Here is a 57671-nt window from a genome sequence, read left to right as displayed (position 1 = left end):
AAATAATACCGAAAGCAACGTCTGATCTGACCATAGAATGGCCGCCAAGCCTGTAATATAGCTGATCGTCAACAGGGTATAACGTATTACAGAATCCAGCTTGGATTCGGGAATGACAATCATCGAAATCATAAGCAGCAACGACACACCCAACAGTACATATTCGGTGTGGTTTACATTTGTGCTAATGGTAATCAGCCCAATCAAGGATATACTGCCAATCAGCACTCCAACCACTTTGATCACGCGGGATACAGTTTTGCTGATCCATTCACTGCCACGCTCCTCGGGAACGGTCATATCAGTCTTTGATGTACTAGTGTCCGTTGTCCCTGCTTCCGGCAGTGTTTTCCCCAAACGATTCAAATAGCGGAAAAACCACACGTTACCCGTCAGCAGCAACGCCACAAAAATCAAACCAAAAGCAAAAAACAGAGATGAGGAGTACGCCTCAGCCAGCTCTATAAATTTAAAGACAGCAAACGCTGAGAGCGCCAATGCATTCAAGGTCAGTAGCGTTTTATTTAGCCGCGCCTTGATAAATATATAAAATCCTAAAGCAATCACAGCAATATGCGGTACATTCATGATCAGGCCATACTCATCAAATGCAAAAGAATTGGTCATCGCTAACATGGCTATATGGAAAACCGTAAAGCTCATATATTGTAGTGGAGCAGAATGTATACGATGGAGGAACGTCAATAAAAATAGCAGCAGATTGACTATTGCGAACATTCCGGCAATGGACAACGATTCCAGCTCGCTATAAGCCGCGCTTTGCATCGTAGGGTAAAAATAAAGCCACAAACCAAGATGAATCAGTACATAAGACAGCATATAAAAAGGATTGTAGCGAGTGATCCAGCTAAGCAGTAGAGCCGGCACCGACCAAATGAAAAACAATCCGTAGCTGTCCGCATGGGAATTGTAAATTTGACCGAGCAATGCCACGGAAACGCCAAAGGCTATACAGCCAGCCACCAAAAACATATTAGACAGAAAAGCTTGTTGACCGGGAACAGCACGTATCCGTGCAAATACAAAAGACAAGCCATAGAACAGAACAATAAGCGCAGCAGCAAGTACAATCTTGAATGTCCGATCCAGTCCGCCCCAATTGGAGGCGAAAAAATAAATAATCGCGGCAAGTATCAGTGAGATGCCCAGCAGATAACCCGTACGTATCGCATTGAATCGCAGCATGGATTTCACGTACCTTTCCTGTTGGTTTGATGCCTATTATAACGTTGAAAGGGCTCAGAACCAAGTACAAATTAGGATCAGGTCATAAAAAAAGGAGAGCCGCCGTATATGGTGGTTCTCCTTTATCGTTACTGGATTTCAATTAAGCGTTGACGGTACGGATCTCTTGCCGGGACTGATGCCGGAAGCGATACTCACGTGGTGGAATTCCTGTTGTTTTCTTAAATGCCTTGGAAAAGGTGGACATATCGGTATAACCGATGGACTGGGCAATGATCGACAAATTATAAGTCGTCTGTTCCAGTAATCTTTTGGCTTCGTTAATTTTGAGATTTTGCAAATACTTGGCGGGGGAGATGAGGAAGGTGGAATGAAATTTACGCGAAAAATGCGCACGATCCACACCTACATGCTCGGCAATTTGCTCAATTCTAACACGGTCACAATAATGCATTTCAATGTAATCTTTCCCCTGATGGAGCCAATAATCAGAGCAGGCAAAGCTGCGCAGTACGTCAGATGTGTTGCGGGACAACTCCTCGAAGATCTGGTGCAGTGTAATCAAGCGGGCCAGATCGCTGCCCCGTCTACTGTTGTCGTTTACGATGGAAAACAGATTGGAGATAAGTTCGAGGATTTCCTCGCTCACTGCGTTAGCCATAAATGGCGTAGAGGGATTAATCCCGATCCGCTCCAGCAGCGCCAGGGATTTGGGTCCCTCAAAAGCAATCCATACCTTTTGCAACGGGTGCTCCTGATCGGTGTAATATTCATGTGCAAGATGCGGAAAAAAACAGAATAAATCAGACTTTTGGACGCGGTATTTTTTTTGCTTATAAATAAACTCAGCCTGGCCTTCAAGTACAAAAATGAAATAAAAATAAGGAACAGCCTTGGGACCGACATGACAGCTTGTTTTCGAAATATCCATTCCAAGTCTGACTGGCCATATGGCGCTGGATTTTTCCAGTTCGGTAGCTGTGAAATAATGGTCTTCCACGATGTCGAAGTGATCTTCATTCTTTACTCTTTTCATAACTTGTCACCTCTCCTTAGGTGGAGATAAGGGAATTTTGATTTTATTTTATATAAAGGAAAGTATAATTACAAGTTAATTCATTGGAATTTAGGGTTATTAAATTGAAATAAAGCTCCAAGGCCTGATGAAGACAAGCCGTGGAGCTTTTATAGTTGAACTTATATGTTCAGCTTGCGTTTATACGTTCAGGATTCCTTCTTTGGGAGTGACATTAAAGGCTTTGGCCAGATCGGCCAATTCCTGATCCGTAATCCGTTGCTGAATATCATGGTGAGCAATGAGCATATAAATTTGCGCCGCTTTTTCAATCGTTTCAATCAGGCCAAACGCTTCATCAATGGAGCTGCCTGTTCCGAAAATGCCGTGATGAGGCCATAATACAGCGTGATGATCCTTCATTTTTTTTGCTGTTTCGCGACCGATTTCGCTGGAACCCGGCACCATCCAAGGGATTACACCGATGCCATCTGGGAAGACCACGATACATTCGGTACACATTTCCCACAGCGTTTTGGTAAATTGGTTTTCATCCAGATTATGAATGAACGTCATGGCAATGACATGAGTGGCATGATTATGGATCACGACACGATGGTTAGGGTCGACCTTCAAGCGCTCAATGTGGCTCATAAAATGAGACGGCAATTCGCTGGTAGGTACCGCGTCATGCTTGAGGCCCCACAAGACTTCCAATTGCTCGCCATCCTGCGAGACACGAAGGACTCCTAAATTGGCTTCCGGATCGGCAATTACGTTTTTAAAATATTTTCCTGATCCGGTGACGATAAAATATTTGCCTGCCAGTTCATTCACTGGAAAAGCAGGTTTAATCGTCCGAATGACTTGATGAATATCAAGATATTTGGCAACCTCGGTTTCATCCAGAATATAACTGACATTCCCGCCGTTGCGTTCATCCCAGCCGAATTTCCACATGTTTTGCGTAATTTCCGCCATCTCGCGAACAAATGGGATATCGAGTCCCGATTTTCGTTCCTTTTGATTCCCCAGCACAGTAGTCATGGATGATCTCTCCCTTTGGATGATAGAAATATAAGCTTATCAATGCAGTAGTTACCGTTTTAGCAGTTACCGTTTTAGGAGTATGTGCTGTTCATACTTCTTCACTTCGGTCAGCCATTCCTCACGAACGGGAACGCCGTTTTGAGCGCAATAGTAATCCCATACGGCACCAAACGGATACGATTTAAACTCTTCGACCAGGGCAAGACGAGTGGTGAAGTCCCGTTCCTCTTCCGCCTGCTTTAATGCTTCAATCGGTTCGAGCATAGCGCGAAGGAGCGCTTTGATCGTGTTGCGTGTTCCGATGACCCATGCAGCCACATGATTGATGCTGCCGTCAAAGAAATCAAGACCGATATGGGTTCGGGGAAGCAGTTCCCCACGAACCAGCTCACGGGCAATGTCGAGCAATTCGTCGTCCATCGTCACGACATGGTCACTGTCCCAACGAACCGGTCTGCTGACGTGGAGTAATAATTGATCGGTGAACATCAGCACAGAGGACAGTTTGTTCGAAATGACTTCCGTCGGATGGAAGTGACCGGAATCGAGACAGATAGACTTACCCCGCGTCAGGGCGTAGCCCATATAAAACTCATGGGAGCCTACGACATAGCTTTCGGAGCCGATGCCGAACAGCTTGCTTTCAACCGCATCGATGTTGTATTCTTCGCTGATTTTCTCGCTGAAAATCTCGTCCAGAGCATCTCGCAGACGTTCTCTTGGAGCCAGGCGGTCAACCGGAGTATCTTTATAACCATCCGGCATCCAGTGGTTTGTGACACAGGGTTGACCGAGCTCCTTTCCAAAATGCTCTGCAATCCTGCGTGATTTTTTGCAGTGTGTGATCCAGAAATCGCGAATTTCCGGGTCCTTGTGGCTCAGTGTGAAGCCGTCTTCCGCTTTGGGATGGGAGAACAGGGTTGGATTAAAATCAAGCCCAAGCCCTTGCTGTTTGGCCCAGTCTACCCAGTTCTGAAAATGGCGGGGCTCCAGTTGATCCAAATCTACTTGTTCTGTGGTATCCGCATAGATCGCGTGCAGATTGACCTTGTGTTTACCCGGAATGAGCGATAGGGCCTTTTCTAAATCCTGACGTAGCTCATCCGGCGTGCCTGCTCTGCCCGGGTAGCTGCCCGTTACGGCAATCCCCCCGCTAAGCTGTTTATCTTTGAACAGGAATCCCTGAACATCATCTCCCTGCCAGCAGTGTAAGGATATTTTGATCTCTGAAAGCTTGCGTAAAACGTCATCCACCTGAATATCGTGGCGGGCATACAGCTTTTTCGCTTCGTTATAACTGGCTTCAATGGATTCATTCATGGCTTTACTCCTTTATTAAGATTTCTGAATAGAGGACATCGTCTGTCTCTTTAGGTGTTCCCAGCGATCCAGCAGCTCTTTCGAGCCTTCCAGCAATTGCGGCTTATAGAGGCGAGTCGGGAAGGATTGAGCAATGACTCTGCCAGCAGCTTTGAGGTCTTCAAGAGCACCGGAGCTGATTAATTGCACGATAATATTACCGATAGCTGTAGATTCAGAAGGACCCGCCAGAACCTCAATTTCCAAAAGATCGGCTGTTAGCTGGCATAGTAATTCGTTGTTGGCGCCTCCGCCGACAATGTGCAATTTGGAAACCGTTTCGTCTGTTAAACGTTGTAGCTCATGTAAGGCATCCCGGTAGCTTAAGGCCAGACTGTCGAAAATACAGCGGGCGAGTGAACCCGGCGTCCGGGGGATGGGCTGGCCCGTTTCTTCACAGAATCGCTGGATTTCAAGGGTCATACTATCCGGATTCAAGAATGAGGACCGGTTGCAGAGGACGAGACTGACAAACGGTGTCTCTGCTGAAGCCAGTTGGGCCAATTCGGCAAAGCTATGTGCGAAACCGGCCTCTCTTCTAACCTCCTGAATCATCCATAATCCCATGATATTTTTCAGAAAACGGTACGTATCGTAAGCGCCCCATTCATTGGTGTAGTTCGCCTGCATGGCTGCCTTCGTATTCAAGGCTTGGGATCGTTCCATACCCAGTAACGACCATGTTCCACTACTGATATAAGCCCAGGATTCTTCCCGTTGTGATGGAACACCTACAACCGCCGAGGCGGTATCGTGTGTAGGTACAAGGATGAGTTGACAGTCTGGAAGATCGTACTTTTGAACAAGCTCCGGCAGGAGAGTACCCAGAACCCGTCCAGGCTCAGCCAGCTCCGAAAATTGATTGCGCCGAAGCCGGAGCAGGGAGAGCAGGTCTTCATCAAACTCTCGGGTGTTCACGTTTAGAAGTTGCATCGTGGATGCATTTGTCATTTCATTGATCATGATACCTGTAAGGCGATAGTACAGATAATCGGGTACCATCAATATTTTATCCGCCTGGGCAAGCTGTTCCCGATCATGGACGAACAGTTGATACAGCGTATTAAAGTTTAGTTCCTGAATACCTGTTTTCTCATATACATCTTCTCGGCTAATGAGCTGGTGCAGCTTGTCGGGCGTATGAAGGGTGCGTGCATCGCGGTATGCGTATACCTCATGAATGCGATGACCTTCCTTATTAAGCAACACGTAATCTACAGCCCATGTATCAATGCCGAGCGTATAGGAATCAATCCCGCTTTGTTTAGCTTTTTGCAGTCCATGGATAATCTCATCAAACAGATCGTCGACATTCCAGTAATCGTGTCCGTTCCTTTCAGTAAAGGAGTTGTTGAACCGATGAAGCTCTTGCAAGTGAATCTGTTCACCTTGTAGAGTTGCACTCACGAGCCTTCCGCTTGAAGCTCCAATATCAACAGCAAGATAGTTATTCATATCTAATCTCCTTGCATGGATGAAATCCCGGCAGCCTGAAAGTCTGCCTTTTATTCTTAACTAACTCCATACTACTTCCGTTTATCTGTGTAGTCAACATAAACGGAAGTATAATTTTTGGTTTTATTTTTGTTTTTAAAATTACAAATAAAATTAAATGTTGTTTTGTGTGGTTTTTCGTTTTTTAACATCTGTTTTCTACAATATATATACCTTAAACGGAGGCCGATGTGATTTTACGATATTCAAATTGTGGAAGGTTCTCCAGATGCCGCTGTTTATATGAAAAATAGTCTTGAAACCGCCCGCCAGAGGGTGTAGTATACAAGATATCAATTTCATATGACTCGTATAATATTGGGGATATGGCCCAAAAGTTTCTACCGGATGACCACTGTAATCGTCCGACTATGAGTGATAGCGCATCGGCTTCGGATGAATGCGGGCATTTATTTGTGCGCCAATCCGTCAGGGATTACAACCCCAAGGACAGGCTTCACTTGAGAAACTACTCAAGGGAGCCTGTCCTTTTTTGGTTTTGGCAGGTTTTATTCTATTTTAAAGTACAGAAGGAGCGATATTCGCATAATGAAAGCTTTGGAGGAACGTATTCGTCAAGAGGGACAGATTTTATCCGACACCGTATTAAAGGTAGATTCATTTTTGAATCATCAGGTAGATACAGCATTAGCATTGGAGATTGGTAAGGAGTTCGCACGCCTTTTCGGCAGTGCCCCCATTACCAAGGTGCTTACAATTGAAGCCAGTGGTATTCAATTTGCCATGGCTACTGCTATTGCCTTGGGGGTCCCGTTCATTTATGCAAAGAAAAAGAAGGCGATCACGCTGAATGAGCAGGTATACTTCGCTGAGGTTCATTCGTTCACTCGGCAGGAAACCTATCAGGTAAGCATTTCCCAAAAATATCTCGATGCCAGCGACCATGTGCTGATCGTAGATGATTTTCTGGCTACTGGCGCAGCATTGGTCGGACTTACGGATATTGTAAAGGAAGCAGGAGCGGAGCTGGCCGGGGTTGGCTGCGTGATCGAGAAGAGCTTTCAGGAAGGCCGTGGACTGTTGGAGCAAAGAAACATTGCCGTACGCTCTCTTGCGCGTATCGCTTCCATGGCACCGGGCGAGGTTCATTTTATAGAAGAAGCGGGTGCGGTGATTCCTTCCGTTAAGGAGAATGTGGGATGTTAAGTAAACAAAAGTTATTCGCACTGGGATTCCAGCATGTCATGGCGATGTACGCCGGAGCGATTGCTGTACCTCTAATTGTAGGGGGAGCATTGCACCTGACGCCAGCTCAGATGGCCTATCTGGTGGCTGCCGATCTGTTCACTTGCGGGATTGCTACGTTATTGCAGATTATGGGCACACGTTTTTTCGGTAGCAGACTGCCTGTCATTTTAGGTTGTACGTTTACGGCAGTAGGACCCATTATCGCGATTGCTTCGACCTCAAATTTGGCGACCGCGTACGGTGCCATCATTTTGTCCGGTATATTCGTAGTGCTTGCGGCACCGTTGTATGGCAAGCTGTTACGCTTTTTCCCAACGGTGGTTACAGGCTCAGTCGTTACGATTATCGGTCTATCCCTCATTCCGGTGGCAATGAACAATGTAGCAGGGGGCCAGGGCAGTGCGGATTTTGGACAGCCACGTAATTTGCTGCTGGCATTAGTTACACTACTGGTTATCCTGCTTGTGAATCGGTTGGCAAAGGGCTTTTTACGCTCAATTTCCGTGCTCATTGGTCTGTTTGCAGGTACGGTGGTTGCTTATGCGATGGGAATGGTGCATTTTGCTCCAGTGGCAGATGCGTCATGGGTGAGTATTGCGCAGCCGTTTTACTTTGGTAAGCCTGAGTTTAGCATTATGGCAGTATGTACGATGATTATCGTGAATATTGTCAGCATGGTTGAGTCTACGGGCGTTTATCTGGCAGTAGGCAAGGCGATTGATCAGAAGGTGGAGCAGAAGCAGATCGTCAATGGTTTGCGTTCCGAAGGACTTGCGATTATGCTTGGGGGTATTTTTAATGCGTTTCCTTACACTGCCTTCTCGCAAAATGTCGGTCTGATCTCACTCACACGCGTCAAATCGCGTAACGTTATTTTTGCTGCGGGTGGTATCATGGTTGTTCTTGGTTTGCTGCCTAAGCTGGCTGCCTTAACGACAGTGATTCCTAACGCCGTGCTGGGTGGGGCAATGATCGTCATGTTCGGCTCGGTCGCTGCATCAGGCATGTCCATTTTGTCAGAAGTGGATCTACGGAAGGAAAGCAATCTGCTGATCGCAGCATGCAGCATTGCCGTGGGCCTAGGCTCTGCTGTTCTGCCACAAATGTTCGACCAGCTGCCGAGCTTTGCCAAAATGCTGCTGCAAAATGGCATCGTTTCAGGTTCGCTTACAGCGATTGTCTTGAACATCGTTTTGACGAGAAAACAAGGCGAATCGGTCAAAAGCGTGACGGTTCAGGAGGTTCCGCAGAAGGTTTGATGATTAGGAATAGGTAAAGAGAGCCGGAGAGCGGTTGTATGCCTCTTTTCCGGCTTTTTGACATGGAGTTATCCAGAACTGGTTATTTATTAAGCAGCATGAAGTTATTGATAAAACGCTGTTTTCAAAAGGAATACATCCTTTCTGAGATGAGAAATTTATTAGTATCCGACTGCGCATTGGCGCTAAAGTTAACTCTTAGTTGGTTTATGTACTAGAAGAATTTGCCAGAGTCGTAAGCGAGGCCATGGTATAATCTACCTTATGGATTTTGAATAGTGGTGGATGTTTTCGGACCACGGTGCAGCTTCCCGAAAGGGGGTGAAGCCGATGGTCAACCTTGTGTCGTGCTACGATGTGTTGCGTTGGATGGTTACGTTACTAAGCCTGGTGTTTAGTATTCGTAAACTTTATCGCTGGCTGCGTCGGAAATTTCGGGACAAACGAAAACCCACCGCGTAATTAGGTTAGGCGCCTAACGGTGGGTTTAGCTAAGTATTTAGCGCGCCGTGGTGATCCACAGCCTTTCAAGTCCTAAGAGTCTTTGCCGTTGGCGCGGCGAAGGCTCCTTTTAGTATACGGACACGATGGTATCTCTATACCTAATTTTAACACTTCAATTACGTGCACGCAACGTAAAGACATAATCTCCAATTGCGTGCATGCAATTGAAGGTTATGTCTTGTTTCTTACCCTATCGTTCAAATTTAAATTATTTCGCAGCATTTGTTGACAAGCCAGTAGCAACAAAATAAGATCGTAATCAAAAGGAATAAAGGAAGAAAACAGGTGTGAGCCGGACTACTCTATATACGGGGTTTTGTTGAGACTATGTAGATGGTTATTAAGCGTGTTCACTTAAAAGGGAAGTTCGGTAGATTCCGACACGGACCCGCCACTGTATACAGACATCAGCAGGGTACTGCTGGAGCTTTCAGAACGGCCACTGGAACTGTGAAGAACCGGGAAGGCCTGAAAGATACGCCTGGAGTCAGGAGACCTGCCTGTTTTAACATCACTGTCAGACCCACGGGATGCTGGGGAGGTGGTTAGGCGTGCTGCATACAGAATGTCTGAAACCGATCCGATCCCTTCTATGTTTTTTTGAGTTGGCTTCGAGGTGAGTTTTGGCATTTTATAATGAAAGCATTTCTGACTGCTGATCAAGTGGTCCGGAATGCTTTTTTCGCGTTTCGCATTAGGTTTATATGATTTTACAAGTTAGAGGGGGATTCATTGGAATGATAAGCAATCGTAATAGGCGTTCATGGTTCATATGTACAGGAGTGATGCTGCTGATGGCGGTTATGGCTCTTTCGGGATGTGCCACAACCAATAAGACGGCGGAGAGCTCCGGCAAGGGCGAAAACACGCCCGCACAACAGACAGCAGCAGATAAAAAGCTGGTGATGGCGTATACGTGGAAACCGTCGGGCGTTGACCCGCACGGAGACAATAGCTGGGATGTCATGCGATCTGGTGCAGGTGAGACACTAGTCCGTTTGAATGAAAAGCTGGAGCCTGTGGCTTGGCTGGCGAAGGAGTGGAAGCAGGACAGTCCTACGGTTTGGACGTTCAGCTTGCAGGATAAGGTCACTTTTCATGATGGAAAGAGTATGGATGCAGCAAGCGTAAAAGCGTCTTTGCTGCGCTCTATCGAGGAAAGCCACCTGGCGAAGGATTTACTGAATGTGAAGTCCATTGATGTAAGCGGCCCGCTGGCGCTGAAAATCACGACAAACCAGCCGAATGCGGCGCTGGTGTCCAATCTGGCTGATCCGTCGACGATTGTGCTGGATGTGGCAGCTATGCAAGATGAGCAGAGCTATCCTGCGATGACAGGTGCTTTTAAAATCAAAGCATTCAACAAGGATCAATCCTTGGTCGTAGAGCGTTACGACGGATATTGGGGCGAGAAGGCGCGGCTGGCTGAAGCGACGATGAAGTTCATTACGGATGGTAATTCACGCCTGATGGCGCTGCAATCCGGCGAGGTCGATGTAGCGACGGATATTCCGGTAGATAACGCGGAGGTACTGAAAAGGGACGACAAGCTACAAGTGCTATCGGCTCCTTCCTTGCGCACCCATATGATCGTGTACAACATGGAATCGCCTGTATTCAAGGATGCAGCCAACCGTAAGGTGGTGAACAGCCTGATTCCACGCACATCCATTGTGAGCGCCGTCATGAGGGGCTTCGGCACGGAAGCAAGCAGCCCATTCCCAAGCATTCTTCCCTTCGGTAAAGTTGAGCGTAAAGCGTTGGACGGAACGGTGGAGCAGTTGTTGACGAAGGATGGCTGGCAGAAGGACGCCCAAGGCACATGGACCAAGCAAGGCAAGCCGTTCGAGGTTACGCTGCTGACTTTCCCTCAGCGCCCGGAGCTCTCCGTGATGGCTGAGGTCATTCAGAGTCAATTGCTGAAAGAGGGAATCCAAGTCAAGATTCGCAGGGTGGAAAATATCGACGAGGCGTTGACCAAAAACGATTGGGATTTTGCTATGTACAGCATGCTGACGGCTCATACAGGGGAGCCGCAATATTTTATGGACATGTTTTATTCCTCGAAAAGCGAAGCCAATGTAAGCCGTTATGTATCCAAACCACTGGAGAACATTCTTAACAGCTTGAAGCTGGCGAAGAATACAGCGCAGCGTAATGCGGCGACGCTGCAAGCGCTGGATATCATTAATACGGATTTGCCGCAGTCGTTCATTGTGCATCCTGACAATGTGTTTGGTGTGAAAAAAGGGGTGAAGGGCTTTACGCCGCATCCAATCGAGTATTACTACATTACGGCGCAATCCGATATTGCGGAATAACGAGCTGCGTAGCCTATGATTCGTTTTGTACTGGAACGTGTGGCGCAGCTGGTCATCATTGTATTCGTTGTATCCACGCTGACTTTTGTACTGATGAGGCTGGCCCCTGGTGACCCTGCTACCATCCTGCTCACCGCGCATAATGTCCCTGCTTCTGAGGAGGCGTTGACCGCGCTACGGAAGGAACTGGGCTTGAACGAGTCGCTTCATATTCAATATGTGAACTGGCTGCGGGATGTATTCACGGGACATTGGGGCACCTCGTATGTATCCAAGGAGTCGGTGCTAACCGAACTGTGGAGCAGACTGCCTGCTACTGTGGAGCTAGCTTCGGCGGGCTTTACTGTCATGACGGTGCTCACTCTGGGGATGGGGCTGGCTGCCTCGGTGAAATCCAGCGGCCCACTGGATCGTCTGGGCAGGCTTTTCGCCCTGCTGGGATCGTCGATCCCCTCGTTTTGGCTTGGTTTCCTGTTGATCTATTTATTCTCCGTTCACTTGGGCTGGCTCCCATCCATGGGAAGGGAGGACTGGACACATCTAGTGCTTCCAGCGCTGACCCTTGGTGCAGGTTTGGGAGCTGTGCAAGCTCGTGTACTGCGCGCTCAAATGCTGGAGCTGGGTGACCGGAATTTTGTGAAAGCAGCGAAGGCGCGAGGCTTTTCCCGTATGCATATTCTGTTTTTTGAGATATTTAAGCATGCTGTTCTGCCTATTATTACGGTGTTAGGAACGAATCTGTCATTTATGCTGGCAGGTAATGTCATCGTGGAGACCATTTTTTCATGGCCGGGGTTGGGCAAGTATTTTATAGATGCGATTACGCAGCGGGATTATCCAGTGATTCAGGGGTATGTTATTTTTGCCGCATTTTTAATAGTAGGTGTTCAGTGTGTGGTGGATGTGGTCCAGACGGCGATAGATCCAAGGCTACGTTTGCGTTAAGGGGGGGAAGCTGAAAATGGAAAAGATACGGCTTTCCTTTAAAGGAGGCTTGCTGGCAGGGGGTGCACTATTTAGCCTGATCGTGCTGCTCGGACTACTGGCTCCATGGGTCGCTCCTCATGATCCTCTTCGTGTGGACCTTCTGAACCGTCTGGCACCACCCAGCCGGGAATATCCTTTCGGTGCAGATCATCTGGGACGGGATGTGCTGTCACGGCTAATTTATGGGATTCGGACGAGTGTGCTAATCGCGTGTGCGATTACTCTAGCTACGCTGTGCATCAGTCTGCCAATAGGTTTGCTCATTGGTTATGTGCGCGGACTCGTGGATCAGCTGGTCATGCGGGGAATCGACGGCGTACTGGCTTTTCCTGATATTATTTTAACGGTGGCGATTGTGGGTATTTTGGGCCCGGGTTTTGTTAACATGACCCTGGCTATTATTGCGGTACGGTGGGCAGGCTATGTCCGCTATATCCGTAGTCTGGTTCAAAAAGCCTGTCAGGAGGACTTTGTTCGGTATGCCCGTTTATCCGGCAATTCACATGTACGTATACTGAGACGTTATGTATTGCCACAAGTGTTGCCGCAGTTGTTGGTTTATGCGGTATGGGATATCGGACGCGTGGTGTTGATGATCGCCGGGCTCTCCTTTCTTGGCTTGGGTGTACAGCCGCCCAAGCCAGAGTGGGGCGTGATGTTGCATGATGCAACCTCGTATTTTCAGGTGGCTCCGCATGTCATGATTTTCCCGGGCTTGGCGATTATGCTGTTTGTGCTTGCCTGCCAGCTTTTGGGCGACCGTTTTTCGGAAAAGGGGGCGGCGAAATAATGGAGGATCGATCAGCCATGGGGTGGAAGGATACGATAGAGCGAATGGCAGGACGAAAAGCGTTGTTACACGTGGAACATTTGGAGATCTGCCGCACAGGTGTAAGAGCAAGCGCAAGCGCAAGCAAACCGCTGCTGCGAGATGTAAGCTTTTCCGTGTATCCAGGGGAGATTGTGGCCCTGACTGGACCGAGCGGATGCGGCAAGAGCCTGACCGCACACGCAATCGCGGGCATGCTGGAGCCAAGTATCCGTGTTACACAAGGGCGTATCTACTACAACGGGGAAGATATTGTCCCGTTCGATGAACGGCGCTGGCAAAGGCTGCGCCGCGAGGATATTGGCCTGCTCATTCAACAATCGCTGAGCGGGTTGAATCCGATCCGTACCATCCGCGCCCAGCTGACGGATACGCTTAGACTGCACGGGCGGCGTCGGATGCCGCACGACCAGAAGGAGCCGGGGCATGCTGATGATGTCCCATCCTTCGCTGCACCGCAGCAAGCCGACCCACAGGGCGTGCTGTCACGGATGCGGCAGATACTGACCCGTGCCACGGAGATGGCCGGAGGCCGCGTTACTCCAGCACAGGAGGCTTATTTGCGCTCTCTGTTGAGCAAGGTCGGGTTTGCGGACCCTGAACATATTTTGTCGTCATATCCTTTTGAACTAAGCGGAGGAATGTGCCAAAGAGTGCTGCTGGCTGCAATGTTAAGCGGCGGTCCGCGCCTCTTTATTGCCGACGAGCCTACTACGGCGCTGGATGTTATTAACCGCGACAAGGTTCTGGCCTTGCTCCTACAGTTAAGAGAGGACTTCGATCTCACCATTTTGTTGATTTCTCATGATCGTCAGGGCATGAGCCGCGTGGCAGATCGAGTGTTGGAGATGAGCCCGGAAGGAAGGATGCACCAGTGATACTGGAATTGAAGAACGTGACCAAAGCTTACCCTGTCCGCAGACGGAGAAAAGGCTGGTCCAGCACAAAAGATAGCGAGCAGGCCGTGAAGCAGGTAAGTCTGGAGTTACGACAGGGAGAATGTCTTGGACTGGTTGGAGAAAGCGGAAGTGGTAAAAGCACGCTGGCACAATGTATTCTAGGGCTGGAGTCGTTGACTTCGGGGAGGATTTGGCTGGATCACCAGCCCATACATACCGGAAAGATGAAGGATGTTCATCTGTACAAGCGAATCCAGTTGGTTGCACAGGATTCGTCTTCCTCGCTGCATCCTCGTATGACCATTCGAGATATTTTGACGGAGCCGATCCACAACTATTTTCCTGAGCGAAAAATGCGAGCGCTGGACATCTGCCTGTCCCTACTGGAAGCGGTAGGATTGGAGGCTGACAGTTTGGAAAAATACCCAGCGCAGCTAAGCGGTGGGCAAAAGCAGCGGGTGTGTATTGCCCGAGCGCTGGCGGTTGAGCCAGAAATTATCCTGTTCGACGAATCAGTCGCCAATCTGGATACGGCAACGCAATCTTCCGTGCTGGACATGCTCAAGAAAGCGCAGGTAGAGCGCCAGCTATCCTATCTTTTCATCACTCACGATCTCCAATCTACTCGTCAGTTTTGTGATCGGGTTGCCGTCATGGTTCAGGGGGAGATCGTGGAAATATTCAAGGAATGGGATGGAGACTTATTACAGCATGAGTACACGCGTACTCTGTTTCAAACGTTAGTGAATTAATCCATAAATTTAATATTTTACAAATTTAAAATAAATAAGAGTGTTGCTTGTCGAATAGTGTTGACAAAACGGGATGTGGTACCTATTCTAAATATGATTATGATAATCATTATCACATATATAGAAAAGGGGAAATACATTGATGTCCGTTCGACACCGCAAGACTGCCACCCTTATGTTGGTGGCGCTCTTCTTATTATCCGTTGTTTTGGGCTGCGCGAAGCAGGAGAACACCCCTGCATCCACCTCTACTGACGGAGCTGCCAATGAAAAGTCGATCACGCTATCGTGGCCGCGTGACATTGGTACGATGAATCCTCACGTATACAATCCTTCCCAACTTTTTGCACAATCCATGGTTTATGAGCCGTTAGTCAGCTACAAGCAAGGAGGCAAGCTGGAGCCTGCTTTGGCTGAATCCTGGACTATTTCCAAGGACGGCAAGATATATACGTTTAAGCTGCGCAAAGGTGTGAAATTTTCGGATGGAACGCTATTTAATGCAGCCATTGCCAAAAAGAACTTTGACGCTATTATGAAAAATGAGAAAACGCACAGCTGGCTTGGTATAGTAGGCGTTCTCGACAAAACTGAAGCTGTAGATGACAGCACCTTCCGAATGACGCTCAAAGAGCCATACTATCCAGTGCTTCAGGATTTGTCTGTCGTTCGCCCGTTCCGTTTTCTGGGTGAAGCCGGGTTCCCGGATGATGGAGATACGTCCAAAGGAATCAAGAAACCTGTAGGTACAGGACCTTGGATGCTGGATGAATACAAGCAAGATGAGTATGCAACCTTTAAGCGTAATCCAAATTATTGGGGCACTGCACCAAAGGTGGATAAAATTACGGTAAAAATTATTCCCGATGGCGAAACCCGTGTAATGGCCTTTGAAAAAGGCGACCTGGATCTGATTTATGGAGAGGGTGTCATTAGTCTGGATGCTTTCAAACAGCTTCGCGACACGAATCAGTATGTTACCACGCTGTCCGAGCCTGTCGGTACAAGAAGCCTGTTACTCAACTCATCCAATCCCAAGCTGGCAGACCTTCGGGTACGTCTGGCACTCCAGCATGGCTTTAACAAGCAGGCAATGGTGGAAGGTGTAACCTCGGGGCTGGAGGAAACAGCGGACACGGTTTTATCCAAAAACTATCCGTATACGAATGTAAACTTACAGCCTGTTGGCTATGATGTGGAAAAATCCAAAGCGTTGCTGGATGAGGCTGGCTGGAAGCTGCCCGCAGGCGGTACAGTACGGGAAAAAGACGGACAACAGCTGGATTTTGAGCTGATTTTTGATAAGACTGATCCGATCCAAAAGGCGATGGCTGAAACCATTCAGGCCGAATGGGGAGAACTGGGTGTCAAAGTGAACCTGACCGGACTGGAGCTGACAGTTCAAATTAAGCGCCTTAGATCCAACCAGTTTGATCTGTACTTCTGGTACAACTATGGTGCGCCTTATGATCCGCATTCCTTTATTAATGTCATTGCCAAAAAGACCTTCGGGGTTTCAGAGGTGCTGAGCGCTATCCCAATGAAGAAGGAACTAGATCAGCAGGTACACGAAGCACTTTCATCGACAGATGAAACCAAGCGCCAAGAGCTGTATGCTTCGATTCTGAAGACGCTTCAGGAGCAATCTGCCATTGTGCCTATTTCGTATATTAAGAAAACGGCAGTGTACCAGAAAAAGATTACAAACTTTGTATTCCCGGCTAATCGGGATGAAAATCCGTTTGAGGGAATTGAAATCGGAAAGTAGCTGAAGCCGATAGGTAACGGTAGTTTACAGGATAGGAGGACAACTCATGATCAGCTATATCGGGAAGCGAATGGTAGCGGTCATTCCTATTGTTCTCTTTGCCACCCTCGTTACCTTTGCACTGATTCATATTTCACCAGTTGATCCGGCCGAGGCCTATTTGACGGCTGCTCATATTTATCCTACTCCAGAGATTCTGGAGCAGAAAAGACATGAGTTCGGACTGGATCAGCCTTTGCTGACGCAGTATATGCATACACTTCAAAGAATCAGTCAATTGGACTTTGGTACTTCGTATCTGACCAACAAGCCGGTGTGGGATGAGGTCAAGGTTCGGCTGCCCGCCACTTTTGAATTGGCTGTGAGCAGTATGGTGCTATCTATTGTGGTGAGTATTCCGCTGGGCGTGCTGGCGGCGATGCGTAAAAATGGCTGGATCGACATGCTTAGTCGAGGAATTTCATATTTTGGCGCGTCTATACCCCAGTTCTGGCTGGGATATTTGTTAATCTTCTTTTTCTCTGTCCGATTGGATTGGCTCCCTGTAGAGGGGCGAGGAACGTGGCAACATCTGGTGTTGCCCACGTTGACCCTGTCGCTGGTTCTGATTGCTTTATATACGCGCCTGCTGCGTTCCAGTGTGTTGGAGCAGCTTCAGGAAACGTATGTGCAGTATGCCAGAACTAGAGGGATTCGTGAGCGGGTGATCATACTCAAGCATGTACTGAAAATTTCCATCGCTCCACTGATTACAAGTATGGGTATGAATCTGGGCAAGCTGCTGACCGGAACAATTATTGTGGAGCAGGTGTTTTCATGGCCCGGGTTTGGCCGTTATTTTGTGGAAGCGATTTTTAACCGGGATATTCCCGTCATACAATGCTATGTGTTTTTGGCGGCATGCCTGTTCATCGTATGCAATTTGCTCGTTGATCTGGTGCATTTGTATATGGACCCCCGAATTTCATCGAAGGGACGAGCAGAGCAGTGATGATAAGGTTGCGTACAATGTTCAAAGGTCAAAAGGTAATCGTGGTCTGCTCTGTCGTACTGGCTGCTCTTTTTATCATTATGGCGCTAGCTCCTTGGCTGGCTCCCCATGATCCGGTTAAAGTGAATTTACTGCACAAGCTGGAGGGACCTTCGAAAGAATACTGGCTGGGGACCGATCATTTGGGTCGGTGCAATTTATCCCGGTTGCTGTATGGAGCACGGATTTCCCTCGGTTTTGCGACATTAATTTTCCTGTCCTCGCTTAGCATCGGCGTTGTGGTCGGGTCGCTAGCAGGTTATGTGGGCGGCTGGGTCGATAGTGTGCTGATGCGGTTTTGCGAGGGCATTATGGCGTTTCCGAATTTGGTGCTTGTGCTGGGCATTGTCGGTATTTTTGGGCCGGGCCTCATGCAGGTGCTGCTTGCCTTGATGATGGTGCAGTGGGTGTATTATGCCAGAATGTGCCGCAATATGGTCGTCAGTCTGAAAGAACGGAATTTTATAGCTGCTGCAAGGATTAGCGGGTCCTCCTCAGGGGCCATTATCCGGCGGCATATTATTCCGAATGTGCTGCGTCCGATTGTGGTCATTGGTACGCTGGAAATGGGCTGGGCGATCATGGATATTTCCGCGTTGTCGTTCCTTGGTCTAGGCATTCAGCCGCCGACTCCCGAATGGGGAGCGATGATTCATGAGGGAACGGGATACATTCGCAGTCATCCGGAATTAATGATCTATCCGGGAGTTATGATTCTGGTGGTGGTGATGGCCTTCAATATATTGGGGGAGGCGCTGTCCGACCGATACGGAATTGCCAAACGTCAGTAAAACAGGAGTGAGTTACAACGATGGACGACAGGGCGAAGGTGCTGGAGGTCAGCGGCTTACAGGTGAAGCTCAAAACCGATGCTGGGGCGGTATCTCTGCTGGAGCCAACTCATTTTGAACTGAAAAAGGGACAGGTACTGGGTCTTGTCGGCGAGAGTGGAAGCGGCAAAACGGTGACCTGTAACGCGTTGCTCCAATTGCTGGATCGCCAGACGATGGACGTGGAAGGTAGTGTCCGTCTGAACGGGCGTGAACTGAACGGAATGGCGGCCGAGGAGATGCGGCGAATTCGAGGCAAGGAAATCGCGTTTATTATGCAAAATCCGATGAGTGCCTTTACGCCAGTGTATACGATCGGAGCTCAGTTTATGGAAACGGTCCGCACGCACACCGGATTAACCAAACGACAGGCCCGTGATCTTGCCATATCGGCATTGGAAAACATGAATCTGCCCGACCCAGCGAAGCTGATGAAGCGTTATTCGTTTCAGTTGAGCGGCGGGATGCTGCAACGGGTCATGATCGCCATTTCCATGTGCCTGCAGCCAGCGGTCGTTATTGCGGATGAACCAACGACGGCGCTCGATGTCGTTAATCAGCTACAGGTGCTAAGAGAGCTGGATCGCTTGCGTACGGAATACGACACGTCCATTTTGCTGATTTCGCATGATCTGGGCGTCATTTCCCAATTGGCGGATGAAGTGACAGTCATGCAGCGGGGACGTATCGTTGAGCAGGCGGAGGTTCATCAGTTGTTTGACCAGCCGCAGCATGAATATACGAAAATGCTGCTGAATGCTAGACCCAAGCTGTCCCTTCGGGGCATAAATCAGGTAGGCGGTTAGTCGCCTGTTGGACGGTTACACTTTCAAAAGGGGAGCGAATGCGCATGCTACAAGTGAAGGAAGTAACTCATAGCTATGGAAGGCGCAAATGGCTGGGCCGCTCCGAACCACGCCCCCCTGTTCTTACTGACGTGTCGCTTACCATAGAGAGCGGATTTTGCCTGGGGTTGCTTGGAACCAGCGGAGCGGGGAAAAGCACGCTGGGTAAGGTCATTCTGGGGCTGGAGAAGCCGCAGGAGGGTCAGGTGCTGTTCCAGGGGCAGGATATTTATAATGAAAGTCCCCGAGTCCGCAGGGGACTGCGACGGGATATGCAAGTCGTATTTCAGGACTGCTACTCTGCTGTGAACCCCCGAATGACCGCCGGGCAGATTATCGGGGAGCCTTTGGACAATTACGAACGGTTATCGGTGCAGGAACAAAAAAGAACGGTCCAAAACCTGCTGGAACGAGTCGGCCTCAAGCCGGAGGATCGGAATAAATATCCGCATCAATTCAGTGGCGGACAATTGCAGCGGATCAACATTGCACGGGCGATTGCGCTCAAACCAAAGCTGATCGTGCTGGATGAGTCCGTCAGCAGCTTGGATATGGTTCACCAGATGCACATTTTATCCCTGTTGGGAGAACTGAAATCTTCGTTTGGATTGTCATATCTGTTCATCACGCATGATATTCGGGCGGCTTACGCCGTCTGCGATGGCATTGCTGTGATGGAGCAGGGGAGATTGATCGAGCGCTGTGACGAGAAGGATCAGATTTTTGAATCTGCTCATCCGGGTGTACAACGATTGATCTCTTCCATTTTGCCGGAACATCCAGCAGACCGTTTTCCGCTTCATGGATGACGCGGACCCGCAAGGGTCCTTTTTTGTGCAACATATGGATAAATAATCGAAATGAAATTTACTTGTTGTATTATTTGAATAACCCGTTATAATATAAAATCATAGTAAATTACTTGGATATTAAAAGGGGATGTCACATATGAAGAAATCTGCTTTGGTAGCAGCGATTGGCTTATCTCTTGTGTTATTAACGGGTGCCTTGAGTGGATGTTCCTCAAAGGAAGCGGCATCGGGGGATAAGGTAATCTATGTCGGCACACAAAATGACTACCCGCCGTTTGCTTTTGTGAATGATAAAAACGAACTGACCGGATATGATGTGGACGTCATCAAGGAGATCGACAAGAAGCTAGACGGGTATAAGTTTGAATTTGTACCTTCGGGCTGGGAAGGAATTTTCCTGGCGCTTGAGTCGAATAAAATTCAGGTTATCGCTGACCAAATAGCCAAGAATCCGGAGCGTGAGCAAAAATACTTATTCTCTGATGAATCCTACTTTCAGGCACAATCTGTCATTGTTGTGAAGAAAGGTAGAACGGACATTCATTCCCTTAAGGATCTGGAGGGCAAGAAGGTGGCGGCTTCCGTAGGCGATTCGTATACTCAATTATTGGAGCAGTACAATGCAAAGAACGGCAACAAGATCATTTTGAAATACAATGATACAGGCACTTCAGCCGACAACCTTCAGGACGTGCAAAATGGTCGGGTGGACGCTTACGTGAATGATCCAGTCATGACAGCGGCTACGATTAAGAAGGAAGGCCTACAGGTAGAAGCTGTAGGCGAGCCTGTGCAGACGGACAGTATGCATCTGGTGTTCAAAAAGGATAAGCAGGGCGAAGAGCTGAAAGCTAAAATTGACCCGATCATTAAAGAGCTGAAAACGGATGGGACACTGAAAAAGCTGTCTGAACAATGGACAGGCGGAGAATTTATTCCTCAGTAACAAAATGTAAAGGGTAAAGTGGGGTTCCTATGGAAAAGCTGTTTGATCTTGATTATATGCTGAGAAGCCTTCCCCAGATCGTGGAGTATCTTCCCGTTACATTATGGATTGCGTTTGTCTCCATGCTGCTGGGTGCGATCATCGGGTTAGCTACGGCCTTAATCCGGATATACAAGGTGCCTGTCTTAGCGCCATTGTCTACGTTGTATGTTTCGTACATTCGGGGAACACCGCTTATTGTACAGCTGTTTCTCGTATATTACGGAATACCCAAGTTTTTGTATTATTTTCAGAGTGAATATGGTTTCTTACAGCAATTCAATGTCTACGTAATTCCGCCGGAGCTGTTCGCGTTGCTGTCATTTTCGTTGAACCTCGGGGGATATCTGTCGGAGACGTTCCGGGCGGCGATTCATTCAGTCGATCGGGGACAATTTGAGGCTGCCAATTCCATTGGGATGAGCCAAACACAGATTATGCTCAAAATTGTATTGCCACAGGCGCTAACGGTGGCTTTGCCCAATTTGGGGAACACGCTGATCAGTACGGTGAAGGATACGTCCTTTATTTTTATGATTGGTGTTGTCGATATGATGGGACAGGCCAAAATTATGGGCGCGCGGGCGTTGGCTTTTTTTGAGGTATATGTTGCGGTATCTCTGATTTACTGGCTGGTGTGCATCATTATTGAACGCGGGCTTGTCGTGCTGGAGAAGCGTATTCGAATTTACGAAAGAAGTGAGTAAGGGTATGATTCAACTTCATCAAATTCATAAGCATTTTGGTCAGCATCACGTGTTGAAGGGCATAGACCTGACGGTAGGCAAGGGAGAAGTCGTGGTGATCTTGGGACCAAGCGGATCGGGGAAGTCCACGCTGCTGCGCAGCATTAATTTTTTGGAGCAGCCGACCAGCGGTATCATTGAAATTGATGGCGTAAAGGTAGATGCGACCAAGGCGGGGAAAAAAGACATTCTCGGACTGCGTATGGCAACGGCAATGGTATTTCAGCAATATCAACTGTTTAAAAACTTGAATGCACTCCATAATGTGATGATCGGCCTGACCAGTGTAAAAAAGCTGGATCGCAAGCAGGCGAGGGAAATCAGTGAAGGTATTTTGGAAAAGGTCGGGTTAAAGGATCGTATGACGTATTATCCTGCCCAGCTTTCGGGTGGACAACAGCAGCGTGTTGCGATTGCCCGCGCTTTGGCGCTGAATCCGCAGGTGTTGTTGTTCGACGAACCGACGTCCTCACTCGATCCTGAACTGGTGGATGAAGTGCTGTCCGTAATTCAAAAGGTGGCGAGTGAAGGCAATACGATGATTATTGTCACGCATGAGCTTGGTTTTGCAAGAGATGTAGCGGACCGGGTTGTGCTGATGGAGCATGGCGTGATCGTGGAGCAGGGACCCGTGGAGCAGTTTTTCACCAATCCGAAGGAAGAACGAACACGGCAGTTTCTGGGCAAAGCGTTGGTACAGAGAGCGACACAGGAGCAGCCTGTATCCCCATAAGAAGTAAGTGGATGGCTTATAGGTATGTGCAGCGCTGTAGACTTATTGCACCAATAGTAAAAGGCACGTTAGACAAGTCGCAGGAGGAAGGAAAGCCCGCGCTTGTTTGTCGTGCTTTTTTGGCCTCTCATATCCAAAATTCTTTTCCATAGCAAAGTAGCTTATCACACTTATTCATGATAAATTCTAAGAACAATAAAGTGAAGATGTAATCGGGAAGGAACATTGGCACATGAAAAAGGTTCTGTTCATTAATACCGGGGGGACCATTTCTTCCTCCTATCAGGAAAACGGCCTGACACCGACCCAATCGGCTGAAAATATTTTGGCGGAAATTCCGGAGCTGAAGGAGATTTGCGAGATTGATGCCCATAATCTGATGAGCATTGATAGCACAAATACACAACCTGAGGATTGGGCTTCTATCGCCCGGATGGTACATCGTTCCCTCGATCACTACGACGGTATCGTCATTGCACATGGTACGGACACGATGGCTTATACGGCTTCAGCCTTGAGCTTCATGCTGGGAACCGTAGACAAACCCGTCGTTGTGACAGGTTCACAGGTGTCCATTTTGGCGGAGCACAGCGATTCCAAAAAAAATGTAATCGACTCATTCCTGACCGCATGTGGCGAGGTGGCCGGGGTTTTTGTCGTGTTTAACGGCAAAATTATCAACGGCAGCCGCAGTTCGAAAATCAGAACACGCAGCTATAACGCTTTTGAGAGTATTAACTATCCGTACATTGGCCTCGTGGAGAACGGTCAAGTGGTCTATACGGAGGGCGTATTTGCAAATCGCGGTACCGTTCGTCACCCATACAATGACGGGTATGCCTCGGAAGTATTTCTGCTCAGGCTGATTCCGGGTACGAATCCAGCGATTTTCGATGCCATTCAAAGCTTGGGCTATAAAGGTATCGTCATTGAGGGCTTTGGTATGGGCGGCGTGCCTTTTAAAGAAAGAAGCCTGATCAGCAAAATCGAGGAGCTGATGAAGGACGGTATGAGTATTGTCGTAACCACTCAATGCCCTTATGAGGGTGGGGATCTGACGATTTACGAGGTGGGACAGAAGGTACTGGAGAAGGGTGTTATTCCGGGCTATGACATGACAACGGAAGCGCTTGTGACGAAAATGATGTGGGCGTTGGGTCAGACGACCGACCCGGCCGGGGTAGCCAAGATTATGGCAACGAACTACGCGGACGAAGTTTCCTTGCCTGCGGATACAGCTTCCTTATAGGAAGCTGATTCCGTAGATAAGGAGATAACAAGAACAGGCATAAGAAGGGATACCGGGCTAACGCCGAGCTTGCCCCAGTCTGTTTTTAATCTCAATAGCCATTTCCAGCGCTTGTAAGGCTGATTCCAGTGGAATCAGGCATTCCGAATGTCCGCCAAAGCATTCAAGTGCATGATCCAAACTCTTTTCGTATGGATTGGCAGATTCGAGGTTGATTTTTTGCTGCCCTGATGCAGTATACTCATATAAAGCGGTGGGTATAAGATCGTTTTCGTCGCTTTCATGAAATACCAGCTTTGCCTCTTCAAAATAAGCTTCATAGGCCACCGTGAATGGATAGCTTCCCGGCATATGGGATGAAGCGAGGACTTCTGTGAATGTATCCCGATGCTGAAAGTAAGCCCGAACCTGTGCCTGTTCAGGATGGGCAACCTCTGTACCCCAGACTGTGCATGGGTCACAGGGGCCTAATAGCCAGGTGAATAAATCCAGTTCATGAATCATGAACTGAGTAGGAATGGAGCTTAGTCCAAGATCCCCCCACAGGGGAGGCGTTTCTCTTTTCAAGGACAAGGAAATGAGCTTCCCGTATTTCTGTTGGCGGTAAGCTTCGTACAGATAGGTATAGGCAGGATCAAACTTAATGAATTGATTGACCAGAATTTTTTTGCCATATTGCTTCTCAGCCTGTTGCATAAGAAGAGCGTCTTCGAGATCAAAGCAAACCGGTGTTTCACAAAATACATGCTTACCGTGCTTCAGCGCATCAACGGCATATGACCTATGCAGGTGGGAGGGCAGGCATAGATCGACGATAGCCACGTCCGGATCCAGCAGAATATCCTCTATATTTTGTGTGACTTCTACGTTCAGCTCCTCTTTCAACTTTTGCAGCTTGGTTTCGTTCCTTCCAAATACAATGATTCTGTTTACCTTGGGATGGTTGTTTAACAGTGAGGCATGATACGCTCCGAATCCCGTCCCCAAAATTCCAATATTCATCATCCATTACACCCCTTTACTTCTATGATACACACCTATTACTGCCAACAGGGTGTCAACAATCTTTTCATCATCTTTTCAGTTCGGGTTAACCATCAATTGTGGAGGTATGATTGTGAGACTGCATCGTTTAATCGCGATTTTATTATGTATCGAATCTAGAGGGAGAATGAAGGCCAAGGAATTGGCGTTGGCACTGGAAACCTCAGTACGCTCAATTTACAGGGATATCGACCTTCTGGCCGAAGCCGGGGTTCCAATTGTTACTGCATCCGGTCCGAAGGGCGGAATTTATTTAATGGAGGGTTATACGGCGAATCTGAAACAGTTGAACGGCGGGGATGTCATTCAGTTGTATTTAACAGGGATGGGCATTTATACGGGCGGGCCCACGGAATCGGGTATGAAGTTAAAGAATGCTCTGCTCAAACTGGAACAGACGATGCCGGACCCGTATCAGTCCGATATTCGGAAAGCCAAAGCGCGCTTTTATTTTGATGATACGCCGTGGTGGACGGAGCGTGTAGCGATTCCTTCCCTTGAAGCCGTAAGAGCTGCGGTGTGGGGGTCCCATAAAATAACCATTCAATATCAGAAAGCTGACGGAGCCTGTTCTTCTCGTCATGTACATCCCTATGGACTTGTGGTGAAAAAAGGAGATTGGTATCTCATTGCCTTCTGTGAAGTTGGGCAGGAGATTCGGACCTTTAAGTGTGAGCGCATTATGGAGGCCCAGCCGTCTGCGGAAGTCTTTGAGGTTCCTGTGAATTTTTCGCTGGAACATCATTGGATGAGGCAAGGAACCGCGTTTAAGCAGCTTTGTACAGAGAAAGAATACTATCCCGTTCTGATCCGAACGAATAAGAAGCAAGCTGGAATCATAGCGAAAAGACTGGAAATCATCCAGTCTGTACAGGAAGAAAGCCATTTCATTCTGACGGTCAACATGTATAGCTATGAAGCGGCCTGTCGCGATGCTATGGATTGGATCGGACGGGTTGAAATCGTGGAGCCTGCAACACTCCGACAGTTTGTGAAGGAAGAAATAAACCGACTCCAGAAAATATATGGATAAATCATCAAAAAAACACCTGCCTAGGGCAGATGCTTTTGCTTGTTAAGTCCAGGCCCAGAGAAATCCGTCACGGTCCCAGGCGATTCTACCACCATGAAGCTTGCGAAATGCTTTTTTGATTTCTTTTTCCAGAGATACATGACCATGCTCGCTTATAAACACATACTGCTCTCCATACGTAGAGCGTACATATGCAATCGCATCTTCTTGTTTTAGAGTGCCCACTTCACGAATCTGCGCGACCATCCATTGTGCAATTTGTTGTTCAGTTGTAAGGGTATTGTCCATTTGTCGTATCCTTTCCTGCGTACCGATTGGGTGTAGCTGTTCGGTTTACCTCCCCGTAGTATACGGCAAATCGGAGAATTATTGAAATTATTGAAATAAATTCACCTGGGCAGTTGGCGAAGCGGGCTTTCTTTTGTATAATTAAGGGAATATTCACGGGAATTTTCTTTTTTTGTATTGTAATCATGCAAGTAATCCCTGGGGGTGCCTGATTTGAAGGAAACAACCACAATTCGCGCAGAGCTGGAGCAGTACATTAGACGAGAAGGAATTACGATTAGTAAGTTTGGGGAGAACACAGGTATTAATGCAGGAACGATCAGTGCCATTATTAACGGTAATCGGCCGATCGCGATGCTCCTGTTGGATCGGATTGCGGCAGGCATGGAGCTTGAAGAAGGAAGCCTTTATGAGTTATACATTGATGAGTTTATACGGAATACAGCACCGAATTGGCGACGGGTTCGTCCCTTTTTGCATCGCTGTGCAGACCTGAACAAACTGGATTGTATTAAGCAAGTCGTGGAGTTTATGATGGACTATCTCATATACGCCCCGGCTTTGTTTGAGACAGCAGAAGAATTATTTGAAGCGGGCAAGTTCGAGGCAGCGGCGATTATCTATAAAAATGTCTCGGAAAGCGAAAAATACCAACATTCCGAGCGTCTGGCTCTTTGCCAGTATCGGTTGTTTACAATTGCCGTTGGTGATGACCAGGACGAAAACTTATGGGCGGTCACACACTTTGAAAGCTTTGTGGATCGACTGGGTGAAGCAGACCAACTGGATGCCTTGAGAGACTTGGCTAATACCTATGCCTCTTTGCGGCGTTGGGATAAAGTAGAATGGTTAGCTGAAAAAATGGGTCAAAAAGCCAAGGTACAATACGAGCAAAAATACGGAAATACCAGAAGATCAGAGCGTGGCAAGGAACCCAAGGGTCCTTTGTTTATGTATATTGTATACTCTTATGTGCTGCGCGCCGGGGTGTGGGATGAGCGCGGGGATTATCAGAAGGCGCTGGAATATGTATCCCTATACTCTGATTTGAGCTGGGTGCAAGAGGATACGGAAGAAGCTCGGCGTTTGAAGGCCCTTTGTAGCAACTGGGCTGAGGCCAACGGGTATTTATATCAGTTGATGTCCGGCAGCCTGGATGTGATTCCACAGTATGTAGATTATTTGGAAAAAAACGAAGGCGAAATTCTGGTGGGGCTACATAAAATTATGGTAGCGGCCAACCGTTATGATTTTAATGTAGATCATGTACTGCAGCGCTTTGAAAAACAAATTGAGGCATTTGCAGATCAGCATGTCAAGGTAGGCACCTATACGGAGCAAATGTCAGCAGATCTCTATGCACGATTTCTAGCAGAGATGGCTTGTTATGATCTTAACAAAGATCGTTATACCCAAGGTATGAAATTTTTGCTGGAGAGCCTTTCCTATTCCGTAGTGCTTAATGGTAATCCTGTCACAATCAAATGTGTAGGATTATTTGAAAAGTATCGGCATACTGCCACTTCTCAGGACAAAGAGGAATATAAAAACTTACTTGGAGAGGTAGAGTACATCCATGATAAAAAAGATCGTTTTTTCTCTGCTCGCATTTAATGTTTTTATCCTATTGAATTTTTCACCCGTTACCCCTCCTATGGAAGATCCTAGCGACGTCCACAGTCATGGGTTGGGGGGATGGGCATTTTCATCCCTTGATACATCTACCTGAAAAGGTCTGGATTGTCGTAACCCAAAAGGTATCCTCTTGTGAAAAGAGGATACCTTTTTTTGATCATGCCGTCCGTTTGAATGGACCGCTTGGCTCAAGGCTTGGATGATGGAGGTACAGCAGGTGGAAACCAGACATGACGCAGATCCACCCAGCCCTGGCTATTAAAAGATACGCCACGTACAGAGGGGAGATAGGCCGTTTGAACGGGCTTTTCATATAAAATATGCAGCTGGTGCTCATCCATGAGCCGAGTTTCGATATGTTCAAATTGCTGCGCCCTGACGGTATGATCGGCTTCCCGTGCAATTTCGCGCAGCAGTCGTTCGATATCCACGCGGCTATGCGGCTCCACATGGCCGGACACATTGAGATACAGATCAAACAGGCGCAATTGCTCATCACGGTCACGAAACAGAGAAAAGATGATTAAGTCCGACTCCATACGGATAGATGAGCTTTTGAATTCATTCATGGATGCGGCCACGATGTTACAGGTATACCCACAGGATTCGAGCTGAGCTGCGACCCGGTCTGCATCCGCTCTGTACTCGGGAATGGTGGCAATTTGCAACGGCGCCAGTGGTTCATATGAATCGTTAGATGTATCTACTGCTGGGGGAAGGTGACGATGATCCATACATGCTACAATTCGGGCACGTATTTCCGGGTTGCGCAGCGGTCCATCCTTGTGTGTATTACATGTGATAAATTTGCGTACCGAAGCCGCCGAGTGAATCTGGCTCCATGCGGTATCCGTGTCTCCCGCCGATACGGGATTATGGATAATGTGAAAGGAAGAAGCGGTGTCTTCCGTATCCGACGATTCCAGCTTAGTCGCCCACGGGAGTTGGACGATTTCCACTCGATCCAGATGAGCCCGGCCTTGAAAATAAGGTGCGAAAGCCTCCAGTGTGCACAGGCTTTCGTTCATTTCCGTGACCTTGAATGCCCCTGTACCGACAGGGCGGATGCCAAAGGCGGCTTCACCCACCTGATTTAGCTCACGCGGCACAATCGCAGCCCGACTGGTACACAGGAAGGATAGAAATAGCTCGTTCGGCTCCTTAAGCTCGAAGCGTACCATCGTCGGGCTTAACGCCTGGACGTGCTGAATTTGCCGGACGATAAAATGGTAAAGTCTCCTTCCCGGCGCCCGACTTAGTCGTTCAAAGGTATAGACGACGTCTTCAGCGGTCAGTATTTTTCCGTTATGAAACAGCACTTCTTTACGCAGGAAAAAGGTCCACTGCGTACGAGTGGCGTCCACCTCCCAAGCGTGCGCCAGTCCCGGCAAAATCTCGCCGCTTTCGTTCGCCCGGCGGGCCAGCCCATCAAAGACGTGGCTGGATACGAAGGACTCGGCAAGCCAGTTCAAGTACAACGGGTCCAGCGTATAGAGCTGCTGGCGAATAGGCAGACGCAGCGTGTCGATCTGCTGCTGATCACTACGCACCTCTGCGTGATGCCCGAAGTAATTCAGTAGCCAGCCTTGCAAATGCTCCTGCATGGTGGAGGAGCGCGAATGAACTCGGATTTCATCCAGTGCGCGTTTGATATCGTGGCGGTCTATGGCTTGCATCATGGATTGCACGGCAATGTCTTCCGGCTGAATGAGGAAGCGCAGGCTGGAGCGGCGACCTCGGCCTCGGCGGGGAGTCCATTGTATCCAGTCGTGCTGCTCCATTTTCTGAATGATCATCAAGGCGTTGCGGTGGGTGCAGTCAAAGATAGCCGCCAGCTCATCCAGCGTAGTCTCTATGGTATGGTTCTCGTCCCTGTCGTCAGCTGCGTGTGAGTGAAGCCGTAAAAATTGGGCGTGAAGTTTCATTTATGGTTGCTCCGTTTCCCCTATACTTGATCAAAAAAGTGGTCACTACTATAAAATAGGAAATTTTGTTTCAATTAATTTCTCTTTATCTTCTTATTTTATCATCTACAATAAGGGTTATAAAGCATATTTGTGGAGGTATTTACCATGCATGACAAGATGAATGGAGCGTCTTTGCCGAAAACGTCGTTTTTGTCCGCCTTTGCTGCCGCCATTGTGTTGGCGCTGGTTCATCAATATCTGTTTTACGGACATGGGCTGGGCGTGTCCATGCCTATTTTTGTCATTGTGTTTTACGCCTATATGTATTCCTTTAATCGAGATCGTTTCCAGCCCAGATCATGGATAGGGCGTTTGCTGTTTGTCATCATTATCATGCTGGCATTGACATATGCGCTGTTCAATAATCCGGTTTTATATGTGTTAAATGCGCTGGCTATACCTGCTCTGATTAGTGTACATATGGTGCTGCTGTTTGGGGAGAAAAGGCATGGCTGGTCAGAACCCGGTATTATTGGTCAGGCGTTAAGCCATTGGTTTTATCAAAACTTTCGTCATATCGTGACCCCCTTTCGGATGGTCAAGACAGTAGCCCTTCGGAATGTAAAGGATGAGCGTAAGCGTGTATTGGGCAAAGTGATGATCGGTTTGCTTATTGCCTTGCCGCTACTGTTCATTATCATATCTTTGCTGGCTTCGGCGGATGGGATGTTCGAAAAGTTGTTAGCTGGAGTACCCGAATGGATCGGAACGCTGTCCTTTGGGAATGGCATGCTGCGGCTGATCTGGACCTGCTTTTTCACCTTCTGTTTCTTCTGTTATTTGTGGGGATTTGTACAGCCTGCTCCGCGTAATACGCAGAGAGAGACCCAATCATGGCACGGGTTAGATGAGCGCACGAATGGCCCAACCACCGAGCATGATGGTCACTCTTCAGTGATGATTGACCGACCAACGGTGCCTTACCACGAGCCGGTCGCGATCAAGTTTGATCCTGTAATTACCGCTACGGTGCTGATTGTCATGAATCTGGTGTATGTTGTGTTCGTCGTGTTGCAGTTCGGATATTTGTTTAGTGCATGGGAAGGTGCTCTGCCCGAAGGGACCTCGTATGCCGAATATGCGAGAAGAGGATTCGGGGAGCTGGTTATGGTAACTGGTATCAACTTTGTGCTGATGATCAGTGTTTTGAAGTGGACTGAATTTGGATCAGGTATAGTGCAAAAAATGAACAGCGGCCTGCTGTACATACTCGTGGGTTGTTCGGGTGTGATGCTGTACTCGGGATATACTCGGCTGGTTATGTACGAAGAAGCATACGGCTATACGTACACCCGCTATTTGGTACACGCGTTTATGATTTTTCTGGGCTTGCTACTGCTTATTGCAGCAATGCGCATTCATTTCCGCCAACTGCCGTTGGCGAAATATTATATTGTACTCGCTCTGGTCGCCTATGTCGTCGTGAACTATGTGGGCATTGATATACGGATTGCTGAAAACAATCTCGAACGGTATCGCACGACATCGGTGATAGATAAGGAATATTTGAGTGAGCTGTCGGCGGACGCAATTCCGCTACTGATTGACTTTAGTCGTAAGGAACATGGATCACTAGATGAGTTTTTACAAGCCCGTTTGACGAGCATGACGAGAGAAGAATCGGCTTGGCCTGAATTCAATTGGGCTAAGTATCGAGCGCAACGGGAGCTGCAAGACTATATTTTGGAATGAGAGGTGTTTGGGAATGATCGGAATAGATGCAGTACAGGGTATGGTGTTGGAGCTACAGGATGAAATGGCACAGTATCAGCATCAGTTTGGTATAAGACGGAACGATTTTCTCGTAGAGGCTATGTCTTACGGAATGAGTGAGGAGGAATGCCAGTCTTATGCTATCCAGAGTATCGGTCCGGTCGTTCCCGTCGCCTGTATGCCTACGTTGGCCCTGGGTAAAACCCGGCCGCTTAGTCCAATGCTGGCAGCGCGGTACCGATATGCGGGGGATTGGAAGGACATCAACGAGCATCTGCTCCTCCCTGATGAAGTCCTGCGGATCGCAGGTACAGAGCAGTTCCGCAGCTGGATCAGCGATATGCGGAATTACTGGGTGGAATCGGCTCCATACCGATTCGGAGATGATCGTCTTTCGCTGCTGTCGGTTGCGAGCGAGGAAGAAGGTCACTTTTCCATGCTCGTCTGGAAGGAGCCCGGTGAAGAGCCGGAAGTATGGACGTACGCTTCGCAGCATGAATACCGATTCAGTCATCTGCTCCATTGGTTCAAGTGGCTGAACGGGCGGAGTGAAGAATGAGAGGTATAGATGATGAAAAAGAATCGTAATTGGATCGTGCTATTTATCGGGATCGCTCTGATGGTGGGGGTTGGGGACTATCTTACACTAACTAAACATACGGTTACTCCTGAACTTATCGTTCCAACCGTAATCAGTGAAGAAAGCCTTCAGCTAAGTGATGATTAACGAGAGAAGTATTTGATAGATGAGGTAAGGAACCATTTTTGGTAAAGAAGGAAGTCACTATCATTTTAGAAAATGATCAACAACCGAGTCAGATCAGATTCGAGTAACGAATGCGCTTTGCTGGGGAACTTCTTTCCTGGCAAGGCGTTTTATTTTCTCCATGTCGAATGAAGCGTTTTTTCCAGTTCACACCATGTTTTGATAAATATTTCCTTATTCAAAGCATTTATGCCTATTTTTGATCTACTGATATTTTTGAAATAAGGAGGTTTTCTTTTGGATCGCGTACGATTGGTCAGGGACTTGGATAGCTTAGGTCGGATTGTCATCCCCGTAGATATAAGGAAGCGTCTTGGGATTGGCAAGCATACAGCCATGGAATTTTGGATGACGGAGAGTGGTTTGATCATGCGACAATGCACGGGGGAAGTTTGCACTTTATGTAGCGAACTTCAGGACCTTACATACTTTAAGAAATGCTTGGATCTGTATTTGCTGTATGAATGAACTCAAAAATAAACGATAAAGATGGCAATCGGATTATTTGGCATGTATGTTAAATAAAAGGGCGAGTGACCCACCACAAGTTTCTCGCCCGGTCGATTGCCTTTAAGCAATCGGCTTTTTTAGTTTTGCATAGTATATCCGATTATATTGATTAATCAGCTCGTCCAAGACCATAGATTGTCGGAGTACATAGATGTGCTCTAGTCCATATTTCGCTTGCAAATCATAGAGCCGCTGTCGATTTTTCTCCAATCGTTGTTGCAAAGTTTCTTCACTTCCCATCATACACCTCTCCTTAGGTGATACTTAGGATGCCATGTGTATTTATGGGAAAAGTGAAAGTGCATGAGGAATATTTTTTCCAAAAAAATAAAAAACGGTTCGTCTAACTATGATTATTTGATTGATAAAGTCAATGTAAAAAGGAATTATGCTCTCATAAAGTTTTTTTGTGAATATTTCTAAAGAAATTAATACTGTTTTGAAACTTGAAATCTGTACAGATTCCAACATTATAAGATTCCTACCATTTCAAGCGTAAAGCAAGGTAAATGAATGGGTATCAACAAATGATAATGCATTAGAAATATGGGATTTTATTTGGTTTATATTGTATATGTATAATATTCTATTTAATGATAATATGAGTTTTTTCACTATAATATGGATAAATAAGTTGATATATTACATAAATAGAAATCTACATCTTGCACTTCGAATTTAGATATTAGGGAGGCAAAAATGCTTAAAGACAAATGGAAACTTATTTTTATTCTAATCAGTATAGTTCTCATTGTTGCAGTTTCAAATTACTTCACAAGAGATAAATATACCGCCACTAATGAGGATGTAATTAAAAAAGTTTCAGGCAAAGAAGAGTTTGAGCTACTAAACTACAAAATAGTAAATAATGTAGACAAGCCATTTTCTCTAATAGCTTACAAAGATCATAAGCGTATCGGAGTCGGAATGTTAACTATAGTAAATGGACAAGAGGAATTTGTAAGAGAATTAGAGATTCAGGAAGATATAAAGCAGGTAGTGCAAACCATTGGACGCAAAAGTGGCTCTCCGTATTTGGCGCTTTTTATTAACAGTGAGGAAATTTTTATGTATGGAAAAACTATATCTATTACCTTTCCAAATCAGCGTACACAGACAAAAAAAATGAATGTTAAAGAAACAGCATACATCTTCATAAGTGATAGTTCTGATACACGTTTTAAACCAACTGAAGTAGATATTCGAGATGGTCAAGGTAAAGTGATTTATAAAAAATAACGAAGTGAGGGTGTCGTATTGAAATTCTTAAATAAAAGAATGACAATTATACTTCTGCTGGTACTTGTTTTTACGTTTGCAACTATATCTGTAAGCCAGGATTTTAAAAGTAAAGAAGTTAAGCTGCCCACAATTGCACAGAATACAACTTCTAGTACTATAAATGATTTGTTGATATATGACATTCACTTGTCTAGGTGATGAAGACTGGAAGCCCAAAGATTCGTGTTTGTACAGTTCGAGAACAAACATTGAGCAATTTTTCAACTCTGATCAGCATGCACCCTTAATGAAGCTCCGACAAGTAGACTATCGCTGTGGATGGAGTTTTTAATAGGAAAAATAGAAATGATGTTAATTTTCTGTGGTATTACGTTGTTAAAGTAAGCCGGAAATCACCCTAATAGTTGAGAGGGAATTGAGGCTAACATCGATTGAATGTGGAGCCATTCAGATGTTCAAGCGACTCCATCATTTCCTCTACAACTTATATTCAGGGGGAATTTCAATGGCTAGAAGTGCAAGTACTTACGCATCTGTAATTGACAGTTTTAAGGTAGAAACGAACAAAAAGTATTCACCGGTAGGTGGAACAAAGTGTAATATTTTTGCTCAAGATGTGATGTCGGCTATGTCGGCTGACTTACCAAGTGGCTTAGCCAATCAAATGGCTGAAGCTTTATCCGGTAACAAGACGGAGGGATGGTACTCTGTAACTTTTCAGGATGCTCAAAAAAGAGCAAATCTCGGGTATCCTACGATCGGGATCAAAAAAGCGGAAGGGCATGGTCATGTCGTCGTTGTCAGACCGAAGGGGTCATCGATCACAATTTTAAAAGAGGTACAAATTGCACAAGCGGGGACAAAAAATTACAACAGTAATACCATTAACTACTCGTGGGTGGCAGCAGATTTACCTGGAGTGAAATTCTACACACACGACTGATTAATTAAAGGAAATACAATACAATCTATTGGCCCTGGAAGCAGATCCATTCGACCTGCTTCCAGGGTCGTTTTTTTATTTTGAAACGGAATGCTTAGATACAATGAACGCTTTGCCTGGTTTGATAAAAGCAACAGCATAGCCATTGGAGAAGGAGGAGGATTCCGCTCTGTACTCAAGTTTAGTCAGCAGTTGCCCTTGACGATTGATGTAACCGAATTTGCCGTCTGAGACTGATGAATTTACTTGTTTACCCACTAAAGCAAAACCTTCTTTGAACGGAGAGGTAACATCATATTTTTGTTGATATTTGATGACCAGTGCTCCACTTTTATTAATAAATCCGACTTCGTTTTTTGCATTTTTCACACTCGCTAGGCCTTCACTAAAATCCTGGGCATCCGTAAATTTAAAGGGAATCACGACTTTTCCCTGTTTATTGATGAATCCCCATTTTCCCTTGGTATTTTGAGCCGGAGCCAATCCTTCCGAGAAGTCTCCACCGGATTTATATTGAGGAGGAATGACTTCTTTCCCTGCAGTATTGATATACCCGTATAGCCCTTTGCTATTCTGAACAATAGCCAAGCCATCCGAGAAACCACGACTGTATTTGTATCTATAAGGAATCGCTAGTTGACCAGAGGCATTCACAAAACCGATCTTGCCTGTGTTAGGGGCGTAGGCAAGCGCCAGACCATCCGTAAATAGATATTCTGATCCATAGTTTTCTTTGAACTGAGTAAGGGTTTTTCCTGTACGGTCAATAATTGCATTTTCTTTGGTGGCGGCTGTTGTGACCTTGGATTTTCCTTCGCTAAACGAATTAGCTTCGGTATATTGGCAAGGAATAACCAATGTCCCTTTGGTATTAATGTATCCATAGAGATTGGTTTTTGTATTTTTGACTACAGCTCGCTGCTCATGAAAATCACCAATGGGTTTAAGCTCGGCGGGAAGAGAGAAAGCTTTTTCTCCTTTGGTATTGTAAAACACGAGGTTTCCAGCGGATGTTTCAGCGGCTAATAAGCCATCATGAAAAGCACCGTCACTTAGGGGGCGAGCAACGTTGTAATCCAGAGCAGTTTTGGAAACTTCAATGGTTGTTGTGCTGGATGCGGCCCAACCTGTTCCAATAACGGAGAGGCTAGTAACCAGAATCAATGCAGCTAATCCTAACTTTTTTAACATGCACAAGCTCCTTTGTGAGTTGATTTTTAACTTCGGGCTTCGAAGAATCTTGCCCTCATACGTAGGGTTTTCCATAATATAGACGATAAAAATGTAGGAATGTTTCTTGATATTCTAAATTTTTCTATTTTTCAGCGCATGAAAGCCCTGCTTCCAAGTATGACGCTTGCTATTCTCATCTCAATAACCAGAAAGGGAGCAAGCTAACAGCTTGCTCCCTTTCATATCTAATTTGCAGCTATATCTTTCGGATGCTCAACAGCGAGTTGCCGTTACGCATAAACTCATACGGCACCTTGACCTCCGTCACCTGTAAGCCTTCTGCCTCCAGCTCAAGAATCAAAGGATCCAGCAGATCGTAACGAGTGCCCGTTAAATCGGTCAGGGGAAAAATACGTACTTCCTCTGAAGCGACTCGCAGCAGTTCTTGTATCGTCTTTTTATGAAATTCATAATCAAGTCGATCACTATACATAAACAGAAAATGGGCAGACAGCACGATATTAAACTGTTCATCCCCAAAGGGCAACTCTGGCAGTACCGCAGCAACGTAGCGTTCCGAATGCTTCCTCATATCCTGGGTGCAATCCTGGAGTGCTTGATAGCGATGCTCGCTAAGCCCTTGCACATCCCCATAATAGTCCCAGACATAATTGGCTTTTGCACGCTCCATCGTTTCCATAGCATGCTCGATATCCAGCAGGCCTTTGCGTTTCAGATCATCAATCTTGTGATCATAGGCTATATCACTTGCGGTGATATCCAGTGAGACCTTCGTGCCATGAGCGGTAAATGAACATGCTCCCGCAGGACAGTCCAAAATCTTCTTGCCTGCAAGTTCAGGAATGTGCAAATTGAACATTTGTACGTACTCCTCAAACGTGCGGCCGATGAACACGACCCGGTCCAACTCTTGCTTGGTTTTACTTTGACTCTTCTCGGCTCTACTCATCTCTTCTCACCTCAGCTATTCTTTGGCTACGGAGGGGCGCTCTTAAGCTTGACTCCGTAAGCTCATGTTACCATATGACAGAATCGGATAACATATCAATGGGTAGAACCTCCATATCGAAGAATGTAGTTAGGTTATGTATCCAGTTATTTCCGCTAATCATACAATTGCTTGTATTCCTCGTCTATATGACATCCGTTCCGCATATGAAAGGACAAAATATATACTTTTCTACTTTTGTGAAACTCCATTGTGATTGAGAGATTAAAGAAAAGAGATAAACACGTTAATTTTCAAGAAAAAAAATGAAGAAGTAGTGTCATTTTAAAAAAAGTCTATACATATAAATTAAATGTATAGACAAATTTAAAAAGCGGATTTATAATTACGCTGTAAACGTTTTCTAGTAGTTAACATCCAATCAGACCTTGAAGGGAAGGAATAATCATGAAGAAAATTTTACTGGCGTGCAGCTCAGGTATGTCTACAAGTTTGCTGGTTACCAAGATGCAGGATTATGCCAAGTCCATTGGAGACGAGGCTGAAATTTGGGCAGTAGGTCAAGATCAGGCGGCAGAAGACATGGCTAAGGCTGACGCGGTATTGATTGGCCCGCAAATGAGTTTTCTTAAAGGGCAACTGGAAAAGGAAGCAGCCCAATATGGTATTCATGTAGAAGTGATTGACATGATGGCATACGGAATGGTTGACGGTAAGAAAGCCTATGAGCAGGCAGTGAAGCTGGTGGAACGTAAAAATGGATAAAGTCAACATAGCTGATCTGACGGAAGAGCAAATTAGTTTCCAACTTATTCTTCATAGTGGAAGCGCTCGCAGTAAAGTGATTCAGGCGCTGAGCGAATACCGGAATGAGAATGTAGAAGGTGCGGACGAAATGCTCAAACAAGCCAAGCAGGATTTACGCGCTGCGCATGATATCCATTTTCAAATGGTTAAGAAGGAAGCGGGAGGGACCCAAACTCCTTTCTCGCTCCTTCTGATGCATGCTGAGGATCATCTGATGTCCACGGTTACCATGAAGGATCTGGTTCAAGAGTTGCTGGAGCTGTTCAAATCCAGAAATTTATAACGGAACATGTAAGTTTGTGAAAATTGGGACATGAAAAGCTTGCAACCCTAATTGATGCAAGTCACTTCGCGGGGAGGAATAGGCTTTGTTTGAAAAATTAAGCCGGATACTGATACCTATTGCCGGTAAACTGAACAACAACCGCTATCTTACTGTACTGCGTGATGCATTTATGTTGTCATTTCCATTAACGGTTTTTGGCTCCATTATCGTTGTTATTATCAATCTGCCGTTTCTAAAAGGGTGGATGGGCGACGGCAATTATACGACTTTTAACAGTCTGCTGAATATTGCGCCTAATGCCACACTGAACATCATGACCTTATTTGTGGTCGTCGGGATTGGCTATTACCTATCTCGAAGTTATAAGGTCGAGCCCATATTCGGCGGCATGATTGCGTTGGCCAGTTTCTTGATGCTCACCCCGTTTGTGCTGACACAAGAAAGCGGTGCCACGATTGCTGGTGTCATTCCGGTTGATCGGATCGGGGCCAAAGGCATGTTCCTCGGTATGATCGTCGCTTTTATTGCGGCTGAGATATACCGAAAGGTGACGCAGCGGAATTTTGTCATTAAAATGCCCCCAGGCGTTCCGCCGGCAGTTGCCAAATCGTTTGCAGCTTTGCTTCCGGCGTGTATCACATTGGGCATATTCTTGATCATCAACGTTGTGGTTACACTGACCCTTCATAATAACCTGCATGATTTGATCTATCATGCCGTACAGGCACCGCTGGTGCATTTGGGCAGTGGCATTATACCTACACTGATTGCTATTTTCTTTGTTCAGCTCTTATGGTTCTTTGGGCTTCATGGTCAAATTATCATCAACTCGGTCATGGACCCGATCTGGAATACGCTGGCACTTGAAAACTATGAAGCGTACTCCAAAGGATTGGAACTGCCACATATTATCACCAAGCAGTTTGTAGATATTTATACAGTAGGTATCGGTGGTACAGGTATGACACTGGCCGTGGTACTCTCGATTCTGTTCTTCCTTAAGAGCAAGCAATTGAAGCAGGTCAGTAAGCTGGCCCTTGGACCGGGTCTGTTTAATGTCAATGAGCCCGTCATATTCGGTTTGCCGATTGTGATGAATCCGCTTATTTTTGTCCCATGGGTCATTTCTCCAATGATCGTTACGCTGATTACTTACTTTGCGATGTCCGCCGGGATTGTGCCGCCGCCAAACGGGATACAGGTTCCTTGGACGATGCCGTTGTTCTTTAGTGGAATGATGGCTACGGGCTCCCTGATGGGTGGCGTGCTGCAACTATTTAATATGGCTGTCGTCTTTGTCATCTGGTTCCCGTTCCTGAAAATTATTGACCGGATAAATGTGCGTAAAGAGCAGGAAGAGGAGCTTAGCCAAGCAGCCATTGCGGGTAAGGATCAAACTATTGGAATGTAATGTGAATGAGCAGCTACTAGATTAGCGGCTTATTCTTTGCAAAAGAGAGAGGAGTAGAGAGCTGTGAATCATACCGAAATGAAAGATATAGAGCAGCAAACCATTCAATACCGTTTTCCGTCCGACTTCTGGTGGGGTTCCTCAGCTTCGGCTACCCAAACAGAAGGAACTGTGGAAGGAGACGGCAAAGGACCGAACATTTGGGATTATTGGTTTGAGCAGGAGCCGAACCGTTTCTATGACGGTGTCGGTCCAGCCGATACGTCCCGTTTTTATACCCGTTACAAAGAGGATATTGCACTTATGAAAGAGCTTGGTCACAACTCTTTCCGGTTCTCTATTTCCTGGTCACGTCTGTTTCCGGCAGGGAAAGGTGCAATGAACCAGCAGGCAGTTCAATTCTATACTGCCGTCATTGAAGAGTTGCATCAGGCGGGTATTGAGCCGTTTGTGAATCTATATCATTTTGATTTACCAATGGCTCTGCAGGAAAATGGAGGCTGGGTGAACCGGGAGACGGTCGAAGCTTACGTGGATTACGCTAACACTTGCTTTGAGTTATTCGGGGATCGTGTAGCTAAATGGTTTACGCATAACGAGCCTATTGTCCCGGTGGAAGGCGGCTATCTGTACGATTTCCACTATCCGAATGAAGTGGATTTCGGTAAAGCTGTACAGGTGGGATATCATACCCTGTTATCGAGCGCCAGTGCCATTAAGGCTTACAGAGAGGGAGGCTATAAGGGCAAAATCGGAATTATTTTGAACCTGACGCCGACTTATCCGCGTAGTCAGCATCCGGCAGACGTGCAGGCTGCTGAAATATGCGATGCGTTCTTTAACCGTTCCTTTTTAGACCCATCTGTGACGGGAGAATTCAATCCTTTGCTCGTGGATCTGTTACGCCAAGAAGGATTTTTACCATTAACGAAAGAAGAAGATCGGGAGATTATACGCAAGGGTACGGTTGACCTGCTGGGTATTAATTATTATCAGCCGCGCAGAGTCAAGGCCCGCGAAAGTCTGCCGAACCCGGACGCGCCTTTTGTACCGGAACGTTTCTTCGATTATTACGTCATGCCTGGTCGCAAGATGAATGAGATGCGGGGCTGGGAGATTTATGAGAAGGGGATTTACGACATTTTGACCAATGTCAGACAAAATTATGGCAACATTGAATGTTTCATTTCAGAAAACGGGATGGGCGTTCAAGGTGAGGAAAAATTCAGGGATGAACAGGGTATGATCCACGATGACTATCGCATTGATTTTATCCGTGAGCATCTAAAATGGGTTCAACGGGCCATCTCAGAGGGCTCCAATGTGAAAGGCTATCACCTATGGACGTTTATGGACAACTGGTCCTGGACGAACGCTTATAAGAATCGCTACGGTTTTGTGTCTGTCGATCTTCAGGACGGCGGCAAAAGATCCGTTAAACAGAGCGGGCACTGGTTCAAACAGGTGATCGAAAATAACGGATTCTAAGGTGGTCCTCTGGACCGCCTTTTTTTCTTCATCACCGTCGAGAGCTGTGCTGTACGCCGCTGGTGAGAAAGTATAATGTTCGGTATACTTACTTATACCTAATACCTTAACGTCCCGCCTGCAGAACAAAAAGAACCAGCGCTACCGATGTTTTGGTAAAATGCTGACATAAAACAATTTTTAGTACAGGTGGTAGACAGATGAACAAATACGAGCGGATTGCACGAGAAGTTAAACAGCGGATTATGGATAAAACCTATAGCGGTGATGATCCGATTCCTGATGAAATCTCGCTGGCAAGTGAGTTTCAGGTGAGCCGGATGACAATCAAGAGGGCATTAGATACGCTGGTGATGGAAGGATTGTTGAATCGTAAAAGAGGACACGGAACCTTTATCGTCAAATCGGTCCACAATGGTCCTGTTAACGTCGTCGTGAATGAAATGTTGGGGCTAACCAACGTACTGCGCGGGAAAGAAATTAAAAATAAGATTATCGCCTTTGACGTTCAATTTCCATCTGAGGAAGTAGCGGCTCATCTATTTATTGATGCCAATTCTCCTGTATATCATGTGATCCGTCTGCGCATTGTGGAGGGCGAGCCTTATGTTATCGAGCGCACGTATATGCCCACGAAGCTAATTAGTGGTATTACCGAGCAGGTGCTGTACGGCTCAGTGTACAAACATATTAAGGAGGAGTTGGGCCTTAATATTGTCGGTTCGCATCGTACAATCCGCGCTTCCAAGTCGATAGAACTGGATCGGGAGCACTTGGATTGTGCAGCGGATGATCCAATCTTGGAAATTGAGCAGGTGGGTTATCTGGATACGGGTATACCATTTGAATACTCATTCTCGCGGCATCGGTACGATAAATTTGTGTTTACCACAGTGAATCGGATGCGTTGAGCGAGTGAGTACGAAGCGGATGGTAAAGCAAACATGGCAGAAGAAGCCTATCTTATGTGGGTGCTCTCCTGCCATGTTCTTTTTAATGAAACGAGTTAATTGCCAAGCAATCTTACTTCATGCACCGTCGGGGTATACCAGTTGTTTGGATTATTAAATAGCACCGCATTTACAAGATTGATTCGCACGTAGCGGGCTTGAAAATTGACTTTGTCGCTGGTAAAACCATACGTGGTATTACCTGTGCGGTCAATCGTGGAGTAGTTAACTCCATCCGTGCTGTATTCAATTTTATATTTGTAATACGCCTCAGATCCTTTGTACATAAACCATGAAATATCCACTTCGCTGATTGTCTTGGTAGTGCCCAGATCGACCTGCCACCAAGCAGGCCAGGATGCGGAGGCAGTCTTCCATGAGGTTTGGGTGTTTCCGTCGTTCGCCAGTGAAGCTGGAGAACTGGATGCGGCTGAGCTAGCAGTCGCTGTTTTGCCTTGCGCGTGATTCACAAGAGATGGCAAGATTACCGTGCCCGTCGCAGCATCCAGATCCCAACTACTATACCAGTTCAGGGTTGCCGTTTTATTGGAGTCATTCAGGGTCAGTGGCAACCAGATGAATTTGTGGTCGCTCAGATTGAGCGGGTTCCAGCGGTCTCCCATATAGATGTAGCTGGTTCCTGCGCTGCCTGTAATCGTGGCGATGGAGTGGATTTGCGAGCCGTAAGCCGCTGGATCACCGAAGGGTGACAAAGCAGACCAGCTTCCAGTCATGGAGCTGGCGGTTGCGTAAGCGCCCTGATTAGGATACCAGCCGGATGCCTGCGAGGTGAACAGGTAGTAGGTGTTGTTCTTTTTCACAACAGCAGGAGCTTCACGATAGCCATTTTCAAAAATCCAGCCAACGAACGACTGCACGCCGGTATAATCGGCTGTCAGCTTGAAGATCGCCATCGTATCGTTGGCACCGCCATTCTTACGGGAAGCGGTAATGAGGTAGCCGCTACCGTCGGTATCTGTGAACACTGTCATATCACGGGACTCGTAATTCAGCGGGCGGAAGCTGCCTTGGTAGGCAAAATTTCCGTCAGGTGTATCGCTGGTAGCGACAGCTACGCGACCGAGTGAGTAGTCCGTGCCATTTTCATAGTGCGCCCATAATACATATTTTCCGGTGGTTTTGTTGTAAATGACTTTGGGACGCTCGATTTTGCTCGAATTCAGCTCAGGGGCGGAATCTTTGGTGAGAATACTGCTGCGGAAGGACCAATTTTTTAGATCGGTTGAGGTATATACGTTCACTTTTTCAAATTTCCAGTTCTCAGCATGCTCGCCGTACCAATAATAGGTGGAGCCTACTTTTAAGATATTGCCGCTGTTCGCCTGAATCGGGTTACCTGCGGTGTCTTTCCAATCCGTTCCGTTGGTAATGGCTGTGCTTACTGTTGCGTTCAGAGAACGTTCTGCATTGGCGTCGTCCAAACCATTCAGCGCTTGGTTCACCTCGGTCCCGTAGGTTGCTTGCGTCACGCCTGTTGTATTGGCATGTACTGCATCGGGTTGAAGACCCGCACCGGCCACTGCGAATAGGATACAAATCCATGCGGCTAACCAATTGCTGCTGTTGATCCACTTCACGATATCATCTGCCTCCTTTATCACGGATAGGATGGGCCGAAACGGCTTGTCCGGCACCTCATCTTCGATTTTATCCTAATTGGAAGCGTTTACAAGTGGAATAAATTGAAGTATTTAGAATGGTGAAACTGTTGTTAGGAGAAAGAACAAATCTGATCACTACATACAAAATAGGTATAAAGATATTTGAAAATCGATAAAAAGTCCCATATAATGGAAAAGAATATTGTTTCAGACGCCCCATAAATCTATCAGCGAGGTGAAAAGAATTTGAAAACGATTCGAGATCATATTGCCAGTTGGAAAGCGATTAAGGTAGCTGCTGCAATGTTAACGGTGATCGCATTACCGCAACCTGCATTTGCTTCAGCAAATGCACCTGCCGCTGCAGGGTTTACGGACAACCTCAACAGTTATAATAGTGCACTGTGGTACAAGTCTGATGGATGGAACAATGGAGATGACTTTGGGGCTGAATGGAGGGCGGATCACATTGAGTTTAACTCCGGTAAGATGGCGCTCAGAATCGATACAGCAGGTTGCCCCGGCAGCTGCGAAGGGAAACCTTTTGTCTCCGGTGAATACGCAACAAATAATACCTACGGGTATGGCCGGGTCGAAGGAAGGTTAAAAGTAGCCAAGGCGCGCGGACTCGTTACTTCTTTATTCACTTATACGAACCGGGAGAAGGATCCTAATAAACCGCAACGCAATGATGAAATTGATATCGAGATTCTTGGGAAGGATACGACTAAACTCCAAATGAATTATTATACGAACGGAGTCGGCTCTCATGAAACGGTGCTTGATCTTGGATTTGATGCTTCAGCCGCTTATCATGATTATGCGTTCGAATGGTCACCATCGGCCATCCGATGGTATGTGGATGGTAAACTAGTGCATACGGAGAATGGTTCCCGTGGGGAACTGCCATCGCAACCAGGACAAGTTATGGTTAACCTGTGGCCCGGCGCGGGCAAAAATTTGGAGTGGACAGGTTCATTTAATTACACGGGCACACCGCTACGAGCTTATTACGACTGGATAAAATTCACACCCGCATCTTAACAGGTACGGGTCAGTCTTCATAAACCGCACTGGCTAACTTGATATTTTGAAATGAATGAAAAGGGGGAACGTCCGACCGGCTCAGGCCCATAGGCGTTCCCCTTTTGCCTACTTGCGGAAAGGTCATTACTTACACTGGAAGTGTTTGTGATTGTGCGATTTGTCATTGACATGTTCGAATTATTCAAATTTAAAGTGACTGCAATCACATAAACGGTTACTTTATGTGGGTATACTGGGCTGTAAATGGAGGGTTAACAAGTGGGTGCATATGTTGAAACACCCTTGGTTCATCTTATTTTGGGAGAGAAGAGGGATACAAAGATGCTAAGTGAGCAAACCATTGCAACGATAAAATCGACCGTACCTGTTTTGGAGGTACACGGAACTACAATTACCAAGCGTTTTTACCAAATGATGTTCGAGGCTCATCCCGAGCTGCTGAATATATTCAATCACGCTAACCAGAAGCAAGGACGTCAGCAAGGGGCGCTGGCCAATGCTGTATATGCGGCTGCACAGCACATTGATCGTCTGGAGGAAATCCTTCCGGTGGTGCGGCAGATTGCACATAAGCATCGTAGTTTGGGAATTAAGCCTGAGCATTATCCTATCGTCGGAAAATATCTGCTTGCTGCGATCAAGGACGTGTTGGGGGATGCAGCTACAGACGAGATCATCGCCGCATGGGCCGAGGCCTATGGTGTGATCGCTAATGTATTTATAGACGTGGAAGCTGAAATGTACAAGGAGGCGGAACAGCAGCAGGGAGGCTGGTCAGACTTTAAGAGCTTTGTTGTGCAGAAAAAGGTTAAGGAAAGCAGTCAAATTACGTCCTTTTATCTGGTGCCGCAGGATGGACAGGTGCTGCCTGCATTTGAGCCTGGGCAATACATCAGCCTGCAGATGCGGATTCCGGGTGAACATAATACCCATATCCGTCAATACAGCCTTTCGGATGCACCGGGCCAACCTCACTACCGGATATCCGTAAAGCGCGAGGATGCCGTAGGATCCCGCCCGGCTGGTAAAGTATCCGTGTATCTGCATGAGCAGGTGCAGGCTGGCGATGTACTACAGGTATCTGCACCGGCTGGCGATTTTACGCTGGATCGAACAGATCGCAGACCTGTCGTGCTGATCAGCGGTGGGGTCGGGCTAACACCGATGGTCAGCATGCTGGCTTCCTTGGTGGAGTCTGCTCCAGATCGGCCCATCACCTTTGTCCACGCAGCAGTCAACGGGGATAACCATGCTCTGCGTAATGAGGTGGAAAAGCTGGTCGCCACACATACACAGGCCGCAGTTCGGTGGTGTTACAGCAGACCAACGGAACAGGATCGGCTGGCACAGGCTTTTCACAAGGAAGGCCGTTTGGATCTGGCCTGGTTGCAATCCGTGATACCGGAACGTAACGCACAGTATTACTTTTGCGGCCCTGAGGGATTCATGCAATCAGTCTACGGCCTGTTGAAAGAGTGGAATATCCCTGCTTCGGATATCCACTATGAATTTTTTGGCCCTGCCAGCGCATGGGAAGCAGAAGCACAAGCACAATGAGACATCAAAAAAAGACGAAGGATGTTTGTCCTTCGTCTTTTTGCGATGATTACAATGGGAAATCCGACTCATTGGGTACTACTTTTCTAAGTGCGCTCCTGTTTTCATAACAAGGGAGTACGCAAAAATTCCATACCTTGCGGCATATACGGGCGTAAAGCCTCCGGAATACGGATCGAACCGTCTTCTTGCTGGTGATGCTCCAGCAACGGAATCAAAATCCGGGGCGAAGCGACCGCAGTGTTGTTGAGCGTGTAACAATATTTCAGCTTGCCGTCCGCATTGCGGTACCGGATGTTGGAACGGCGCGACTGGAAATCAAGCAGTTGAGACGACGAATGTGTCTCGCCGTAAGCTTGGCGGCTGGGCATCCATGTCTCAATGTCCACCTGCTTGTAGGTTTTTTGCGCCATGTCGCCTGTACAGACAGCCATCTTGCGGTAAGGCAGCTCCAACTGTTGAAGCAGGTCTTCCGCATTGCGCGTAATATCCTGAAACATCTGCTCTGAAGCATCCAGGCTGGCTTCGCAGATTACGACCTGCTCAACCTTGGCAAACTGGTGCACACGATACAGTCCGTGCACATCCCTTCCGGCCGAGCCGACCTCATTGCGGAAGCATACGGATACGGCCGCCAGCCGGATCGGGTCCGTAACATCCACGATCTCACCGCTGTAATACGAGACCAGCGGAACTTCCGAAGTGCCTACAAGCCATTGATCCTCTCCTGTGATGCGGTACGTCTGATCCAGTCCGAGCGGGAAAAAGCCGGTGCTGCGCATCGCCTCGGAGCGTACCATCAGCGGAACGTCCAGAAGCTGAAATCCCCGTTCGGTAAGCAGATCGACTGCAAGCTGCTGCACAGCCCGGTGCAACGTAACCCCTGCTCCCGTCAGGTAGTAGTTACGGGTACCGGCAGTTTTGACACCGCGAGGAACGTCGATCAGCTTGTGAAGCTGGCCGAGCGCCATATGATCCTTTGGTTCAAATTCGAAGTCCGGAACCGACCCGACCCGCTTTAGTTCTACATTATCCTCATCCGATCTACCCCGTGGCGTATCTGGCGATACGATATTAGGCGTCAGAAGCATGAGCTGTTGAAAATGCTCCTCTATTTCCTGTTGTTGGGCTTCCAGAAAATCTAGCCGTCCGTTAATTTCTTTGACCTGCAGCCTGGCCTCTTCCGCTTGTTCACTCTTACCGGCATGGATCAGCGCGCCGATATCCTGACTGCACTGATTACGCGTCTGACGAAGCTGTTCCACTTCCTGAAGTAGCTGCTTTCTCCGATCATCCAGGGTCAACAGTTCCGCGACCGATACCTGTATTCCTTTGTCGTCTGCTGCTGTCTGTACCTGCTCTTGATGCTCTCTGATCCATTTGATATCTAACATGACACCGCACTCCCTTTCGGATAAAAATACAAAAAGCGCCCTCATCCACATGGGACGAGGAGCGCTTTGATCTCGCGGTGCCACCCAAATTGACCGGACAGCATGACAGACGTCATGACTCTCCAATCCACTTTGCTCCGCTTTAACGGGCGGGTCCGGTTTACTTAGGAACATATCGCCAAATCGTACACTAACGTATGATCCTTGGCGTAAACGCCTCCGAGTTGGATGCTCTTCACAGGCACAATGTCGTTTGCTTTTTTGTAAGTATACGGATTTTTGGCAGGGTAATCAAGGGCATGAATCTGCACATTGGATTAATTCCTTTTTTCATCGTGATCTTTCCAATAAAAATAAATACACAGAGTAATTAAGATAAGTTCTACGCGCAAAATGACTCTGCAACACATCCATGCGGGTTTCATGTTTGCGAAGGGAAGAGGTAGGCTTTATTTCTTATGTATATCCGTCCTACTTCATCTGCGCTGATGAAACTGGAAGAAACTATAAGTAAAAGCCTCATTTTAACGTTCAAAATAGGCTATAGTCTCTATAATGCCTTTTTAATTTCATGTAAAATGTAATGATTACCAAAATGGACAGCGATGGAGGAGAACATGGAGGATTTTAAAGGTCGTTTACATACGATCCGCCAAGAACAGAACAAGCTGCTCAAGGAGTATCAAACATTAATCGCGGACTATGAAGCCTCAGATATCATTCTGGAGAATGAGGTTATGCGAAAAAAGTTCGAGGATTATCAGGCTCGCTGCATTCATTTGGAAGAGCGGGTACGACATATTGAGCAGGAAAATGGAAAGCTGCGCACTGCGCTGACGGAGCAAATGCTGAGCGAAAAGGCGAATATGATCCGCATTTCGCGTGAAAAGCTGGAGACCTATTTTGCTTCCAGAACTACAGAAGGAAAGAATCGGCTGATAGCCTTTGAATATGGGGCTAAAAACCGGGTGGACCAGCTTATTCAGCAAACCACTCATGAGCTTAAAGAAGATCAGGACGAGATCGTGGCCAGACTGCGACTGTTCTCAGAGGAGATTCGTGACCGGATCATGGAGCAACGCGGGCGGTTTCAGGAGGCCGAGCGCAAATTGCTTCATCAGACGGCAAGCGAGCTCCATCAGCTCGGAGAAGAAGAGATCAGCGAAGAAACGATGCAGAAGCGGATGAAGCAGAATCAATTTGAAATGAAGCTAGGCTTAAACTGGATTAACAAGCTAGGGATTTTGCTCATTATCTTGGGTGTGGGAGCCGCTTTTAAATACTCATACTCGAACTGGTTTACAGGAAATATGAAGGGCGTGGCCTTCTTTCTGCTAGGAGCGCTGATGCTGGGCGGCGGGGAATGGCTGTACCGCAAGCAGAAGCAAACCTTTGCGCTCGGTATTTTGGGCGGTGGTATTTCTGTACTGTACGGATCGATTTTTTACAGCTACTTTTTGTTAGAAATCATAGGAATGTATACAGGCATAGGCTTGTCCGTACTAGTTACGGTGACCGCTGTGCTATTGTCGTTAAGGTATGAATCCAGAACGATATGTTCTTTTGGTTTAGTAGGGGGATATCTCCCGCTGTTTTCCTATATGGCAGCGAACGGGCTGGAAGGGAACGCTGTGTATATCGCCATGGGCTATCTGTTCCTGTTGAACCTGCTCATTCTGCTTGTATCCTTCCGCAAACGGTGGGTCGTCGTGCAATATATCAGCTTTCTGCTCAATACGCCCCTGATGATTGTGCTGACGTGGTTATCGGAAAGCGCCGTAGCGAGCATGCTGTATGCAGTTATTACATTTGCGATGTACCTCGGGATGACGCTGTGGGTGCCGTTCCGATTAAAAACAAAACTGTCATGGCTGGATTTCTCCCTGCTGGCTCTGAACACAGTCGTGAGCTGTTGCGTTCTGTATTCTCTGTTCGGCGATGCGGGCCTGGATGATTACAAAGGCTTGCTGGCACTTGTCTTTTGCTTGGTGTATGGGGGCTTGGGACAATGGGTCCGTCGATATATTCCAGAGGAGAAACAAACAAAAATATTATTTTATGCGACTTCATTGACCTTTGCCATCCTCATGATTCCGTTCCAGTTTGGAGTCAGATGGCTATCCATGGGCTGGTTGATCGAAGCTGTTCTTCTTACATTATATGGCTACCGTTACCGGTTGAAGGAATTAGAACGAGCAGGCTGGGGCATTTTATTACTGTGTCTGAGCGCATTCTTTTTCGTCGATTTCCCTATATATCTGTTGTCAGGATTTGAGACGGATTATTTTGGACTCAAATATACGCTCATTACACTGGGAATGTTGATCGTTACCGTCTTCTATGCGATTGAATTTAGCCGTCCGAATGCCTTCAAAAACAATCGTTTGTACGAAATGCGAATCATGCAAGGGTTTAAATATGTAGCTTTGGTGAACGTGTACTGCTACCTTTTGTATGAAGCTGGGCATTGGTATAACATCGTCGTATCCGACGGGTTTGCACATTACACCTTGTACAAAGTGTTGTTGTATACCTGTGTATCGCTGGTGTTGGCTTATTTCCTGCCTAAAGTGAAGCTGTTGTACGATCGGGTAATTAAATACTACAGCTTGGCCTTGTACGTCATAGGCTACGCGTTGGCACTGGTGGTTACCGTAGCGGTTCCAACCTTGAATGAAAATTATACGCAAAATACGGCTGCTGATTATGTGGCGTTGGTGGTACTCGCAGCCTTTAATGTACTGGTATTCTTCAGCAGCAAGGATTTCCTGAACGCACTGATGACCCGACATTATAGAAGTAATGAGTTGTATCCGGTCATTATGGGTGTATATTTGCTGGGCATCATTACCGCCTTTCTCGGAGTTCAGTTCCGCCTGGGAGACGCAGGTCTTGTATTCAGTCTGGCGTATCTACTGCTGGCAATTTTGTATATTGTATACGGCTTCCTCAAGCGAGTAGTCTATATTCGCAGATTTGGATTGGGCTTGACCCTGCTGTCGACAGGTAAGTTACTGTTGTATGATCTACACCTGTTAACGACAGGAAGCACTATTGTAGCCTACTTCTCCTTTGGTGTTGTATTGTTGGCGATTTCGTATATTTATCAAAAAGTATCCAATCGCATGGGAGAGATCATAATAAAGAAGGATGTCGAAGAAAAAATGTAGTTTTTTGTTGTATTGTGTAGATACCGAACATTATGAAAATAAATCCGGAAATAGTGAAAAATTATGCATGACCTTACATCCTACTTAAGCTATAATGAGTAAAAATTATTTATGTACGCATGCTCTATGTTTATGCGTAAGTAGAGAGAATGAGGGGGATATAATGAATTTGAGCAAGGGGCAGAATAGCCTGTCTGATAAAAATGAACGCTTCTCGTCTGCTGGATTCATATTGGCAGCGATCGGGAGTGCGGCAGGACTGGGTAACATCTGGAAATTTCCGTATATTACAGGACAATATGGCGGAGCTGCATTTTTCTTATTGTTTATTGTCTGCCTGTTGCTTGTTGGTTTGCCTGTACTTTTAGCAGAGCTTGCGCTTGGTCGTGCAGGTCGAGGAAGTGCTGCTTCTGCAATGGTAAAAGTAGGCGGTCATCCGATTTGGGGCAAGATGAGCATCATGTTTGTTATCGTGCCGTTTGTTATTTTATCGTTCTATGCCATTGTAGGAGGCTGGACACTGCATTATGCCGTAGAGGCATTTAGCGGAAATCTGTTTTCAAATAATGATTTTGCTGGACAGTTCGCTTCTTTTTCCTCCGGCTATGCGCCGTTGGTTTGGCTGTTAATTGTTTTTGCATTTACAGCAGTCGTGGTTACTCTTGGGGTATCGAACGGGATTGAAAAGTTCAATAAAATTTTGATTCCTGCCAAGGTCATCCTGTTGCTCGTGTTAATGATTAACGCTCTCATGCTGCCAGGCTCTGGTGCGGGCGTATCCTTCTTTCTGAATCCCGACTTCTCTAAGCTAAGTATAGAGTCTGCATTGGTTGCTTTGGGACATGCCTTCTTCTCACTCTCACTGGGGATGGGGATTATGATCACGTACGGTGCGTACGTGGATCGCCGTCAATCGCTGGGTGGAGCCATGCTGGCAGTTGGTGGAGGGGATTTAATCTATGCGTTTATCGCTGGTATGATTATTTTCCCTACAACCTTCTCTTTCGGGATTAACCCGGCCCAAGGACCATCTCTGGTTTTCATTGCTTTACCTGCTGCTTTCTCGGCAATGCCTTTCGGCGCTTTCTTCGGCGGTTTGTTCTTCGTACTGCTGGCGGTTGCTGCGTTAGGTTCTATGGTATCTTTGCTGGAAGTTCCAGTAGCCTATGTCATGGAGCGTATGCGTTGGGGACGGGTTCGCTCCGTTATCGTCGTATCGGTCCTGTGCTTGATGCTGGGCATCCCTTCTGCATTGTCTATGGGGCTGGTGCCGGAATTAAAAGTGGGAGATAAATCATTCTTTGATTTCGTCGACTTCACAGCGTCCAACATCTTCTTACCGTTAGGCGGTTTGTTGATTGTTATATTCACAGGTTATTATTGGAAGACTGCGGCTGAACATGCGAACATCAAACCCTTCTGGTTCCGCATATGGTTATTCGGTCTTCGGTATGTTGCACCAATCCTGATGTTGTTGGTCTTCCTTCATACCTCAGGTATCATCAAATTTTAAGAGAATACTAATAAAAAGGCATTTTCTTCCTAAGGGAAGAGATGCCTTTTTTTGTATATCTATCAGTGCTTACCTAACTGTGGAAAGGAATGATATAATAAAAACATTGTCATTAATTTTAACTTCATTGAAATCATTACGATTATGAAGTTTTATATAATGAATGAAAAGGCTACAGGGCATCGCACAGACGATGTGCAGAGAGGGAAAGGGCAGAAGAGCATTGGAACAGACAGGGAGCTTGAATTTGCAAGAAGGACGGCGGCTGAAATGAAGTCTAATCAGTTGCCGTCACAACGTCGTTATATGCCAGGTTTGGATGGATTAAGAGCGCTGGCGGTCATCGCTGTCATTGTGTATCATCTGAATCCGGATTGGTTGCCGGGTGGTTTGTTGGGTGTAGGCGTATTTTTTACTTTGTCGGGGTATCTGATTACAGATATTTTGGTTAGTCAGTGGGATACATATCATAGTTTTAAAATGAAAGATTTCTGGTTGCGTCGTGCCAGAAGGTTGCTGCCTGCCATGTTGACGGTTGTGGCTGTCATAGTCCTGTGCTCGTTGCTTTTTGATCCGTCACGGCTTACGGCCTTGCGCGGAGATGTCCCTGCCGCATTGGTGTATATGAGCAATTGGTGGTTTATTTTCCATCAGGTTTCGTATTTTGAAAGTTTTGGCCCACCTTCTCCGCTTGGGCATCTGTGGTCGCTGGCGGTGGAGGAGCAATTTTATATCCTGTGGCCTTTGCTGCTGGCGCTTGGGCTAAAATACATGCCCAAGCGGATTGTGCTCGCGGGCTGGGTGACTTGTCTGGCGTTAATATCTGCGCTCCTGATGGCAGTGATTTACTTACCGGGAAGCGATCCGAGCCGGGTGTATTATGGCACGGATACGCGCGGATTCGCTCTGCTGATTGGTGCGGCGCTGGCCTTGGTATGGCCAAGCGGCAAGCTGAAAGAGCAAGCTTCTGCTAAGGCGCGTTTGCTTCTGGATAGTATCGGTGCAATAAGCTTGCTGTTGCTTTGTCACTGGGCGTGGGCCTCGAATGAATATGACCCATCTCTGTACCGGGGCGGCTTGCTGGGCATAGCTTTGATCACTGCTATTGTGATCGCAGCGTCGGCACACCCGGTGAGCCATCTCGGTCGTCTACTCGGACTCAAGCCGCTGCGCTGGATAGGCGCCCGTTCCTACGGACTGTATCTGTGGCATGTTCCGGTTATCACGCTAACGACACCTCAGGTGGATACCGATGGCGTGCATGTTATGCGAATCATTTTACAATTGCTGGCTACCGTATTGCTGGCGTCTCTCTCGTTTAAATATATCGAGGAGCCGATCCGCCACGGAGGATTCCGCCACTGGATCGCAGGAATCCGTTCAGCGGTTCGTAGACAGGCGCGGTGGAGATGGATGCCTACAACCGCAACGGCTGTGCTTTTTGTAGGTATTCTCGTGGGTACAGTTCATCTGTACGCAGCGTCTCCTGACGCAACTATGCAGGCAGCATCAAGTGATGAGAAGCCAATTGCAAAGGCAAAGGCGATGCCGCCGCTTCACGGAACGGTGTCCGTGGCTTCCAAGGAGTCCAAAGCCACCAAGCTGCAAGGACCCGAGGGCAGCAAGGACCAGGCCTCGGCCCCGTCTCAAGCCCAGACGCCTAAGAATACGGTGATCAAGGCTGGTACTACGGATGGCGTTACGACACCGTCGGAACCTTCGCCCAAACCAAAACAAGCTACGCCTATTACAGGTGATGGCTCGAGTGTGACTGCAATTGGCGACTCTGTCATGTTGGATGTACAGTCGTACATTCAAGAATCCTTCCCGGGCGCTGTTGTAGATGGACGGATCGGCCGTCAGATGGCGGAAGCGCCTGCTGTACTGGAACAGCTGAGACAGAACGGACAGCTGGGTAAGACGGTTATTATTGAGCTGGGCACGAACGGCGCTTTTACCAAGGATCAGTTATCTGATCTGCTCGCCAGTCTGAAGGATGCGAAGCGTATTATACTCGTGAATACCCGTGTGCCTCGTCCGTGGGAGAGCATTGTGAACAAGCATCTTGCCGAAGCTGCGTCCCAGGATCCGCGAATTACAATGATTGACTGGTACGGAGCCAGCTCCGGTAAAAACTCATATTTCGAGCATGACGGAGTACATTTGAAACCCAAAGGCGCTAAAGCCTATGCGTCTCTGTTGGCTGAGGCCTTAACGAAGCAATCTTCATGAAGAGCAATGATACTCATAATTTTTTTAAAGCAAATGCAAGACAAGAAACCACCGGGAGTAGGTTGTCCCCTGGTTGAAGTGCATCCCTAAATTTTCATCGGCTAAACCTAAGGGTTTTTCCAATGTCCATTCTAAGGTATGCGCTTCAACCCTGATCCGGTGGTTTTTCTTATTTGTATTTTCGTTCTATTTATTTATGGTAAGGTTACCTGTACGAATATGTTTTAATTTTAGGAAATATTATCTGGAGTGTGGAGGTACATAAGCTAATGGAAAAGGGTTATTCACATAGTAGGACAACAGAGCACCGCTTGAAGAGGAACAGAAGAAGACTAATGTTGATTGCTATTTTATTATTTGTGGTAGGTTGTATTACTTTCATTGCGATAAAGGTCTCAGATAGCAAACCACATGCGCCAACACAGGAGATTGCTAAAAAAACAGATTCCGTATCCAAGGACCCATCAAAAGTTAAAGCAAATGCGGGGGTAAAAGGTAAAGCGGTCTCTCAAAAAGATGATCCCGAAGTTGAAGATGGCGCCTTTGTTGAAAAATATTTAAAACAGCAAATGCTAGGACAAATGCCTGATGGGGCCAACGGTAAAAAAGTAGCCTATTTATCTTTTGATGACGGTCCATCCGTGACGGTAACACCTAAAATATTAGACATTCTGAAAAAACAGAAGGTCAAGGCAACCTTTTTTATCGTAGGAAAAGAAGCCAATGAAAATGAACATACCAGGAATATTATCAAAAGAATAGTTAAAGAAGGTCACGCGATAGGAAACCATACGTACTCACATAATTATAAGTATTTATATCCTAAGAAGCGGGTTAGTACGGACCATGTTATGCAGGATATTGAGAAGAACAATCAGGTTCTAAAAAGTATTCTGGGACCAGAATTCTCTACCAGGATGATCCGATTTCCGGGGGGCCACATGACATGGAATAGAAGGGATCCACAGGGGATGGCTGCATTGGATAAAGTTTTACTTCAAAAGGATTACCATCAGGTAGATTGGAATGTATTAACGAAAGATGCAGAGGGAGCATCCAAGAAAGCACCCGGACTAATCAACCAATTTATGAGGTCAGTCAAAGGTCGAGAAAAAGCTGTGATACTCATGCATGATACCTATGGTAAGGAAGAAACAGCAAAAGCTTTGCCGCAAATCATAGAATATCTAAAGAAACAGGGATATGAATTTAAGATTATGAAGTAAGGTATGCTTATATGTAAGAAAAGGACGGGGCTGATGGCCACCGTCCTTTTTGCTATAGAAAGTATATAGTTCTCGTGTTTTAGATACGTTCTGCTTCACCCATCGCCTGAATGAAAGCCCCGATACCTTTGGGATCGTTGGTTACAATTGGCTCGCTGATATAGTAAGCGAAGGTACCGTCCCGACGATCTTTACCGCCTAAGCCGCTTACTTGCACTGTTTTGTTCAGATTCACGAGTCCTTCTTCAGTAATCGTGATAAATTCATCAATAATACCTTTACGGATGATTTCTGCCTCTTGACGATAATGCTCTGGCAGATAGCCTTTGCGAACGCCTTTGGCGATAGCATAGAGAATCATGCAGGAAGCGGAGGCTTCCAGATAGTTGCCTTTCACATGGCCCAGGTTGAGCACCTGATAAAAGACTCCACTTTCTTTATCACGTACTTTCAGCAGGGCTTCCAGTGTTTCCGTCAGCATATCGAGCAAGGCAGGGCGATCTGCATGATTTTCTGGAATATAGTCCAGCACGTCAACGAGTGCCATAACGAACCAGCCCATAGAGCGTCCCCAAAAGTTCTTGGAGCAGCCTGTTTGCGGGTTGCACCAAGGCTGTTCAAGCTTCTCATCCCAAGCGTGGTAGAGCAGGCCTGTTTCAGGATCACGCGTATGTTCGTAGCAGAGCTTGAATTGCAAGGTAACATCGTCAAACTCTGACGGATCTCCGAATTCGCGGATAAACTCAGCATAGAACGGGGCACCCATGTACAAGCCGTCGAGCCAAATTTGATACGGATAAATTTGCTTGTGCCAGAATGCACCCTCGCTTGTCCGTGGGTGTTTTTCCAGCTGACTGCGTAATTGGTAGGCTGCCTTTTTATATCGTTCATCTCCTGTAGCACGATACAGAGAGAAGAGCAGCTTACCGTTATTCACATGGTCAATATTGTACTCATCTACTTTATAGCGCTGAATAACGCCATTTTCGTCAACAAAATGATCCATATGTTTTTTTATATATTCCATATACTTGGGATCGCCTGTCAGTTCGCCAACCCATTCCAGACCTTTGTAAATGACGCCGTGGTCATATTCCCATTTTTCGTAAAATTCCGGACTCCGTTTTAGAACAGAATCGCTCATACGTACAGCCCAAGAATCTGTTTTTGTAGGACTGGTTGTCGGTTGTGATGTTGGATTTGCCATGATACAGTCACCTCTTTAGTAAATGTTTAATCTGTAATTGTTATTGTTGTTTACATAGACGGAGTGTGTGTCTTAGGGTCAACGGGTTTGTTCTTGAAGCCCACATTATTGTTACCCCAGCACCGATCGTAATTGAAACCTGTCAACTGTTCGAACACTTTACGGGCTTCCGGCTTGGCTGATTTCATGGAGCCCCCGTTTTTGAGGCGGTCAATTTCGGCGATTAGCTTCTTGTGGCTGTCAATATCCAGCTTCATCACGACAGAAGCAATCATACCGATGATCGCGAGAACGATGGTACCGACCACGAGTACATAAAAGATGGCGTGCTGAGCAGCGACTGGCTGACTATCAGCCCCGGATACAAAGCCAAAATGCTGTAATACCCAGCCGAGAATGAAGACGACAACGGCCCGCACCATTTTTCCGGCAAAAGTCATCATACCCGCATAAATACCTTCCCGGCGACGACCGGTCAGCGCCTCATCCACGTCAGCAAGGAATGTGTATTGATTCCACGGGATGTAGTAGACGCCACCTGTACCAAGCCCCATGAACAGTGTGATGACATATAGCCATACCATCGTATTAGAGG

General features: G+C 46.8%; 50 protein-coding genes and 2 riboswitches (2 of these 52 cut by a window edge). Of the genes, 34 read left to right on the top strand and 16 right to left on the bottom strand.

The genetic code is table 11. The features are described from left to right. The 5 genes from AC6EJC_RS01205 to rhaB form a co-directional block, all read right to left on the bottom strand. Positions 1-1206 carry the 5' portion of a GDYXXLXY domain-containing protein gene (locus AC6EJC_RS01205; protein ID WP_444952512.1) on the bottom strand. The gene continues 1065 nt to the left of window position 1, outside the view, so only the first 1206 of its 2271 coding nucleotides appear in the window; the start codon lies at positions 1204-1206; the stop codon falls past the left edge of the window. A gap of 142 nt (positions 1207-1348) precedes the next feature. Beyond that, positions 1349-2242, bottom strand: a complete 894-nt coding sequence (locus AC6EJC_RS01200) for a helix-turn-helix domain-containing protein (RefSeq protein WP_444952367.1) — start codon at positions 2240-2242, stop codon at positions 1349-1351. A gap of 180 nt (positions 2243-2422) precedes the next feature. Next, a complete protein-coding gene (rhaD, locus tag AC6EJC_RS01195) occupies positions 2423-3268 on the bottom strand; it encodes a rhamnulose-1-phosphate aldolase (protein ID WP_444952366.1) in 846 nt (281 codons plus the stop codon). A gap of 66 nt (positions 3269-3334) precedes the next feature. After that, positions 3335-4591: an L-rhamnose isomerase gene (gene rhaA, locus AC6EJC_RS01190; RefSeq protein WP_444952365.1), complete on the bottom strand. Its 1257-nt coding sequence runs from the start codon at positions 4589-4591 to the stop codon at positions 3335-3337. Between the two features lie 15 nt (positions 4592-4606). After that, the gene (gene rhaB / locus AC6EJC_RS01185; protein WP_444952364.1) at positions 4607-6085 is read right to left on the bottom strand and encodes a rhamnulokinase; all 1479 of its coding nucleotides are present in this window, start codon (positions 6083-6085) and stop codon (positions 4607-4609) included. A 327-nt stretch (positions 6086-6412) separates the two neighbouring features. After that, a riboswitch (purine riboswitch) is annotated at positions 6413-6516 on the top strand. Between the two features lie 157 nt (positions 6517-6673). Here rhaB and AC6EJC_RS01180 point away from each other — a divergent pair. The 16 genes from AC6EJC_RS01180 (at position 6674) to AC6EJC_RS01105 (ending at position 23882) form a co-directional block, all read left to right on the top strand. Continuing rightward, positions 6674-7291 carry a xanthine phosphoribosyltransferase gene (locus AC6EJC_RS01180; protein WP_444952363.1) on the top strand — a complete coding sequence of 206 codons (618 nt, stop codon included), beginning with the start codon at positions 6674-6676 and terminating at the stop codon, positions 7289-7291. Next, a complete protein-coding gene (locus AC6EJC_RS01175) occupies positions 7285-8592 on the top strand; it encodes a nucleobase:cation symporter-2 family protein (protein WP_444952362.1) in 1308 nt (435 codons plus the stop codon). The genes AC6EJC_RS01180 and AC6EJC_RS01175 overlap by 7 nt, the downstream gene beginning before the upstream one ends. 818 nt (positions 8593-9410) lie before the next feature. Then, positions 9411-9614, top strand: a riboswitch (cobalamin riboswitch). A 219-nt stretch (positions 9615-9833) separates the two neighbouring features. Further along, the gene (locus AC6EJC_RS01170; protein WP_444952361.1) at positions 9834-11417 is read left to right on the top strand and encodes an ABC transporter substrate-binding protein; all 1584 of its coding nucleotides are present in this window, start codon (positions 9834-9836) and stop codon (positions 11415-11417) included. Between the two features lie 15 nt (positions 11418-11432). After that, positions 11433-12362 (top strand): nickel ABC transporter permease, encoded by a 930-nt coding sequence (gene nikB / locus AC6EJC_RS01165; protein ID WP_444952360.1) that lies wholly within the window; start codon positions 11433-11435, stop codon positions 12360-12362. Between the two features lie 16 nt (positions 12363-12378). Next, positions 12379-13194: an ABC transporter permease gene (locus AC6EJC_RS01160; RefSeq protein ID WP_444952359.1), complete on the top strand. Its 816-nt coding sequence runs from the start codon at positions 12379-12381 to the stop codon at positions 13192-13194. Next, a complete protein-coding gene (locus tag AC6EJC_RS01155; RefSeq protein ID WP_444952358.1) occupies positions 13194-14111 on the top strand; it encodes an ATP-binding cassette domain-containing protein in 918 nt (305 codons plus the stop codon). The genes AC6EJC_RS01160 and AC6EJC_RS01155 overlap by 1 nt, the downstream gene beginning before the upstream one ends. Continuing rightward, entirely contained in the window at positions 14108-14884 is a 777-nt protein-coding gene (locus tag AC6EJC_RS01150) for an ABC transporter ATP-binding protein (protein ID WP_444952357.1), read from the top strand. Before AC6EJC_RS01155 ends, AC6EJC_RS01150 begins: the two co-directional genes overlap by 4 nt. Positions 14885-15026: 142 nt before the next feature. Next, positions 15027-16652: a nickel ABC transporter substrate-binding protein gene (nikA, locus tag AC6EJC_RS01145; RefSeq protein ID WP_444952356.1), complete on the top strand. Its 1626-nt coding sequence runs from the start codon at positions 15027-15029 to the stop codon at positions 16650-16652. Positions 16653-16698: 46 nt separating this feature from the next. Next, on the top strand, positions 16699-17643 hold the full coding sequence (gene nikB, locus AC6EJC_RS01140) for a nickel ABC transporter permease subunit NikB (protein ID WP_444952355.1): 945 nt from the start codon (positions 16699-16701) through the stop codon (positions 17641-17643). Beyond that, the gene (nikC, locus tag AC6EJC_RS01135) at positions 17643-18473 is read left to right on the top strand and encodes a nickel ABC transporter permease subunit NikC (protein WP_080682961.1); all 831 of its coding nucleotides are present in this window, start codon (positions 17643-17645) and stop codon (positions 18471-18473) included. Before nikB (AC6EJC_RS01140) ends, nikC begins: the two co-directional genes overlap by 1 nt. Positions 18474-18493: 20 nt before the next feature. After that, positions 18494-19318: an ABC transporter ATP-binding protein gene (locus AC6EJC_RS01130; protein WP_444952354.1), complete on the top strand. Its 825-nt coding sequence runs from the start codon at positions 18494-18496 to the stop codon at positions 19316-19318. 38 nt (positions 19319-19356) lie between these two features. Continuing rightward, positions 19357-20166 (top strand): nickel import ATP-binding protein NikE, encoded by an 810-nt coding sequence (nikE, locus tag AC6EJC_RS01125; RefSeq protein ID WP_444952353.1) that lies wholly within the window; start codon positions 19357-19359, stop codon positions 20164-20166. A 139-nt stretch (positions 20167-20305) separates the two neighbouring features. Continuing rightward, the gene (locus AC6EJC_RS01120) at positions 20306-21115 is read left to right on the top strand and encodes a transporter substrate-binding domain-containing protein (RefSeq protein WP_444952352.1); all 810 of its coding nucleotides are present in this window, start codon (positions 20306-20308) and stop codon (positions 21113-21115) included. 29 nt (positions 21116-21144) lie between these two features. Then, a complete protein-coding gene (locus AC6EJC_RS01115) occupies positions 21145-21861 on the top strand; it encodes an amino acid ABC transporter permease (protein WP_103047182.1) in 717 nt (238 codons plus the stop codon). Positions 21862-21865: 4 nt separating this feature from the next. Beyond that, positions 21866-22633 carry an amino acid ABC transporter ATP-binding protein gene (locus AC6EJC_RS01110; RefSeq protein WP_444952351.1) on the top strand — a complete coding sequence of 256 codons (768 nt, stop codon included), beginning with the start codon at positions 21866-21868 and terminating at the stop codon, positions 22631-22633. A 232-nt stretch (positions 22634-22865) separates the two neighbouring features. Then, on the top strand, positions 22866-23882 hold the full coding sequence (locus tag AC6EJC_RS01105) for an asparaginase (RefSeq protein ID WP_444952350.1): 1017 nt from the start codon (positions 22866-22868) through the stop codon (positions 23880-23882). Positions 23883-23939: 57 nt separating this feature from the next. Here the strand turns inward: AC6EJC_RS01105 and AC6EJC_RS01100 are convergent, their stop codons facing one another. Then, complete coding sequence (locus AC6EJC_RS01100; protein ID WP_444952349.1) at positions 23940-24887, bottom strand: Gfo/Idh/MocA family protein; 948 nt, start codon at positions 24885-24887, stop codon at positions 23940-23942. Positions 24888-24999: 112 nt separating this feature from the next. Here AC6EJC_RS01100 and AC6EJC_RS01095 point away from each other — a divergent pair, with 112 nt between their 5' ends. After that, positions 25000-25959 (top strand): helix-turn-helix transcriptional regulator, encoded by a 960-nt coding sequence (locus AC6EJC_RS01095; RefSeq protein ID WP_444952348.1) that lies wholly within the window; start codon positions 25000-25002, stop codon positions 25957-25959. 42 nt (positions 25960-26001) lie between these two features. Here AC6EJC_RS01095 and AC6EJC_RS01090 read toward each other — a convergent pair whose 3' ends face one another. Then, positions 26002-26247: a DUF6953 family protein gene (locus AC6EJC_RS01090; protein ID WP_444952347.1), complete on the bottom strand. Its 246-nt coding sequence runs from the start codon at positions 26245-26247 to the stop codon at positions 26002-26004. Between the two features lie 213 nt (positions 26248-26460). Here AC6EJC_RS01090 and AC6EJC_RS01085 point away from each other — a divergent pair, with 213 nt between their 5' ends. After that, positions 26461-27861 carry a helix-turn-helix domain-containing protein gene (locus tag AC6EJC_RS01085; protein WP_444952346.1) on the top strand — a complete coding sequence of 467 codons (1401 nt, stop codon included), beginning with the start codon at positions 26461-26463 and terminating at the stop codon, positions 27859-27861. Between the two features lie 209 nt (positions 27862-28070). Here AC6EJC_RS01085 and AC6EJC_RS01080 read toward each other — a convergent pair whose 3' ends face one another. Then, entirely contained in the window at positions 28071-29807 is a 1737-nt protein-coding gene (locus AC6EJC_RS01080) for an ABC transporter substrate-binding protein (RefSeq protein ID WP_444952345.1), read from the bottom strand. A gap of 147 nt (positions 29808-29954) precedes the next feature. On the opposite strand from AC6EJC_RS01080, the gene AC6EJC_RS01075 reads away from it, so the two are divergent. Genes AC6EJC_RS01075 through AC6EJC_RS01065 form a run of 3 tightly spaced genes read left to right on the top strand, consistent with a single transcriptional unit; the run spans position 29955 to position 32289 of the window. Beyond that, a complete protein-coding gene (locus AC6EJC_RS01075; RefSeq protein WP_444952344.1) occupies positions 29955-31541 on the top strand; it encodes a DUF4153 domain-containing protein in 1587 nt (528 codons plus the stop codon). Between the two features lie 13 nt (positions 31542-31554). Continuing rightward, on the top strand, positions 31555-32121 hold the full coding sequence (locus tag AC6EJC_RS01070; protein ID WP_444952343.1) for a hypothetical protein: 567 nt from the start codon (positions 31555-31557) through the stop codon (positions 32119-32121). A gap of 9 nt (positions 32122-32130) precedes the next feature. Further along, entirely contained in the window at positions 32131-32289 is a 159-nt protein-coding gene (locus AC6EJC_RS01065) for a hypothetical protein (protein ID WP_444952342.1), read from the top strand. Positions 32290-32898: 609 nt separating this feature from the next. Here the strand turns inward: AC6EJC_RS01065 and AC6EJC_RS01060 are convergent. Beyond that, on the bottom strand, positions 32899-33078 hold the full coding sequence (locus AC6EJC_RS01060) for an aspartyl-phosphate phosphatase Spo0E family protein (RefSeq protein ID WP_209947593.1): 180 nt from the start codon (positions 33076-33078) through the stop codon (positions 32899-32901). Positions 33079-33537: 459 nt separating this feature from the next. On the opposite strand from AC6EJC_RS01060, the gene AC6EJC_RS01055 reads away from it, so the two are divergent. After that, the gene (locus AC6EJC_RS01055; protein WP_444952341.1) at positions 33538-34077 is read left to right on the top strand and encodes a hypothetical protein; all 540 of its coding nucleotides are present in this window, start codon (positions 33538-33540) and stop codon (positions 34075-34077) included. 508 nt (positions 34078-34585) lie between these two features. Next, the gene (locus AC6EJC_RS01050) at positions 34586-35023 is read left to right on the top strand and encodes a hypothetical protein (protein ID WP_444952340.1); all 438 of its coding nucleotides are present in this window, start codon (positions 34586-34588) and stop codon (positions 35021-35023) included. A 75-nt stretch (positions 35024-35098) separates the two neighbouring features. Here AC6EJC_RS01050 and AC6EJC_RS01045 read toward each other — a convergent pair whose 3' ends face one another. Together AC6EJC_RS01045 and AC6EJC_RS01040 are read right to left on the bottom strand one after the other, a co-directional pair. Beyond that, positions 35099-36214, bottom strand: coding sequence for a WG repeat-containing protein (locus AC6EJC_RS01045; RefSeq protein ID WP_444952339.1), 1116 nt, complete (start codon positions 36212-36214; stop codon positions 35099-35101). A gap of 238 nt (positions 36215-36452) precedes the next feature. Continuing rightward, positions 36453-37166, bottom strand: a complete 714-nt coding sequence (locus AC6EJC_RS01040) for an SAM-dependent methyltransferase (RefSeq protein ID WP_444952338.1) — start codon at positions 37164-37166, stop codon at positions 36453-36455. Positions 37167-37613: 447 nt separating this feature from the next. Between AC6EJC_RS01040 and AC6EJC_RS01035 the strand changes: the two genes are divergently transcribed. The 5 genes from AC6EJC_RS01035 to AC6EJC_RS01015 all read left to right on the top strand — a co-directional run bounded on the left by AC6EJC_RS01035 (position 37614) and on the right by AC6EJC_RS01015 (position 42069). After that, positions 37614-37931: a PTS sugar transporter subunit IIB gene (locus AC6EJC_RS01035; RefSeq protein WP_013312603.1), complete on the top strand. Its 318-nt coding sequence runs from the start codon at positions 37614-37616 to the stop codon at positions 37929-37931. Then, the gene (locus AC6EJC_RS01030; RefSeq protein WP_444952337.1) at positions 37924-38256 is read left to right on the top strand and encodes a PTS sugar transporter subunit IIA; all 333 of its coding nucleotides are present in this window, start codon (positions 37924-37926) and stop codon (positions 38254-38256) included. Before AC6EJC_RS01035 ends, AC6EJC_RS01030 begins: the two co-directional genes overlap by 8 nt. Before the next feature lie 85 nt (positions 38257-38341). Further along, the gene (celB, locus tag AC6EJC_RS01025) at positions 38342-39670 is read left to right on the top strand and encodes a PTS cellobiose transporter subunit IIC (RefSeq protein ID WP_444952336.1); all 1329 of its coding nucleotides are present in this window, start codon (positions 38342-38344) and stop codon (positions 39668-39670) included. Positions 39671-39748: 78 nt separating this feature from the next. Further along, positions 39749-41158, top strand: coding sequence for a glycoside hydrolase family 1 protein (locus AC6EJC_RS01020; protein WP_444952511.1), 1410 nt, complete (start codon positions 39749-39751; stop codon positions 41156-41158). 200 nt (positions 41159-41358) lie between these two features. Next, the gene (locus AC6EJC_RS01015; RefSeq protein ID WP_444952335.1) at positions 41359-42069 is read left to right on the top strand and encodes a GntR family transcriptional regulator; all 711 of its coding nucleotides are present in this window, start codon (positions 41359-41361) and stop codon (positions 42067-42069) included. Between the two features lie 95 nt (positions 42070-42164). On the opposite strand, the gene AC6EJC_RS01010 is transcribed toward AC6EJC_RS01015, so the two are convergent. Beyond that, a complete protein-coding gene (locus AC6EJC_RS01010) occupies positions 42165-43706 on the bottom strand; it encodes a family 43 glycosylhydrolase (protein ID WP_444952334.1) in 1542 nt (513 codons plus the stop codon). 270 nt (positions 43707-43976) lie between these two features. Between AC6EJC_RS01010 and bglS the strand changes: the two genes are divergently transcribed. After that, positions 43977-44774, top strand: a complete 798-nt coding sequence (bglS, locus tag AC6EJC_RS01005; RefSeq protein ID WP_444952333.1) for a beta-glucanase — start codon at positions 43977-43979, stop codon at positions 44772-44774. 324 nt (positions 44775-45098) lie between these two features. Then, positions 45099-46334 carry an NO-inducible flavohemoprotein gene (gene hmpA / locus AC6EJC_RS01000; protein ID WP_444952510.1) on the top strand — a complete coding sequence of 412 codons (1236 nt, stop codon included), beginning with the start codon at positions 45099-45101 and terminating at the stop codon, positions 46332-46334. Positions 46335-46438: 104 nt separating this feature from the next. On the opposite strand, the gene serS is transcribed toward hmpA, so the two are convergent. Next, on the bottom strand, positions 46439-47728 hold the full coding sequence (gene serS, locus AC6EJC_RS00995; protein WP_444952332.1) for a serine--tRNA ligase: 1290 nt from the start codon (positions 47726-47728) through the stop codon (positions 46439-46441). Positions 47729-47892: 164 nt separating this feature from the next. Further along, positions 47893-48039, bottom strand: a complete 147-nt coding sequence (locus tag AC6EJC_RS00990) for a hypothetical protein (RefSeq protein WP_444952331.1) — start codon at positions 48037-48039, stop codon at positions 47893-47895. Positions 48040-48345: 306 nt separating this feature from the next. Here AC6EJC_RS00990 and AC6EJC_RS00985 point away from each other — a divergent pair, with 306 nt between their 5' ends. From AC6EJC_RS00985 to AC6EJC_RS00970, 4 genes are all read left to right on the top strand, one after another. Continuing rightward, entirely contained in the window at positions 48346-50898 is a 2553-nt protein-coding gene (locus AC6EJC_RS00985; protein ID WP_444952330.1) for a DUF2339 domain-containing protein, read from the top strand. Positions 50899-51061: 163 nt separating this feature from the next. After that, positions 51062-52411, top strand: coding sequence for a sodium-dependent transporter (locus AC6EJC_RS00980; RefSeq protein WP_444952329.1), 1350 nt, complete (start codon positions 51062-51064; stop codon positions 52409-52411). A gap of 270 nt (positions 52412-52681) precedes the next feature. Beyond that, on the top strand, positions 52682-54643 hold the full coding sequence (locus AC6EJC_RS00975) for an acyltransferase family protein (protein ID WP_444952509.1): 1962 nt from the start codon (positions 52682-52684) through the stop codon (positions 54641-54643). 269 nt (positions 54644-54912) lie between these two features. After that, positions 54913-55869: a polysaccharide deacetylase family protein gene (locus AC6EJC_RS00970; RefSeq protein ID WP_444952328.1), complete on the top strand. Its 957-nt coding sequence runs from the start codon at positions 54913-54915 to the stop codon at positions 55867-55869. Between the two features lie 79 nt (positions 55870-55948). Here the strand turns inward: AC6EJC_RS00970 and AC6EJC_RS00965 are convergent, their stop codons facing one another. Both AC6EJC_RS00965 and AC6EJC_RS00960 read right to left on the bottom strand, forming a co-directional pair. Continuing rightward, positions 55949-57076: a glycoside hydrolase family 88/105 protein gene (locus AC6EJC_RS00965; RefSeq protein ID WP_444952327.1), complete on the bottom strand. Its 1128-nt coding sequence runs from the start codon at positions 57074-57076 to the stop codon at positions 55949-55951. Positions 57077-57126: 50 nt separating this feature from the next. Continuing rightward, positions 57127-57671 carry the 3' end of an MFS transporter gene (locus AC6EJC_RS00960; protein WP_444952326.1) on the bottom strand. Its footprint extends 988 nt past the window's final position, so only the last 545 of its 1533 coding nucleotides appear in the window; its start codon lies beyond the right edge, outside the window — the gene reads right to left on this strand; it ends in the stop codon at positions 57127-57129.

The sequence above is a fragment of the Paenibacillus sp. TY11 genome, from assembly GCF_059772165.1.
This window is presented reverse-complemented; position numbering and strand designations above follow the sequence as displayed.

Bases quoted from the DNA above. Each gene is read 5' to 3' on its own strand.
- AC6EJC_RS01200 (WP_444952367.1), bottom strand. From the start codon at position 2,242: ATGAAAAGAGTAAAGAATGAAGATCACTTCGACATCGTGGAAGACCAT.
- rhaD (WP_444952366.1), bottom strand. From the start codon at position 3,268: ATGACTACTGTGCTGGGGAATCAAAAGGAACGAAAATCGGGACTCGAT.
- rhaA (WP_444952365.1), bottom strand. From the start codon at position 4,591: ATGAATGAATCCATTGAAGCCAGTTATAACGAAGCGAAAAAGCTGTAT.
- rhaB (WP_444952364.1), bottom strand. From the start codon at position 6,085: ATGAATAACTATCTTGCTGTTGATATTGGAGCTTCAAGCGGAAGGCTC.
- AC6EJC_RS01180 (WP_444952363.1), top strand. From the start codon at position 6,674: ATGAAAGCTTTGGAGGAACGTATTCGTCAAGAGGGACAGATTTTATCC.
- AC6EJC_RS01175 (WP_444952362.1), top strand. From the start codon at position 7,285: ATGTTAAGTAAACAAAAGTTATTCGCACTGGGATTCCAGCATGTCATG.
- AC6EJC_RS01170 (WP_444952361.1), top strand. From the start codon at position 9,834: ATGATAAGCAATCGTAATAGGCGTTCATGGTTCATATGTACAGGAGTG.
- nikB (WP_444952360.1), top strand. From the start codon at position 11,433: ATGATTCGTTTTGTACTGGAACGTGTGGCGCAGCTGGTCATCATTGTA.
- AC6EJC_RS01160 (WP_444952359.1), top strand. From the start codon at position 12,379: ATGGAAAAGATACGGCTTTCCTTTAAAGGAGGCTTGCTGGCAGGGGGT.
- AC6EJC_RS01155 (WP_444952358.1), top strand. From the start codon at position 13,194: ATGGAGGATCGATCAGCCATGGGGTGGAAGGATACGATAGAGCGAATG.
- nikA (WP_444952356.1), top strand. From the start codon at position 15,027: ATGTCCGTTCGACACCGCAAGACTGCCACCCTTATGTTGGTGGCGCTC.
- nikB (WP_444952355.1), top strand. From the start codon at position 16,699: ATGATCAGCTATATCGGGAAGCGAATGGTAGCGGTCATTCCTATTGTT.
- nikC (WP_080682961.1), top strand. From the start codon at position 17,643: ATGATAAGGTTGCGTACAATGTTCAAAGGTCAAAAGGTAATCGTGGTC.
- AC6EJC_RS01130 (WP_444952354.1), top strand. From the start codon at position 18,494: ATGGACGACAGGGCGAAGGTGCTGGAGGTCAGCGGCTTACAGGTGAAG.
- nikE (WP_444952353.1), top strand. From the start codon at position 19,357: ATGCGCATGCTACAAGTGAAGGAAGTAACTCATAGCTATGGAAGGCGC.
- AC6EJC_RS01120 (WP_444952352.1), top strand. From the start codon at position 20,306: ATGAAGAAATCTGCTTTGGTAGCAGCGATTGGCTTATCTCTTGTGTTA.
- AC6EJC_RS01115 (WP_103047182.1), top strand. From the start codon at position 21,145: ATGGAAAAGCTGTTTGATCTTGATTATATGCTGAGAAGCCTTCCCCAG.
- AC6EJC_RS01110 (WP_444952351.1), top strand. From the start codon at position 21,866: ATGATTCAACTTCATCAAATTCATAAGCATTTTGGTCAGCATCACGTG.
- AC6EJC_RS01105 (WP_444952350.1), top strand. From the start codon at position 22,866: ATGAAAAAGGTTCTGTTCATTAATACCGGGGGGACCATTTCTTCCTCC.
- AC6EJC_RS01100 (WP_444952349.1), bottom strand. From the start codon at position 24,887: ATGATGAATATTGGAATTTTGGGGACGGGATTCGGAGCGTATCATGCC.
- AC6EJC_RS01090 (WP_444952347.1), bottom strand. From the start codon at position 26,247: ATGGACAATACCCTTACAACTGAACAACAAATTGCACAATGGATGGTC.
- AC6EJC_RS01080 (WP_444952345.1), bottom strand. From the start codon at position 29,807: ATGAAACTTCACGCCCAATTTTTACGGCTTCACTCACACGCAGCTGAC.
- AC6EJC_RS01075 (WP_444952344.1), top strand. From the start codon at position 29,955: ATGCATGACAAGATGAATGGAGCGTCTTTGCCGAAAACGTCGTTTTTG.
- AC6EJC_RS01070 (WP_444952343.1), top strand. From the start codon at position 31,555: ATGATCGGAATAGATGCAGTACAGGGTATGGTGTTGGAGCTACAGGAT.
- AC6EJC_RS01065 (WP_444952342.1), top strand. From the start codon at position 32,131: ATGATGAAAAAGAATCGTAATTGGATCGTGCTATTTATCGGGATCGCT.
- AC6EJC_RS01060 (WP_209947593.1), bottom strand. From the start codon at position 33,078: ATGGGAAGTGAAGAAACTTTGCAACAACGATTGGAGAAAAATCGACAG.
- AC6EJC_RS01055 (WP_444952341.1), top strand. From the start codon at position 33,538: ATGCTTAAAGACAAATGGAAACTTATTTTTATTCTAATCAGTATAGTT.
- AC6EJC_RS01050 (WP_444952340.1), top strand. From the start codon at position 34,586: ATGGCTAGAAGTGCAAGTACTTACGCATCTGTAATTGACAGTTTTAAG.
- AC6EJC_RS01045 (WP_444952339.1), bottom strand. From the start codon at position 36,214: ATGTTAAAAAAGTTAGGATTAGCTGCATTGATTCTGGTTACTAGCCTC.
- AC6EJC_RS01040 (WP_444952338.1), bottom strand. From the start codon at position 37,166: ATGAGTAGAGCCGAGAAGAGTCAAAGTAAAACCAAGCAAGAGTTGGAC.
- AC6EJC_RS01035 (WP_013312603.1), top strand. From the start codon at position 37,614: ATGAAGAAAATTTTACTGGCGTGCAGCTCAGGTATGTCTACAAGTTTG.
- AC6EJC_RS01030 (WP_444952337.1), top strand. From the start codon at position 37,924: ATGGATAAAGTCAACATAGCTGATCTGACGGAAGAGCAAATTAGTTTC.
- AC6EJC_RS01020 (WP_444952511.1), top strand. From the start codon at position 39,749: ATGAAAGATATAGAGCAGCAAACCATTCAATACCGTTTTCCGTCCGAC.
- AC6EJC_RS01015 (WP_444952335.1), top strand. From the start codon at position 41,359: ATGAACAAATACGAGCGGATTGCACGAGAAGTTAAACAGCGGATTATG.
- hmpA (WP_444952510.1), top strand. From the start codon at position 45,099: ATGCTAAGTGAGCAAACCATTGCAACGATAAAATCGACCGTACCTGTT.
- serS (WP_444952332.1), bottom strand. From the start codon at position 47,728: ATGTTAGATATCAAATGGATCAGAGAGCATCAAGAGCAGGTACAGACA.
- AC6EJC_RS00985 (WP_444952330.1), top strand. From the start codon at position 48,346: ATGGAGGATTTTAAAGGTCGTTTACATACGATCCGCCAAGAACAGAAC.
- AC6EJC_RS00980 (WP_444952329.1), top strand. From the start codon at position 51,062: ATGAATTTGAGCAAGGGGCAGAATAGCCTGTCTGATAAAAATGAACGC.
- AC6EJC_RS00975 (WP_444952509.1), top strand. From the start codon at position 52,682: ATGAAGTCTAATCAGTTGCCGTCACAACGTCGTTATATGCCAGGTTTG.
- AC6EJC_RS00970 (WP_444952328.1), top strand. From the start codon at position 54,913: ATGGAAAAGGGTTATTCACATAGTAGGACAACAGAGCACCGCTTGAAG.
- AC6EJC_RS00965 (WP_444952327.1), bottom strand. From the start codon at position 57,076: ATGGCAAATCCAACATCACAACCGACAACCAGTCCTACAAAAACAGAT.